At 71.3% G+C, this 40,810-nt stretch carries 48 protein-coding genes, 3 tRNA genes and 1 other RNA gene; 17 read left to right on the top strand and 35 right to left on the bottom strand.

Annotation, left to right across the window (positions count from 1 at the left end; all coding sequences use genetic code 11):
* A partial coding sequence (locus K933_RS03660) for a tripartite tricarboxylate transporter permease (protein WP_023393339.1) occupies positions 1-523 on the top strand: 523 nt, incomplete at its 5' end.
* A gap of 139 nt (positions 524-662) precedes the next feature.
* Here K933_RS03660 and K933_RS03665 read toward each other — a convergent pair.
* Positions 663-881 carry a hypothetical protein gene (locus tag K933_RS03665; protein WP_049947572.1) on the bottom strand — a complete coding sequence of 73 codons (219 nt, stop codon included), beginning with the start codon at positions 879-881 and terminating at the stop codon, positions 663-665.
* Between the two features lie 82 nt (positions 882-963).
* Between K933_RS03665 and K933_RS03670 the strand changes: the two genes are divergently transcribed.
* The 3 genes from K933_RS03670 to K933_RS03680 all read left to right on the top strand — a co-directional run bounded on the left by K933_RS03670 (position 964) and on the right by K933_RS03680 (position 1,828).
* Positions 964-1,161 (top strand): hypothetical protein, encoded by a 198-nt coding sequence (locus tag K933_RS03670; RefSeq protein ID WP_152529746.1) that lies wholly within the window; start codon positions 964-966, stop codon positions 1,159-1,161.
* 219 nt (positions 1,162-1,380) lie between these two features.
* A complete protein-coding gene (locus tag K933_RS03675) occupies positions 1,381-1,560 on the top strand; it encodes an HVO_2753 family zinc finger protein (protein WP_023393342.1) in 180 nt (59 codons plus the stop codon).
* 1 nt (position 1,561) lies between these two features.
* Positions 1,562-1,828, top strand: coding sequence for an elongation factor 1-beta (locus tag K933_RS03680; RefSeq protein ID WP_023393343.1), 267 nt, complete (start codon positions 1,562-1,564; stop codon positions 1,826-1,828).
* A gap of 63 nt (positions 1,829-1,891) precedes the next feature.
* Here the strand turns inward: K933_RS03680 and K933_RS03685 are convergent, their stop codons facing one another.
* A complete protein-coding gene (locus K933_RS03685; protein ID WP_023393344.1) occupies positions 1,892-2,392 on the bottom strand; it encodes an archease in 501 nt (166 codons plus the stop codon).
* Positions 2,393-2,554: 162 nt separating this feature from the next.
* Between K933_RS03685 and K933_RS03690 the strand changes: the two genes are divergently transcribed.
* The 3 genes from K933_RS03690 to K933_RS03700 all read left to right on the top strand — a co-directional run bounded on the left by K933_RS03690 (position 2,555) and on the right by K933_RS03700 (position 5,262).
* The gene (locus tag K933_RS03690) at positions 2,555-3,049 is read left to right on the top strand and encodes a GNAT family N-acetyltransferase (RefSeq protein WP_049947573.1); all 495 of its coding nucleotides are present in this window, start codon (positions 2,555-2,557) and stop codon (positions 3,047-3,049) included.
* A 486-nt stretch (positions 3,050-3,535) separates the two neighbouring features.
* Positions 3,536-4,420 (top strand): aldo/keto reductase, encoded by an 885-nt coding sequence (locus K933_RS03695; protein ID WP_023393346.1) that lies wholly within the window; start codon positions 3,536-3,538, stop codon positions 4,418-4,420.
* Positions 4,421-4,440: 20 nt separating this feature from the next.
* Entirely contained in the window at positions 4,441-5,262 is an 822-nt protein-coding gene (locus K933_RS03700) for a class I SAM-dependent methyltransferase (protein WP_023393347.1), read from the top strand.
* 20 nt (positions 5,263-5,282) lie between these two features.
* Here K933_RS03700 and K933_RS03705 read toward each other — a convergent pair whose 3' ends face one another.
* The 3 genes from K933_RS03705 to K933_RS03710 all read right to left on the bottom strand — a co-directional run bounded on the left by K933_RS03705 (position 5,283) and on the right by K933_RS03710 (position 6,495).
* The gene (locus K933_RS03705; protein ID WP_023393348.1) at positions 5,283-5,564 is read right to left on the bottom strand and encodes a DUF7111 family protein; all 282 of its coding nucleotides are present in this window, start codon (positions 5,562-5,564) and stop codon (positions 5,283-5,285) included.
* Positions 5,565-5,690: 126 nt separating this feature from the next.
* Positions 5,691-6,004: signal recognition particle sRNA (ffs, locus tag K933_RS17400), an RNA gene on the bottom strand.
* 80 nt (positions 6,005-6,084) lie between these two features.
* On the bottom strand, positions 6,085-6,495 hold the full coding sequence (locus K933_RS03710; protein ID WP_023393349.1) for a DUF7548 family protein: 411 nt from the start codon (positions 6,493-6,495) through the stop codon (positions 6,085-6,087).
* 130 nt (positions 6,496-6,625) lie between these two features.
* On the opposite strand from K933_RS03710, the gene K933_RS03715 reads away from it, so the two are divergent.
* Positions 6,626-7,780, top strand: a complete 1,155-nt coding sequence (locus K933_RS03715; RefSeq protein ID WP_023393350.1) for a thiolase family protein — start codon at positions 6,626-6,628, stop codon at positions 7,778-7,780.
* Positions 7,777-8,169: a hypothetical protein gene (locus tag K933_RS03720; RefSeq protein WP_023393351.1), complete on the top strand. Its 393-nt coding sequence runs from the start codon at positions 7,777-7,779 to the stop codon at positions 8,167-8,169. Before K933_RS03715 ends, K933_RS03720 begins: the two co-directional genes overlap by 4 nt.
* Positions 8,170-8,193: 24 nt before the next feature.
* On the opposite strand, the gene K933_RS03725 is transcribed toward K933_RS03720, so the two are convergent.
* Both K933_RS03725 and K933_RS03730 read right to left on the bottom strand, forming a co-directional pair.
* Positions 8,194-9,171, bottom strand: coding sequence for a DUF7547 family protein (locus K933_RS03725; protein WP_023393352.1), 978 nt, complete (start codon positions 9,169-9,171; stop codon positions 8,194-8,196).
* 55 nt (positions 9,172-9,226) lie between these two features.
* Positions 9,227-10,327, bottom strand: a complete 1,101-nt coding sequence (locus K933_RS03730) for an NADH:flavin oxidoreductase/NADH oxidase (RefSeq protein ID WP_023393353.1) — start codon at positions 10,325-10,327, stop codon at positions 9,227-9,229.
* Between the two features lie 159 nt (positions 10,328-10,486).
* On the opposite strand from K933_RS03730, the gene K933_RS18585 reads away from it, so the two are divergent.
* Positions 10,487-10,627, top strand: coding sequence for a hypothetical protein (locus tag K933_RS18585; RefSeq protein WP_023393354.1), 141 nt, complete (start codon positions 10,487-10,489; stop codon positions 10,625-10,627).
* Between the two features lie 139 nt (positions 10,628-10,766).
* Here K933_RS18585 and dpsA read toward each other — a convergent pair whose 3' ends face one another.
* On the bottom strand, positions 10,767-11,318 hold the full coding sequence (dpsA, locus tag K933_RS03735; RefSeq protein ID WP_023393355.1) for a DNA starvation/stationary phase protection protein DpsA: 552 nt from the start codon (positions 11,316-11,318) through the stop codon (positions 10,767-10,769).
* Between the two features lie 265 nt (positions 11,319-11,583).
* On the opposite strand from dpsA, the gene K933_RS03740 reads away from it, so the two are divergent.
* Positions 11,584-13,173, top strand: coding sequence for a HEAT repeat domain-containing protein (locus K933_RS03740; protein ID WP_080509184.1), 1,590 nt, complete (start codon positions 11,584-11,586; stop codon positions 13,171-13,173).
* Positions 13,174-13,227: 54 nt separating this feature from the next.
* Here the strand turns inward: K933_RS03740 and K933_RS03745 are convergent, their stop codons facing one another.
* Positions 13,228-14,490: a hypothetical protein gene (locus tag K933_RS03745; protein WP_023393357.1), complete on the bottom strand. Its 1,263-nt coding sequence runs from the start codon at positions 14,488-14,490 to the stop codon at positions 13,228-13,230.
* Between the two features lie 162 nt (positions 14,491-14,652).
* Entirely contained in the window at positions 14,653-17,553 is a 2,901-nt protein-coding gene (locus K933_RS03750; protein WP_023393358.1) for an ATP-dependent helicase, read from the bottom strand.
* A gap of 231 nt (positions 17,554-17,784) precedes the next feature.
* On the opposite strand from K933_RS03750, the gene K933_RS03755 reads away from it, so the two are divergent.
* Positions 17,785-18,567, top strand: coding sequence for an MBL fold metallo-hydrolase (locus K933_RS03755; protein WP_023393359.1), 783 nt, complete (start codon positions 17,785-17,787; stop codon positions 18,565-18,567).
* 49 nt (positions 18,568-18,616) lie between these two features.
* Here K933_RS03755 and K933_RS03760 read toward each other — a convergent pair whose 3' ends face one another.
* The 16 genes from K933_RS03760 to K933_RS03835 form a co-directional block, all read right to left on the bottom strand.
* Positions 18,617-19,348 carry an isopentenyl phosphate kinase gene (locus K933_RS03760; protein ID WP_023393360.1) on the bottom strand — a complete coding sequence of 244 codons (732 nt, stop codon included), beginning with the start codon at positions 19,346-19,348 and terminating at the stop codon, positions 18,617-18,619.
* Position 19,349: 1 nt separating this feature from the next.
* The gene (gene mvk, locus K933_RS03765; RefSeq protein ID WP_023393361.1) at positions 19,350-20,378 is read right to left on the bottom strand and encodes a mevalonate kinase; all 1,029 of its coding nucleotides are present in this window, start codon (positions 20,376-20,378) and stop codon (positions 19,350-19,352) included.
* A 508-nt stretch (positions 20,379-20,886) separates the two neighbouring features.
* Positions 20,887-21,756: a 30S ribosomal protein S2 gene (rpsB, locus tag K933_RS03770; RefSeq protein WP_023393362.1), complete on the bottom strand. Its 870-nt coding sequence runs from the start codon at positions 21,754-21,756 to the stop codon at positions 20,887-20,889.
* Positions 21,753-22,964 (bottom strand): phosphopyruvate hydratase, encoded by a 1,212-nt coding sequence (eno, locus tag K933_RS03775; protein WP_023393363.1) that lies wholly within the window; start codon positions 22,962-22,964, stop codon positions 21,753-21,755. The genes rpsB and eno overlap by 4 nt, the downstream gene beginning before the upstream one ends.
* On the bottom strand, positions 22,961-23,143 hold the full coding sequence (locus tag K933_RS03780) for a DNA-directed RNA polymerase subunit K (protein ID WP_023393364.1): 183 nt from the start codon (positions 23,141-23,143) through the stop codon (positions 22,961-22,963). The genes eno and K933_RS03780 overlap by 4 nt, the downstream gene beginning before the upstream one ends.
* Complete coding sequence (locus K933_RS03785; protein ID WP_023393365.1) at positions 23,140-23,334, bottom strand: DNA-directed RNA polymerase subunit N; 195 nt, start codon at positions 23,332-23,334, stop codon at positions 23,140-23,142. The genes K933_RS03780 and K933_RS03785 overlap by 4 nt, the downstream gene beginning before the upstream one ends.
* A 12-nt stretch (positions 23,335-23,346) precedes the next feature.
* Complete coding sequence (locus K933_RS03790; protein ID WP_023393366.1) at positions 23,347-23,745, bottom strand: 30S ribosomal protein S9; 399 nt, start codon at positions 23,743-23,745, stop codon at positions 23,347-23,349.
* Positions 23,739-24,218, bottom strand: a complete 480-nt coding sequence (locus K933_RS03795; RefSeq protein WP_023393367.1) for a 50S ribosomal protein L13 — start codon at positions 24,216-24,218, stop codon at positions 23,739-23,741. The genes K933_RS03790 and K933_RS03795 overlap by 7 nt, the downstream gene beginning before the upstream one ends.
* Positions 24,215-24,571, bottom strand: a complete 357-nt coding sequence (locus K933_RS03800; RefSeq protein ID WP_023393368.1) for a 50S ribosomal protein L18e — start codon at positions 24,569-24,571, stop codon at positions 24,215-24,217. The genes K933_RS03795 and K933_RS03800 overlap by 4 nt, the downstream gene beginning before the upstream one ends.
* A gap of 66 nt (positions 24,572-24,637) precedes the next feature.
* Positions 24,638-24,722: transfer RNA gene (locus K933_RS03805), tRNA-Leu, on the bottom strand.
* A gap of 148 nt (positions 24,723-24,870) precedes the next feature.
* Positions 24,871-25,626, bottom strand: a complete 756-nt coding sequence (locus K933_RS03810; protein ID WP_023393369.1) for a DNA-directed RNA polymerase subunit D — start codon at positions 25,624-25,626, stop codon at positions 24,871-24,873.
* A 1-nt stretch (position 25,627) separates the two neighbouring features.
* Positions 25,628-26,038 (bottom strand): 30S ribosomal protein S11, encoded by a 411-nt coding sequence (locus tag K933_RS03815; protein WP_023393370.1) that lies wholly within the window; start codon positions 26,036-26,038, stop codon positions 25,628-25,630.
* The gene (locus K933_RS03820; protein ID WP_023393371.1) at positions 26,039-26,563 is read right to left on the bottom strand and encodes a 30S ribosomal protein S4; all 525 of its coding nucleotides are present in this window, start codon (positions 26,561-26,563) and stop codon (positions 26,039-26,041) included. It abuts the gene before it with no gap.
* Positions 26,564-27,097, bottom strand: coding sequence for a 30S ribosomal protein S13 (locus tag K933_RS03825; protein ID WP_023393372.1), 534 nt, complete (start codon positions 27,095-27,097; stop codon positions 26,564-26,566).
* A 20-nt stretch (positions 27,098-27,117) separates the two neighbouring features.
* Positions 27,118-27,202 (bottom strand) — tRNA-Ser (locus K933_RS03830).
* A 178-nt stretch (positions 27,203-27,380) separates the two neighbouring features.
* The gene (locus K933_RS03835) at positions 27,381-29,597 is read right to left on the bottom strand and encodes a thioredoxin domain-containing protein (RefSeq protein ID WP_023393373.1); all 2,217 of its coding nucleotides are present in this window, start codon (positions 29,595-29,597) and stop codon (positions 27,381-27,383) included.
* Between the two features lie 110 nt (positions 29,598-29,707).
* Between K933_RS03835 and K933_RS03840 the strand changes: the two genes are divergently transcribed.
* The 4 genes from K933_RS03840 to K933_RS18950 all read left to right on the top strand — a co-directional run bounded on the left by K933_RS03840 (position 29,708) and on the right by K933_RS18950 (position 33,948).
* Entirely contained in the window at positions 29,708-31,132 is a 1,425-nt protein-coding gene (locus tag K933_RS03840) for an APC family permease (RefSeq protein ID WP_023393374.1), read from the top strand.
* On the top strand, positions 31,133-31,831 hold the full coding sequence (locus K933_RS03845; protein ID WP_023393375.1) for a universal stress protein: 699 nt from the start codon (positions 31,133-31,135) through the stop codon (positions 31,829-31,831). It begins immediately after the preceding gene.
* A 124-nt stretch (positions 31,832-31,955) separates the two neighbouring features.
* Positions 31,956-33,245, top strand: a complete 1,290-nt coding sequence (purD, locus tag K933_RS03850; RefSeq protein WP_023393376.1) for a phosphoribosylamine--glycine ligase — start codon at positions 31,956-31,958, stop codon at positions 33,243-33,245.
* A 223-nt stretch (positions 33,246-33,468) separates the two neighbouring features.
* On the top strand, positions 33,469-33,948 hold the full coding sequence (locus tag K933_RS18950; RefSeq protein WP_049947576.1) for an acyltransferase: 480 nt from the start codon (positions 33,469-33,471) through the stop codon (positions 33,946-33,948).
* Positions 33,949-33,977: 29 nt separating this feature from the next.
* On the opposite strand, the gene K933_RS03860 is transcribed toward K933_RS18950, so the two are convergent.
* From K933_RS03860 to K933_RS03870, 3 genes are all read right to left on the bottom strand, one after another.
* On the bottom strand, positions 33,978-34,826 hold the full coding sequence (locus K933_RS03860) for a mechanosensitive ion channel domain-containing protein (protein ID WP_023393378.1): 849 nt from the start codon (positions 34,824-34,826) through the stop codon (positions 33,978-33,980).
* Between the two features lie 3 nt (positions 34,827-34,829).
* Entirely contained in the window at positions 34,830-35,639 is an 810-nt protein-coding gene (gene dacZ / locus K933_RS03865; RefSeq protein ID WP_023393379.1) for a diadenylate cyclase DacZ, read from the bottom strand.
* 328 nt (positions 35,640-35,967) lie between these two features.
* A tRNA-Leu gene (locus K933_RS03870) sits at positions 35,968-36,052 on the bottom strand.
* A 93-nt stretch (positions 36,053-36,145) separates the two neighbouring features.
* On the opposite strand from K933_RS03870, the gene K933_RS03875 reads away from it, so the two are divergent.
* A complete protein-coding gene (locus K933_RS03875) occupies positions 36,146-36,454 on the top strand; it encodes a transcription initiation factor tfiiib, brf1 subunit/transcription initiation factor tfiib (RefSeq protein ID WP_023393380.1) in 309 nt (102 codons plus the stop codon).
* Positions 36,455-36,518: 64 nt separating this feature from the next.
* Here K933_RS03875 and K933_RS03880 read toward each other — a convergent pair whose 3' ends face one another.
* From K933_RS03880 to K933_RS03905, 6 genes are all read right to left on the bottom strand, one after another.
* A complete protein-coding gene (locus K933_RS03880) occupies positions 36,519-36,743 on the bottom strand; it encodes a hypothetical protein (RefSeq protein WP_023393381.1) in 225 nt (74 codons plus the stop codon).
* A gap of 4 nt (positions 36,744-36,747) precedes the next feature.
* Positions 36,748-37,260: a phosphopantetheine adenylyltransferase gene (locus K933_RS03885; RefSeq protein ID WP_023393382.1), complete on the bottom strand. Its 513-nt coding sequence runs from the start codon at positions 37,258-37,260 to the stop codon at positions 36,748-36,750.
* A 41-nt stretch (positions 37,261-37,301) separates the two neighbouring features.
* Positions 37,302-37,940 carry a helix-turn-helix domain-containing protein gene (locus tag K933_RS03890; protein WP_023393383.1) on the bottom strand — a complete coding sequence of 213 codons (639 nt, stop codon included), beginning with the start codon at positions 37,938-37,940 and terminating at the stop codon, positions 37,302-37,304.
* Positions 37,941-38,084: 144 nt separating this feature from the next.
* Complete coding sequence (locus tag K933_RS03895) at positions 38,085-39,197, bottom strand: glutamate--cysteine ligase (RefSeq protein WP_023393384.1); 1,113 nt, start codon at positions 39,195-39,197, stop codon at positions 38,085-38,087.
* A gap of 128 nt (positions 39,198-39,325) precedes the next feature.
* Complete coding sequence (locus K933_RS03900) at positions 39,326-39,976, bottom strand: fibrillarin-like rRNA/tRNA 2'-O-methyltransferase (RefSeq protein WP_023393385.1); 651 nt, start codon at positions 39,974-39,976, stop codon at positions 39,326-39,328.
* Positions 39,969-40,810, bottom strand: an 842-nt coding sequence (locus K933_RS03905; protein WP_023393386.1) for an NOP5/NOP56 family protein, incomplete at its 5' end; no start/stop codon positions are given. The genes K933_RS03905 and K933_RS03900, both read right to left, overlap by 8 nt.

Below are 40,810 nucleotides of genomic sequence, written 5' to 3' on the forward strand. Positions count from 1 at the left end.
CGCGGTCGGCACGGGCGCCGGTGCCGCCGTCGGCTACCTGCCGGGCGTCTCCGCGGGCGTCGCGTCGACGCTCGCGCTCGCGGCCACCCGCGGGACCGACCCCGACCGGGAGTACGTCGTCGCGACCAGCGGCGCGAACAGTGCGACGGCCGTCTTCGCGCTGTTCGCGTTCGTCGCCCTCGACGCGCCGCGGTCGGGCGTGCTCGTGGCGATGCGCGACGCGGGCGTGCCGGCCGCGCTCCCTCCGCTGCTGGCGACGACGGTGCTCTCCGCCGCCGTCGGCGTCGCGGCCGTCCTGACGCTCGGCGACGCCGCCCTCCGTGCGGTCGGCCGAGTCGACCACCGCCGGCTGGTGGTCGGGGTGCTCGTCGGCCTGCTCGGACTGTCGTGGGCGTTCGCCGGCGGGTTCGGCGTCGGCCTCCTCGTCGCGGCCGCGGCGGTGGGGCTGGTTCCGCCGCGGGTCGGCTGCCGACGCGTCCACCTGATGGGCGTGCTCATCGGACCGGTCGCGCTCGGACTGTGAGCCGGACCCGTCGAGTCCTCGAAGCCTGCTGTCGTGGCCGGCTGGTCCGCAGGCGGGGATACGAACTCGACGGCGCGGAACGCTCGGTCTCCGCCCCACCGTTCGATCTCTTCGCACGGGGCGGCGCCGCCGTCCGGTCTCACCCCTCTTCGGCTGGTCGATCCGGTAGGATGGCCTCTTTCGCCACGCAGTGGTATCTGAAGGACAGGACGCCCAGTACGATATAGAATCCAGTTATCGAGACGAAAGAGAGGGCCCAGTAGACCCTGGGTTGGAGGTCTATCCAGACGACCGTGGCGAAGAAACCCACGAGAAACACGACCATCATCGGCAGACCGGGGTCGAGTTCGTCTAACATGCGGGACTATTTTGATAACTGTTATATAACTATACCGGCGGTGTCCCGTAGCTATTTACCGCGAGGTATCATGTTCGTGGTCGTGTTCGAAGAGGTAAACCCCAGGCTCCCTCTGATGCTCGTCATCCTCGTCGGCCTGTTCGCCTCGATCGTGATCGGGGAACTGGGTGTCGAGAGCCTGGATATAACCAAGTGGGTCGCCGCAGGGGGGTTCCTCGTCGTTCTGGTGGTGTTGGCCCACCGATACTCCCTGCAAGCGAGAGAGGAACTGCGAAAGTAAGTCGCCGAGCGCTCCACCGACCCACTCACGCGTCGTCGACGGCTGGTCGTCGGGTCAGGGAGACACCCTCACCTCGGTAACTCGCGAGTGCTCGTTCGTTCTGTCGGGGTCTCCGCCGGGCGTCGAAGACCACGACGGCGACGTTCGTCGGTCCACAGTCGGCCGACGACCGCCACACGAAAGACAACCGTTAAAAGTCGTGCGCCGGTTCGTGTACGTATGAGCGAGGCCGAGCAGCAGTCACAACGGCGCTGCGTCTCCTGTGGCATCAACGTCGCGGGCATGAGCGCCGCGACGTTCGACTGTCCCGAGTGCGGGACGCAGATCAGCCGGTGTTCGAAGTGCCGCAAGCAGAGCAACCTCTACGAGTGTCCCGACTGCGGGTTCCGGGGGCCGTAGGATGGGGAAGGTCGCCGCCAAGATGAAGGTCATGCCGAAGGAGCCCGAGATCGACCTCGACGAACTCCAGGAGAAACTGGAGTCGTCGCTGCCCGAGGGCGCGGAGATCCGCGGCGTCGAACGCGACGACGTGGCGTTCGGGCTGGTCGCGCTCCTCCCCACCGTGGTCGTCCCCGACGACGCGGGCGGCACCGAGGCGGTCGAGGAGGCGTTCTCGGGCGTCGAGGGCGTCGAGTCCGTCACCGTCGAGAACGTCGGCCGTATCTGAGCGCGAACCGCGAACCGCGCGGCGTGCGGTCGGTTCTTCCCGTCGCTCCGCCCCCCAGCCGCGCTACACGTCGAAGACGACGTACGCCCTCCAGCCGTCGGCGGCCCGCTCGACCCGCATCTCCGAGTAGGTGACCGCCTTCACCTCGCGGGCCGTCACGGCCGCGAGCGGTACGCCGCGCGCGCTCGCGTCGACCGTCCACTCGTCGGCGTCGACCCGCCCGTCGCCGGCGTCGACCCGTCCGTCGTCCGGGTGGCTCCCGGTCGCGCCGTCCGGCGTCACCCCGTCAGCGCTGACGGTCGCCTCGTTGTCGACCGGGAGGACGCTCCTGACGTCGCGCTCGTAGATGAGCGTGTCGAGGTAGTCGAACAGCGCGGCCTCGGCGCTCTCGGCGGTGACCGTCACCGCGAACCGCTCGCCGTCCGCGGGCGCGTCGTCGCACATCGCCGCCGCGAGGCCGTCGGCGACCGCCGCGAACGTCGCCCCCAGCGTCGGAGCCGACGCCTCGACTGCGACGTCGGCGGTGTGCTCGCGGAGTCGGAAGCGCCCAGTCTGGTCGGACACGGCGCGTCCGTACGGCCCGTCGGGTCAACTACTTTCGCCTCCGCCGGCCGGCTGGTGTACACCCGGCTCGACCGCTCGACCCCGCGTTCACCCGCAGTCGAGCGGGTGCGGGCGGGTCCGCCGACGGTGGAGTTATATTCTCCTCGCTACTACCGGGCCGTAGTGAGCGTCAACATCAGAAAGCGCGTGGACGGGCCGGGTAACGCCGACCACGTGGCGGACGCTTGGGCGCTGAAAGAGCGCATCCGCGAGTCGGAGGGGGTGTTGAAACAGCGGCGCGGCTTCTTCGAGGACGCCTACCGCCGCTCGACGACCCACCTCCTGTTCGAGTCGCCGGGCGACGCCGACGAGGAGGAGCGGCTGGTGGGGTTCGCCTCCGCCCGTCGCGACGGCTACATCCTGTTTCTCGCGGTCGCACCCGAGGCGCGCGGCCGGGGGTACGGCAAGCACCTCGTCGCCGAGGTGGCCGACGACAACCGGAGCGTCACCTGCCACGCGCGCGCGAGCAACGGGGCCGCACTCGACTTCTACGACCACCTCGGGTTCGAGGTCCAGCGGCAGATATCCAACTACTACGAGGACGGCGGCGACGCCTACTACCTCAAACTCGGCGGCGCGGGCGGGCTGACCGAACGGCTCTCGGAGTTCCTGCGGTAGTCGACCCGTCGCTCGACCCGTCGCGGTCCCGGTCCGACGCGGCTCCGCGCGGCCCGACGGGACGGATGGGAACGCGGCGGTTTTTGTACCTCGACGGCGTACGGCGAGTGCGCGCACTCAGTCCCCGCCCCAGTACACCCGCTCGGGTGCGATGACGGCGCGGAGAACCCACGCGCGCGACATCCGTCGCTTCGGCGACCGGCCGCCGCGACCGTACTCGCGGCCACCTGGTGGCAGGACGCCACCCGGTTCGACGGGTCACCCCGTCGCGCCGTCCGTCCGCGCCCGACGGCGCGGACCGCCCGGCACGAGGGTTTACCGGCCGACGCGGCACGCCGCCACGGGATGACGCCGGCTCGTTAGTGTTCCGGGCGACACCTTTCGACGCTTCACCCGACAGCGACCGCGCTCGCGCCGTCCGCCTCCCGGCTCGGGGGACTCCGCCGCGGGACACACGCTTTTGGTTCGCGCCGCCGACTCCCGGGTATGGAGACGCGCCCGCTCGGCGACACCGGTCACGACAGCACCGTGATGACGTTCGGCGCCATCGCGCTCAACTGGCTCGAACAGGAGGGGGCCGACCAGATGGTCGAACTCGTCCTCGACGCCGGCGTCAACCACTTCGACGTGGCGCCGACGTACGGCGACGCGGAGTTGAAACTCGGCCCGAAGCTCCGCCAGCACCGCGAGGAGATATTCCTCGGCTGTAAGACCCAAGAGCGGACCGTCGACGCGGCGCGGGCGAAACTCGACCGGTCGCTCGACCGCCTCGGCGTCGACACGATCGACCTCTATCAGGTCCACGGGCTGGAGTACGAGGAGGAACTCGACACGATCACCGCGGAGGGCGGGGCGCTCGAGGCGTTCCGCGACGCGAAAGCGGAGGGGTTGGTCGACAACATCGGGCTGACGAGTCACGCGGACCCCGACCTGATCCTCGACGCCGTCGACCGGATCGACGACCTCGATACGCTGATGCTGCCGATGAACCCCGTCGTCGCGGGCAAGGACGGCGACGAGTACGACTACGAGGCGGTGCTCGAACGCGCCAACGAGGAGGGTATCGGCACGCTCGGCATCAAGGCGTTCGCGGGCGGGTCGTGGCCGCCGACCGACGAGTTGGCCCAGGAGGACCGCCCGTACTGCAACTGGTACCGCCCGGTCGACACGTACGAGGAGGTGCGCGAGCGGTTCGACTTCGCCGCCTCCAGCGGGCTGACCAGCGTCATCAACGCGGGCGACCCCAAGCTGGTGGCGATGATACTCGACGCCGCGCGCAACTACGAGGGGATGGACGACGCCGCCCGCCGCTCGCTCGTAGAGCGGCTCCGGCACGACGACAGCCCGGTGCCCGAACAGCTCCACCACTGAACCGGCGAGGACCGACACCGATGGACCTCGACGCGGACGCCGACGGCGACGAGGAGGGCGACGGGTCGACGACGGACGTTCCGCGGACGGTGACGGCCGCCCTCGCGGACCGCCCGGTCGAGGGGCGGGTCTGTCTCGAAGCCGGCGCGGGCATCGGCAACACCAGCGCCGGGCTGCTCGCGGCGGGCGCCGACCGGGTGTACGCGGTCACGAACGACCGCGGCCACGCCGAGACGGTCCGCGACCGGGTCGGCCCGGCCGCGGCCGGCGACGCCCGCGCGAACGCCGCCGGCGGCCGAGCGGCCGACGACCGCCTCGCCGTCGTGGAGGCCGACCTCCGGAGCGTCCCGCTCGACGCGGACGCCGTCGGCCTGGTGACGGCGCACGGCCTGTTCAACGTCGTCCCGCCCGCGTCGCTCGACCGCATCGCCGCGGAACTCACGCGGGTCGCGGCGCCGGGCGCACACCTCGTGGTCGACGACTACGACCCGCTCCCCGACGACGCCGCGGTGCGCGACCTGTTCGCCGTCGAGAACGCCGCGACGGAACTCGCGACGGGGTCGCCCGCGCTGACGTTCTACCCGGCGGCGGTGCTCGCGCGGCTGTTCGCCGGCTACGGCTGGACGGTCGACCGCGAGCGGACGCTGCTCGACCCGGTGCCGTGGACGGGGCGGCACGTCTCGGCGCACGCCGCGAAGGCGCGCGGCGCGGCGTCGTCGCTCCGGCCCGAACTCGGCGACCCGCTGGCGGCGGAGGCCGACCGCCTCGCGGCCGCCGTCGGCGAGGAGTCGGCCGGACGGATGTACAGCGTCGCGTTACGGCTCCCCGAGGAACACGGGTAGCGCGAGGGGAACGGGTCGAGCTACATCCCCATGTCCGCCGCGGCATCGGGGACGGGCAGGTCGCCGGGGGAGACGCCGAGCAGTTCCGCGGCGTGGTCGAGCGCCATGTCGAACCCGTAGTAGCGTTCGAGTTCGTCGCCGTCGGCGGTCGGGCGGACCTTCAACATCGCGTACCCCTCGCGGTTCTGCGCGACGGCGGCGGTCCGGCCGTCGCGCTCGAACGTCAACAGCCGCTCGGCGTCGGTGAGGTAGTAGCGCGCGGTGACCCCCGCGGACTCGGCTTCGGCGTCCGGGTCGTTCACGGGCCGGCTTGGGTCGGCCGGTACTCGACGGTTCCGGTCGGCGGCCGCGCGAACGGCGGGGGCGTCCGACCAGCGGGCGCGCCGGACGGACGCACTGCTCGGGGGTCGAACCGAACGGAAGTATGAGTGCGGACGGCCGGCATTGCCCGGTGGTTCCGCCGTGGGGAATCCCGGGTGCCTCCTCCGCCCCGCGACCCGACGAGCGACGGGCGTCCGACGGTGGGCTGCTCGCTTCCGCGCCTGACCCGCTGCCGCCGGCAAGCCGTGGGAACGCACCCCTGCGGGTGCGCCCCGACGGACCGCTGTCCCCGCCGGACGAGGCTTCGACGTCGGCTTCCGGGGCCCGCGACGGGCGCTCCGGACGCCACCGGCGTTCGGTCCCCGCTGAAGACTCTATGGCGGGTGACGAGCAGGGCCTAACTGCCCGACCTAGTCCACCCCGACGTAGTCCGGACCCACTTAAGGGCCTTGCGGTCCGGAGTCGCGAGTCGCCGGCGTCCCGTCGCTGGGTTTCCCCCGCTCAGAGCACGGCGCGCGCGTACGCGCCGGCGCTCGCGGGGACCGCCGCCGCGAGCGCGAGCACGACCCAGCGGTGGTGCTCCAGCCACGACGCGCTCTGGGGGAAGCTGTACACCACCTCGTCGGCCGCGAGCGCCCACGAGACCGCGACGAGCAGGAGCGCGACCCCCGCGACGACCGCGACGCCCGCGACCGTGTCGGGCGGCGAGCGGCCCTGCCTGCCCGAGAGGAAGACGACGACCAGCACCGCGGCGATGAACCCGGCGCCGGTGACCCCGACCGGGCCGCTGGCGTAGTACGCGCCGACCGGGGTCTCGGGGCCGTCGACGAGGACGAACGGCACGACCAACGCGACGAGGAGGGCGAGACAGGCGACGACCCCGGCGGTCGAGGCGGCGTCTTCGGCGTCCATGGTCGGGCGTCGGGCGGGCGACCACTAATCGGTTCCCGTTCGTCGCTGGAGGCGGGAGGTCCCACCGCGCGGCGGCGACCCGGGGGCGGAGAAGTGAACCGATTAAGTGGTCCCGGCCGAACCGGCGGGTATGGACCGAGTCGCAGTCGTCGGCGCGTCGATGACCCAGTTCGGGCAGCGCGACGCGTGGATACGCGGACTGCTCGCGGAGGCGGGGGAGGCGTGCCTCGACGACGCGGGCGTCCCGCCGGACGCCGTCGACCACCTCTACGTCTCGAACATGGCGAGCGGCGAGTTCGAGGGACAGACGGGCGTGCCCAACGCGTTGGCCCACGACCTCTCGGCGATCCCCGCCTACACCGCGCGGATCGACCAGACCTCGTCGTCCGGCGGCGCGGGGACGTACGCGGCGTGGCAGTCGGTCGCCAGCGGAGCCAGCGAGATGACGCTCCTCGTCGGCGGCGAGAAGATGACCCACCGAAGCACCGCGGAGGCGACGGACGTCATCGCGTCGCTCACCCACCCGTGTGAGTACAAACACGGCGTCACGCTCCCCTCGTTCGCGGGGCTGACGGCGCGGCTCTACCTCGACGAGTACGACGCCCCTCGCGAGAGCCTCGGGAAGGTCGCGGTGAAGAACCACCGCAACGGCGTCGACAACCCCCACGCCCAGTTCCGCAAGGAGGTGAGCTTGGAGGAGGTGCTGGAGTCGCCCGTCGTCGCGGACCCCCTGCGGCTGTACGACTTCTGCCCCATCACCGACGGGTCGGCGGCGCTGCTGTTCTGCCCGGAGTCGGTCGCCCGCGAGTGGACCGACGAGTACGCGGTGATCTCGGGTATCGGCGGCGCGACCGACACCCACGTGGTCCACGAGCGGCCCGACCCGACCACGATGCGCGGCGTCGTCGAGTCGAGCGAGCGGGCGTACGAGATGGCCGGTCTCGGACCCGAGGACGTCGACGTGGCCGAACTCCACGACATGTTCACCATCCTGGAGTTCCTCCAGTTCGAGGACCTCGGGTTCGCGGAGAAGGGCGAGGGGTGGAAGGCCGTCGAGGAGGGTCGCACCGACCGCGACGGCGAGTTACCCATCAACACCTCCGGCGGGCTGAAGTCGAAGGGCCACCCGCTGGGTGCGAGCGGCGTCGCGCAGGCGTACGAGGTGTACGAGCAGGTGACCGGCGACGCCGGCGACCGGCAGGTCGATGCGGACGTGGGGCTGGCGTGTAACGTCGGCGGGTTCGGCAACTGCGTGACCACGACCATCGTGGAGGCGGCGGAATGAGCGGCACGAACGACCGACCCGACGACCGCCCGTTCGAGGCGGCGCGCTACCCCGACGGGAGCGTCACCTACCCGCCCCACCCGGTCGGCCCGGACGGCGAGGCGCCCGTCGGCACGGTCGACCTCCGCGAGTACGATGCGGAAGTCGTGACGTGGACCACCTCGACGGCGACGCCGCCGGGCGTCCGGGAGCCCAACTCGATCGCGGTCGTCGAGTTCGACGTCGATGGACAGCCGGTGCGGGCCATCGGCCAACTCACGACCGACGAGGTGTCGATCGGCGACGCGGTCGAACCGGTGTACTGCGCGGAGTTGCGCGACCCCGACGCGGGGATCAGGGAAGCCGAGAGCCAGTCGTGGGACGGCTTCCGGTTCCGCCCCGTGGAGTAGTCCGCCCGACGCCGGGAGCGCGGCTCAGGCTCCGTCGTCTCGACGGTCGGAATCGTCGACGGCGTCGCGGCCGTCGGCGTCGTCGCCGCTCCCGGCGCTCCCGTCGGTCTCCTCGTCCTCCTCCCCGCCGAGTTCGCGCTTGATCGAGTCGAGTTCGGCGTCGACGTCGACCTCCGGCGCCTCGTCGTCCCCGTCGTCAGCGTCGTCTCCGGCCGCGTCCGACTCGTCGGCGTCGCCGTCGGTCACGTCGATGACGACCGCGCCGTCGTCCGCGTCGTCCGACCCGTCGGCGTCGCGGCGCCGGTCCCGGCCCCGTTCCCCGTCGCGCGAGCGGTTCGTGCGGCGTTCGCGGTCGCGCTCGCGGTCTGCGGTGTCGGTCGCCTCCCCGATGCGGCGGTCGAGTTCGGCGCTCAACTCGCGCACCTCGTCGACCAGGTCCCGTGACTCCCCCTCCTCGGGGAGGTCGGTCTCCGCGAGCACGCGCCGGAGCGTCGAGAGCGCGTCGGTGGCGTCCGACGTCGCGCGGGCGCCGGCGTCCGAGAGCCCGTCGGCGAGTCCGTCGGCCAGCCGCGAGCCGCCCCGGCCGCGTCGGCCGCCGCGGTCGCTCGCGCGGCCGTCGGGGTCGAGACCGCCAGCCAGTTGGAGGAAGCGCCGCAGGAGTTCGAGCGCCTCGACGGTGGCCTCCAGCGTTGCGACGACCGTCGGGATGGTGTAGTCGCTCGTAAAGCGGAGCAGGTCGCCCGGACTCGGCGGCCGGGGCGGCAGGGGGAAGCCGTACTCGTCGGGGCGGCGCGGGCCGCGCCGCGGCGCCCGGGGGAAGCGTGGCGGACGCCGGCGGCGGTCGTCCTCCCCACCGCGGATTCGGTCGCCGCGTCGTCCCGGCTCCCGGTCGCGTTCGGGTGTCCCGCGCTCGTCGCGGAGTTCGTCCCGGAGGTCACGGAGCGTCGACTCTAGCTCCGCGAGGAGGGTGTCGATGTCGTCGTCGGGGTCACGGCGGCTCATGGGTGACCGTTGTGGCCGCCGGGCGAAAAACCTACCCGCGCCCGCGGGCCGGTCGCTACCTCGGCGCGGCCCGCTGGTACTGGACGGGCCACTCGACCTCCGCGCCCAGTTCGTGGGCGGCGTGGAGCGGCCAGTACGGCGAGCGGAGGAACTCCCGCGCCATCAACACCGCGTCGGCGCGGCCGTTCGAGACGATGGCCTCCGCCTGCTGGGGTTCGGTGATGCCGCCGACGGACCCGACCAGGACGTCCGCGTCTTCCGCCTCGACGTGCTCTTTGATCGTCTCCGCGTACGGAAGCTGATAGTTCGGCCCGGCGTGTGGGAGCTGCTGGTCGGGCGAGATGCCGCCCGAACTCACGTCGACGAGGTCGGCGCCCGCCTCCGCGAGTAGGGGGGCGAGCCGCGCCGACTGGCCGACGTCCCACGACTCGCGGTCGTCGAGCCAGTCGGTCGCGGAGATGCGGACGAACACCGGCTTGTCGTCGGGCCACACCGACCGCACCGCGCCCGTCACCTCCCGGAGCAGGCGCGTGCGGTTCTCGAAGCTCCCGCCGTACTCGTCGTCGCGGTCGTTGGCGACGGGCGAGAGGAACTCGTGGAGGAGGTAGCCGTGGGCGGCGTGTACCTCGGCCACCTCGAACCCCGCGGCGAGCGCCCGCTCGGCGGCGTCCGCGAAGTCGGCGACCACGTCCTCTATCTCGCCGGTCGAGAGCGCACGCGTCGGCTGCTCGTCGCCGTCGCGCGGGTACGGCGTCCCGCTGGGTGCGACCGTCTCCCAGCCGCCCTCGTCGACCGGCACTGGGTCGCCACCGTCCCAGGGTCGTCCGGTCGACGCCTTCCGGCCGGCGTGTGCGAGTTGGATCGCCGGGACCGACCCCTGCGAGCGGACGAAGTCCGCGACCGGCGCGAGGGCGTCCGCCTGCTCGTCGTTCCAGATACCCAGGTCGTACGGCGTGATCCGCCCCTCGGGGGTGACCGCCGTCGCCTCCGCCATCACGAGTCCCGCGCCGCCGACCGCCCGCGAGCCGAGGTGGACGAGGTGCCAGTCGGTCGCCAGCCCGTCGGACGAGGAGTACTGGCACATCGGCGACACCATCACGCGGTTCGGTAGCTCCGTCCCGCGGATCGACAGCGACGAGAACAACGTATCGACCATGTGGCTCCGAGGGTCGCGGCGAGTAAATGGTCGTTGCCGGGCGACGACTTTGCCCCCTTCCGGGACGCGCCTCCGCCCCCCGCGTCGCCATAACTGTCGCCCGGGAGTCATTTAGGCAGACCAAAAGGTATAAGCGATTAGGTTGGCCTAATTCGGGTGATGGCAGCCACGCACGCCACCGACGAGGAGAGCCCGGCCGTCTCCGCCCACCGGACCTCGCCCGAGCGGACCGTGTTCACCGAGGACGGCAACGCCGACGGCTGGATCTCGACCGACCACACCGTCGTGCTCGTCGAGTAACGAGCAACGGTCGGCGTCGACCCGCGCTCCCGCCGGTCGTCGTCTACGCGACCCAGCCGCGGCTCGCGAGTCGGTCGTCGAAAGAAGTCGGATTCTCCGTCCCGTTCGTCGCGCCGAGCGCCGAGTTCGAGTGGTACGCTTACCGGTCGAGCGCGCCCTCGAAGACGAGGCTGTCGTCCTCGAGGTAGTGCTCGATGTGGTGGGCGTCCTCTTCGACGTGGACGAGGTTCTCGCGGAGGATCTCCGCCGAAGTGGGGTCGCCGAGGTTGTCGCACAACTCGACGTGCTCGCGGAGCGCCTCGATGATGTCGCCGTACATCTCGGCGTCGTGGCGGAACGAGGTGCGGATGTCGTACACGTCCTCGTCCTCGGGTTCGACGGGCGACGCCTCCTGGAGCGCGGCGGGACTGGCGTGCGGGACGCCGCCGATGGCCTGAACGCGCTCGGCGAGTTCGTCGGCGAACTCCTCGGCGTGTTCGGCCGCCTCGTCGAGGAACAGGTGAACGTCGCGGAACTCCGCGCCCTCGACGTTCCAGTGGTGCTTCCGCAGTTGGTGGTAGAGGACGTACGTCGCCGCCAGGTCGCTGTTGAGCGCGTCGACGACCTGCTCCGCGCGCTCGGCGTCGATCCGGAGCGTCTCGCTACCCGTCACTTCGCCCGCCTGTTTACGTACCTCTCGTTGGGTGCTCATCGTACTTCGTAGTTGGAGGTCTGACCACTTAAACCTACTGACTTGAAAAGTATTCTTTCGGTATCCCAAAATCACCTTCCGCTTCCGGGCGTTCCGGTTGGTCGGGGGCGGCCGTGGGTCGTCGGCGCGAGGAACGCTTCCACCCGCGAGCGCTCCCTGCCCGCACGCGGACCGGTGTGGAACACGCCGACCCGTCGCCGACCGAAGGCGGCACGGACCGTGAGAGATGGAAACGCTCTTGGAGCCGACACGCCGACTCACGGGTATGAGCGACGACGACCCCGACAACGACGGGTCCGCGGAGACGGGCGCCGACGGAGCCGAACCCGAGGGGAGCGAGGAGACCGAACGCGACGGGTCCGAGACGCCCGCCGACGAGGGGTCGGCCGACGGCGCCGACGCGGGCGAGGAGTCGTCGACCGAGACCGACGAGGTGGAGTCGGAGACCGACGAACCGATCGAGGACGCCCCGGCGGACGACGGCGAGGGGTCCTCGACCGACGGCGAGGACTCCTCGACCGACGACGACGACGAGACCACGGAGACCGACGACGCCGCGGACGAGGGCGAACCGGAGGCGGAGACGGAGGGCGACGTACCTGCCGTCTCGGCGGAGGAGTTGAACGCCCGCCTCGACGAGATCGAGACGGAGTTGGACGGGGCGGAGACGGAGGCGGACCTCGACCGCGTCGACGCGCAACTCGACGAGTTCGAGGCGGACGTCGAGGCCGCGACCCTGCCCGAACCCGAGGAGGGTGACGACGACGACGACGAGGAGGACGCGGTCGACCCGCGCGAGGAACTCGAATCGCGCATCTCCGACCTCCGCGACGAGGTGGAGGAGAAGCGCGGCCCGTACGCCGAGGAGGTCGTGACCGACGTCGAGGAGGCGCAGTCGACGCTCCGGGACACCCGGTGGACCGAACGGGGGCTGACCGAACTCGCCGCGCCGGTCGCGTCGTTCCTCGAGGACGTGAACGACGCGCTCGGGACGAACCTCCAGCAGACGGGGTCGAACCCCGAGGGGCTGGCCTCGGACCTCGACGGCGCCGTCGAGGCGGTCGAGTCGCGCGACCTCGACCCCGACGAGGACGACGAGACCATCCGAGCGCTGTTGGAGGCGACCGACGCGCTCGCGAGCGGGCTCGACGACGCCCAGGAGTGGGACGACCTCGAAACCCACGAGAAACTGGAGGCGCAGGGCTACTACGACTGTCTCGGCCACTACAAGGACTTCCCGCCCGAGTGGGCCGCGATGAAGGAGTGGGAGCAGCGCGGCAACGTGGAGATGGTGCTGCTCGCGCTGGAGTCGCTCCAGTCGGATTTCATGGAGCGGCACGCGATGGAGACGCTCGTTCGGATGAACGACCAGGCGGCGTTCGACGAGATGCACCAGCGCGCGAACAAGCGCGACAAGCCCGCAATCGAGGCGCTCGGGACGATGGCGGCCGACGACGCCGTCGAGACGCTGGTCGAGTACGTCGACGCCGACTCCGACCCCGCGCTCCAGAAGGTGACGTTCAAGGCGCTGGGTCGGATCGGCCACCCCGACGCGGTCCAGCCGCTGGCGAACAAACTCGTCATGGACGACGACAACGTCCGCCCGATCGCCGCCCGCGCGCTGGGTCTCATCGGCGACACCCGGGCGGTCGGCCCGCTGGTCGACACGCTCGAAAACGACGACAGCGACAACGTCCGCGCGGCGGCGGCGTGGGCGCTCCGCCAGATCGGCACCGAGGAGGCGCTGAAGGCGGCGGCCGCCCACGCCGACGACCGCTCGTTCATCGTCCAGTCGGAGGCCGACAAAGCGGGCGACGCGCTCGCGGACGGGGAAGCCGAGGCGACGACGGCGTAGAGAACGTAAAGAGAAGGAGTCGAACGGGTATCCCGTTCCCGTCTGTTTTCCCGTCTACTCGTCGCTCTCCGAGCCGTCCGCGTCGTCGGGCAGGCTCACCGTGATGGTGTGTTCGCCGGGACCGTACGTCTCGGTCGTCGCGTCGAGCAGTTCCTGCTGATCGACGGTGCCCATCGAGAACTCCTCGCCGGGCATCGAGTAGGTCACCAGCGAGAGCGTGACGTTCTCGCCGTCGGCGACGGTGAAGGTGACCGACGCCGTGCCGTCGTCGTGTTCGGTGATGTGGCCGTAGTCGACGGCCGACCGGATGGACTCGTTGGGCCAGGCGGTGTCCTTCTCGGTGATGCCCTCCTCGGCCGACCCGAACGCGAAGCGCATGAGACGGTCCTCCCCCGCGTACAGACGGTCGGTGCTCAGGTTCTCGATCGGGTCGCCGGCGACGAAGTCGACCTGGTAGGTGGTCGTGTCGAACACCTCACCCTCGATGGCGTTGCCGCGGAGGGTGGTGTTCGTGGTGCCGTCGAGGTAGACCGACGGGAAGGACGGCTGGTCGCTCTCTACGGTGTTGTTCGCGAACAGCGTGTCGCGCGCGTCCACTATCTCGACCACCCCGTACGACCCGCCGAAGTTGGGTGCGGTGAACGAGCCGTCGACCACACGGTTGCCGACGCCGGAGACCCGCACCGCGGGCCAGCCGTCGGAGGTGACGTTCTCGACGAGGTTGCCGTCACCGTCGACCGACAGCGCCAGATACTCCGTGCCGCCCGTCCGCGAGTCGACGACCCGGTTGTCGTCGCCGGTCACGACGAGCGTACCGATCGATGAGTTCCCGACCACGTTGTCGTCGCCGTCGACGGTGACGTACGCGGAGTTGAGACCGCCGCCGGGACCGTACGCAGTCACGTTCAGCAGGCTCCCGTCGGAGACGTCGAACGCGACGTTCGGGTCGGTGTTGTCGTACGTGACGACCGCACGGAGGTCGCGGACGGTGACGTTCGTGAGCGAGTCGGCCCCGCCCGCCACGACGGTGCTCGACCCGCTCTCGACGGTGTGACCGTTCCCGTCGAGTGTCACGTCGCTCGCGGTGATCCGGATGCAGGCGGGCGCGTCGGGGTCGGACGACGAGAGGTCGCCCGTCAGTTCGTACGCGCCTGCCGAGTCGAGGACGGTACAGCTGTTCACCTGTGTCGTCTCCGCGCTGACGGTCCCCACCGCCGCGAGGCTCGCGCCCGCGGCGACCGTCGACGCGACGAGGAGCGCCGTCACCGCGACGGCGAGGACCCCGCGTCCGTCCGTTGGATTGGTGTTGAGTGCCATCCGAGCGGCGAATCAGACGACTCGTTGATAAGATGACCGGATCGTTTTCGGGACGATATGTATCCCACTGGCGGTAGTATCGGGTTACTCTGATCCGTATTGATACTATTCGGATACCGTGCGGATACCAGATGAATACCGCCCGCCCGACGACTGGGCTGATCAGCCGCGCGACCGCTCCGCGTCGGTGAGGATCTCGCTAGCGTCGTCGTCGCCGCCGATTTCGTCGAGCACGCGGTCGTGGAAGTCGCGGAGCGCGGCCGACTCGTCCTCCGCGAGCACCACGTCGCTCGCCGCGAGCGTCGCCAGCCCGAACGCGCGCGGCGAGGGGGAGTCCACCTCCCGGTGGACGACGTCGATCTCGCCCGCCTGCACCGCTTCGAGCACCTCCCGGACGCCCGCGAGGTTGAGTTTGTCCTCGGCGATCTCGCGGTACGTCTCCTCCAACACGGCGAACGAGTCGCGCTCCTCGGCGAACGAGATGAGCATCTCGCTCGACACCTGCTGTTGGGCCGCGCTCTTCTCGTACCCCTTGTACCGCTTCAGGATCATCAGCGCCCGCGTCGCGTTGATCCGGAAGTAGCGCTTGAGCAGGTCGGTCCCGTCGAGCACCGACCGGAGGTCCGCCGCCACCTCGTCCGGTTCGATGTCGCGGAGCGCGCCCGCCACGTCGGCCTTCCGGTTGAGCGGCATCGAGACGGTGAACCCGTTGTCGGCGACCGCCACCTGGACGTTGGCGTTCGTCCGCCGGGAGCACCGCCCCGCGACCAGCCGCGAGAGCCCGTCGTTGAACCGCCGACCGTACCCCGAGTGGACGTAGTAGCGCCGGCGGTACGCCTCCCTGTCCCGTTCCTCCTCGACGACGACCCGTCCGTCGGTGGCGACCGACTCCGGGCCGGCGTACCGCACCTGCCGGTCGAACATCCGCGCGACCGCGCGGACGCTGTTTTCGTCCATCGGGAAGCCGCGGAGCCACTCGCGGGCGGCGGGCAGACCGCCGCGGTCCAGCCGGTCGACCAACTCCCCCTGGAAGGCGAGTATCTCGCGACCGAGGTCGTAGCTCAGCGGCAGGCGCTCGGAGAACCACGACGGGACCGTGGGCCGAGAGGAACTGTGGTCGACGTACACCTTCGACCCGCGGCGGTAGCGGAACTCGTAGGTGCCGCCGCCGATCTGGAACACGTCGCCCGGTTCGAGCGTGTCGAGGTACGACTCGTCGAGGTGGCCAACCCGCTCGTCACCGCCCCGAACGTGCACCTCGCAGGTGAACGAGTCGGGAATGGTGCCGATGTTCTGCATGTAGATGACGCGCGCCAGCCGCCCCCGCTTGCCGACCAGGGGTTCGCCCACGTCGAACTCGGGGTAGTGGTGTTCGCCGTCGGGCGCGTCGTTCGTGTCGCGCCACACCTTCGCGTAGACGTTCTTCTCCTCCATCCCCGCGTAGTCGGCGGTGAGATACCGCAGCAGCGACTCCCAGTCGGCGTCGCCGTAGTTGCGGTAGGGGTACGCCGACCGGAGCGTCTCCAGCACCTCCGTCTCGCGTCTCACCCCGTTTATCGCCATCCCGTACACCTGCTGGGCGGCGACGTCCTGGGCGTTCTCCGGGACGAACACCCGGTCGACGAACCCCTCTTCGGCCTTCTTCAGCATCACCGCACACTCGACGAGTTCGTCGCGGTCGAGCGCGATCACCCGTCCCTCGACCGTCTCGCCCAACCGGTGGCCCGCCCGCCCCACCCGCTGGAGCAGCGACGCGACCGACTTGGGCGAGCCGACCTGCACCACTAAGTCGAGGTGGGGCATGTCGATACCGAGTTCGAGCGACGTCGAGGAGGTGACCACGTCGACGTCGCCCGCCTTGAGCGACTCCTCGACGCCCTCGCGCGCCTCCGTCGACATCGAGCCGTGGTGACAGCCCGAGTTGTCCTCGTCGTACGCGTCGAACCGGTCGCGGAGGCTCCCGAGTACGCGTTCGGCGCCCGACCGGGTGTTGGTGAACACCAGCGTGTTCTCGTGGGAGCCGACGAGTTCGTGGAGGCGGTCGTAGAAGCGGTCGGTCACCGTCTCGCGTGGCGTCCCGATCAGGTCGTCGGTCGGACACTCCAGCCGGAGGTCGAACTCGCGGACGAACCGGGTGTCGACCAGTTCGTACTCGCGGGTGACGTACTCGTAGTCGTCCGCCGCGCCGTCGCCGTCGACTCCCGTCGCGCTCGCGTCGTCGCGGGCCTCGCTCGCGTCCGCCACCGCTGTCCCGCCCGCCTCGCTCTCCCCGTCCGCGCCGTCGACCCGCCGCCGCTCGCGGCCGACGAGGAACTCCGCCATCGTCGACAGCGGCTCGACCGTCGCCGAACAGCCGATCCGGGTGGGCGACCCCTCACAGAGGCGTTCGAGCCGTTCGAGCGAGACGGCGAGGTGGGTGCCCCGCTTGTTCTCCGCGAGGCTGTGTATCTCGTCGACGACGACGTACTCGACGCTCCGGAGCTTCTCCTTGAACTTCGGCGAGTTGAGCAGGATGGCGAGCGTCTCGGGCGTCGTGTTGAGGATGTGCGGCGTCGTCTCCAGCATCCGCCGGCGCTCGGCGTCGGCTGTGTCGCCGTGTCGGATCGCCTGCCGGAGCCCGGTGTCGTGGCCGCGTTCGGCCAGCCGCTCTTGGACGCCCGCGAGCGGGTCCGCGAGGTTGCGGTTGATGTCGTTCGCGAGCGACTTCAGTGGCGAGACGTACAGACAGTAGACGGCGTTGTCGAGCCCCGCCGCCGACTCGCGCTCCCGGCGGAACAGGTCGTTGATGATCGCGGTGAACGACGCGAGCGTCTTGCCCGACCCCGTGGGGCTACAGATCAGACAGTTCTCCCCCTCGTCGATCAGCGGGATGGCCTCCCGCTGGGGCGGCGTGAAGAACCCCCCGTTGCCGGGGACGTACGCGCCGAACCGGTCGACCCACCACTCCCGCACCGCGGGTTCCAGCCGGTCGAGGGTGTCGCCGTCGGCGATGTCGACCGTCGCGGGGTCGAACTCGTACCCGTGCTCGTCGGCGCGCGCCGCGAGCAACTCCCGGCCGCTCATTGGATGTGAGACGGCCCCGAGGGGGAAGTGGGTTGCGCCCGCGTGGTGAAAGTGAACCGCCGCCTCTCGGCGCCGAACGCGCCGGGTTCGCCGCGGCGGTCGACGGGACCGAGTCGCCGTCCCGCCGAGCCGCCCCCGCCTCACCGGGGCGTCCGCGGCCCCACCTCGTCGAACCGCCAGCCACCCCACCGAGCCGCCACGCCTATCCCCGGCGCGCGCCCGCGTTCGTCCATGCGCGTGACGTTCCTCGGCACCGGCGCGGCGATGCCGCTCCCCGACCGAGTCCAGACCGGCCTGCTCGTCGAGGCGGCCGCGGGCGACGACCGGCCGCTGCTCGTGGACTGCGGTTCGGGCGTCCTCCACCGCCTCGCGCAGACCGACCCCGGCTACGAGGCGGTGTCGTCGGTGCTGCTCACCCACCACCACCTCGACCACGTCTCGGACCTGCTCGCGCTGTTGAAGGCGCGGTGGCTCGCCGGCGAGGAGCACCTCGAAGTCGTCGGCCCGCGGGGCACCAAGGCGCTGCTCGACGGGCTACTCGACACCCACGACTACCTCGACGGTCGGGTCGACCTCAGGGTGCGGGAGGTCCACGACGGCGAGTCGTTCGAGGTGGCCGGCGTCGCCGTCGAGGCGAGCGAGACCCGCCACTCGATGGACTGTCTCGCCTACCGGTTCGCCGGCACCGACGACGCGAGCGGGACCGCCGACGGCGGCGACGGCGAGTTCGTCTTCTCGGGCGACTCGGAGGCGTTCGCCGGGCTGGCGTCGTTCGCCGACGGCGCGCGGGTGCTCGCACACGACTGCTCGTTCCCCGACGACGTCGACGTGGACAGCCACCCGACGCCGAGCCAGTTGGGCGACGCGCTCGCGGGCCGCGATATCGACCGGGTGTACCTCACCCACCTCTACCCCCACACCGAAGGCCGGCACGAGGAGATGGTCGCGAGCGTCCGCGAGCGGTTCGACGGCGACGTGCGGGTCGCGCGCGACGGTCTCCGGTTCGGCGTCTGAGTCCGGACCGAGCGTCCGCGCTATCTCGGTAGCCGCTTCGCCTCTCGCGTCACTCGACCCGGGTGCCCGCGTCCGCGCCCGCGAGAAAGGCCGCGAGCGCGTCCGGGCCGAACACGTGCGCCGGCGCGTCGAGTTCGAGCAACTGTCGCACCTTCCCCGCCATCCCGCCGGTCACGTCCGTCGCGTTCGACGCGCCGAGCGCGTCGGCCACGTCGTCGAAGTCGCGTATCTCCGGGATCACCTCGCCGTCGGCGTCGAGCACGCCCGACACCGTCGAGCAGAGTCCCACCCGGTCGGCGTCGAGTCCGCGCGCGAGGTGGACCACGAGTTCGTCACCCGACAGCACCGTCACGCCCTCGCCCGCGTGGGCGACGCCGTCGCCGTGGAGGACGGGGAGAAAGCCCTCGCCGAGCATCGTCTCGACCTGTCGGGTGGGCATCGACAGCGACCCGTCGGCGTCGCGGGCGGCCGCCGACAGCGGGTGGACCGGCAGCGCGGGCGCGCCGCGGTCGTGTAGCCGCGACACCACCAGCCCGTTGAGCGTCTTCATCGCGGTGTGGACCGCCATCACCGCCGCGGGATCGTGCGTCCCCTCGGTCGTCGTGACGCCGCGTTCGTCGGCGTGGTGGTGGCCGAACGACCCGCCGCCGTGGACCAAGACGAGACCGTCGGCGTGGTCCGCCACCGCGTCCGCCGCGGCGTCGAGCGCCCGCCCGTCGAGCGTCTCCGGGCGGTCCTTCTCGGTGACGAGCGAGCCGCCGAGTTTGAGCACCGTGGTCATCTCAGGCCGCCTCCTCCACGCGGACGCCGTCGGTCGCGAGTTCCGCCCGGAACGCGTCCTCACAGCCCGGCGTGAACGACAGCGCGGTCCGCGTCTCGGCCGTCGGGTCGAGCGCGACGATACAGCCGCCGCCGCCCGCGCCCGTCAGTTTCGCGCCGCGTGCGCCCGCGTCGCGGGCCGCCCACACCATCGCGTCGAGCGAGCGCGAGGAGACGCCCAGCGCCGACAGCAGGCCGTGGTCGAAGTCCATGAGTTCGCCCAACTCGTCGAGGAACGCCCCGTCGGCCCCGTCCGCGCCGGCGTCCGGGTCCGCTGCGGTCAGTAGCTCCGTCCCCTCGCGGACCACGTCGCCGATGGCGGTCACGGCGTCGGCGGCGAACCCGTAGCGGTCGCGCAGGTCGCGCACGCCGGAGACGAGTTCGCCCGTGTCGCCCGCGCCGCCGTCGTACCCCACCACCAGCGGGAGGTCGGGCGCGTCGAGTTCGCGGCGGTCGGTCCCCTCGACCCGGACCGCCCCGCCCACCGCCGAGGTGAACGTGTCCGCGCGCGACGCCTGCCCCTCCTGCACCTCGTGTTCCGCGCGGTAGGCGCGTTCGGCGACGTCGCGGGCGTCGAGTTCGACCCCGAGCGACCGCGTCGCGGCGTCGATGGCGGCGACGGTCACCGCCGCCGACGAGCCCAGCCCCGCCCCGACGGGTATCTCCGACTCGACGGTCACGTCGAACCCCGCGTCGGGCGCGTCGGCCGCCTCGCGGGCTTGCGACACCGCGGCGTCGATGTACCCCGTCGCCGCCTCCACGAGCGGCGTCGGCACGTCCACGTCGGGCGGCCCGCCCTCCGCGCCGTCCCAGGTGACGGTGAACCCGTCTATCGAGAGGTCGGTCGCGTCCACTCGCACGCGCCCGTCGTCGCGGGGGTCGACCGTCACCCGCGCGCGCCGGTCGACGGCGCACAGTACGGCGGGTTCGCCGTAGACGACCGCGTGCTCGCCGAGGACGTACACCTTCCCCGGCGCGCTACAACAGGTCATACCTCCTACTCCGAGCGGGGACATACAGGCGTTCCGACTCGCCCGCCGGCGGCCCCCTCGCCCGCCGAACGGTCGGCGCTCGCCGGCCCCGCGGCCGCCGGGTCGGCCCGCGACACCGGCGGTGCTTTTTTGTACGGATGGTCCTCCGACCCGACCGTGGTGCACCGCCGACCGCCTCGCGGGCGCCGGCCACGCATCACTCCCATCGCGGGCGTCCGAGCACGGGAGAGAGGCGCACGCCGTCGCGCGGCCGCTCGGAGCCCGAGAGTCGAACCGCGCCGCGCGACTCGCCGGGCCGGCGGGCCGGAACGCCACGTGACCACGGGCGTTTGCCTGGCGCCCCCTCGCATCGTGGCCCCGCCGCCCGGCGTTCCCCGACGGGAGCGCTCCCGTCGCGGGAGTTCCGACCGCCGAACCGCACTCGCGAGCGGCGCCCCCGCCGGCGGCGCCGCCGCTGGTGGGAGTGTGGTGGCCGAGTGTCGAAAGGAAACGAAACGTCGCGACCCGGTTAGAGGTCCGCCTCGAACTCGTCGAGGGCGTAGTCGGGTTCGGCGCCGCGGCGGTCGAGCGTCTCGTTGGCGAGCAGCCAGTAGACGACCGACAGCGCGCGGCGACCCTTGTTGTTCGTCGGGATGACCAGGTCGACGTTCGACAGCTGGTTGTTCGAGTCACACATCGCGATGACCGGGATGCCGACCGTGATGGCCTCCTTGACCGCCTGGGCGTCGCCGATGGGGTCGGTGACGACCACGACGTCCGGTTCGATGTAGCCCGCGTACTCGGGGTTCGTCAGCGTACCCGGGATGAACCGCCCCGTCCGGGCGCGCGCGCCGATGGCCTCCGCGAACTTCTCGGCGGGGAACCGGCCGTACTGCCGCGAGGAGGTGACGAGCACCTGCTCGGGGTCGTACCCCGACAGGAAGTTCGCCGCCGTCCGGATCCGGCCGTCCGTCTGGCTCACGTCGAGCACGTACAGGCCGTCGTCGCGGACGCGGTGGATGAACCGCTCCATGTCCTTCGTCTTCTGCTGGGTCCCGATGTGAACCCCGGCGGAGAGGTAGTCCTCGACGGGAATGAGGAGGTCGGCCTCCTCGTCGGGCATGACGTCCTCGTCGAAGCGGGGACCAGCGTCCTCCTCCTCGTCGTCCGCTTCGCCGGCGTCGACGTCGGCCGCGGGGTCGTCGTCCGCCGTGCCGGTGCCCGTCTCGGGTTCGGGGTCGGCGTCGGCCTCCTCGGCGGCGTCCGTCTCCGCCTCGGTCTCCTCGGTCTGTTCCTCCTCGTCGGTTTCGGGCGCCTCCTCGGCCGCCGCGGGGGTCTCCTCCTCGGTGACCTCCTCGTCGGCCTGCGCCTCTTCGTTGTCGTTCTCGCTTTCGCTCATACGGCTTCCTCCGCGATGCGGATGAGTTCGTTCAGCTTGGCGGTGCGCTCGCCGCCGACGGTGCCCGTCTTGATGAACGGCGCCGCGGTGGCGACGGCGAGGTGTGCGATGGTGGTGTCTTCGGTCTCGCCCGAGCGGTGGGAGACCACCGCGTCCAGCCCGTTGCGGTGGGCGAGTTCGACCGCGTCGAACGCGTCCGTCAGCGTCCCGATCTGGTTGGGCTTGATCAGGATGCTGTTGGCCGCGCCCTCCTCGATGCCGCGTTCGAGCCGCTCGACGTTGGTGACGAACAGGTCGTCGCCGCAGACGAGCGTCCGGTCGCCGACGCGGTCGGTCAACTCGGCGAACGAGTCGTACGCGTCCTCGTCGAACGGGTCCTCGACGTACGCGAGGTCGTACTCGGTCACCAGTTCCTCGACGTAGTCGACCTGCTCGTCGGGCGTCCGCTCGTCGTCGCCGTAGCGGTACACCTCGTCGTCGGCGTCCCACAGTTCGGCGGCGGCGACGTCGAGTCCGAACCGCACCTCGAACCCGAGGTCGTCCTCGACGCGGTCGGTGGCCTCCTCGACCACCTCGAACGCCTCCGCGTCGTCGATGGGGGGCGCCCACGCGCCCTCGTCGCCCTTCGCGGCCGCGACGCCGCGCTCGTCGAGCACGTCGCCGACCGCCGCGTGGACCGCGGCGTTCGCGAAGACGGCCTCCGAGACCGACGGCGCGCCGACGGGCGCGGAGAGGAACTCCTGGATGTGAGTCGCCTCCTTGGCGTGTTCGCCGCCGCCGACGACGTTGCCCAGCGGCGTCGGGAACGCGTGGGTGGCGTCGCGGAACGTGCCGCCGAGGTGCTGGAACAGCGGCACGCCCAACACGTCGGCGGCCGCCTTCGAGGCGGCCATGCTGATGGCGACCGCGCTGTTGGCGCCGACCTCAGAGAAGTCGTCCGTGCCGTCGGCGGCGCGGAGCGCGGCGTCGACGTCGCGCTGGTTGCCCGCGTACACCTCGCCGACGAGGCGGGGAACCGCGTGCTGGCGGGCGGAGGCGATCGACTCCCGCGGCGGGAGTTCGATCGCCTCGTACTCGCCGGTGCTCGCGCCCGAGGGGGCGGCCGCGCGGCCGAACCCGCCCGACTCCGTGAGCACGTCCGCTTCGACGGTCGCGTTCCCGCGCGAGTCGAGCACGCGCCGGAGCGACACCGACTCGATCAGGGTCACCGCTCCATCCCCCGGCGCACCGTGAACGGGAGCACGCCCGCGTCGTACTCCTGGGCCGCGATCAGGATCGGTTCCGACTGGTCGGTGTCGACCAGCACGGGCGCGCCGTACGCGAGTTGGAGCGCGCGCGCGCCGAGGATGCGGGCCTTCTCGTAGCGGTTGTACTGTTGACTGCTCATTGGTAGGGGGAGACCACGTCGACGAGGTCGGTGTGACTCACCATCATCCGCCGGCAGCAGTGGCGGTCGACACCCAGTTCGTCGAGCACCTTCGCGGGGTCCTCGTCGCCCTCCTTCGCGCGGGCTTTGAACTCCTCCCAGTGCTCGCCGATGACGGTGCCGCAGGTGAAACACCGGACGGGTATCATCATGCGTGGATCACCTCAGCGGTACGACTTCTGGTAGCGGGCGCGCGCGCCGGGCCCGCCCCACTTCTTGGGTTCGGACTGGCGGGAGTCGTTGACCAGCAGCGACCGGTCGAACTCCATGAACGCGTCGCGCAGTTCCGCGTCGTTGAGATGCTGGACCAGCCCGCGGGCGATGGCCGTCCGCACCGCGTCGGCCTGTCCCGAGTAGCCGCCGCCGTTGACGGTCACTTCGATGTCGACCTGCGACCGGAGGTCCTCGCCGGCGATGCGGAACGGTTCGAGCATCTTGAGGCGGGCCTGCTCCGGTTCGGCGAGTTCGACGGGCTGGGAGTCGATACGCACGCGCCCCTCGCCCTCGCGGACGGTCGCGCGGGCGACGGCGGTCTTCTTCTTTCCGGACGTGTTCGTTACCATGTGACGTTTGCCCCCAGGTCCTCGGAGATCTCGCCGAGGCTGGTGAACTTGATGTTCGACAGCCGGTCCAGCGACGTCCCTTCGAGCACCTCCGCGTCGACGGTCTCGCCGTCGCCCGGCGAGTTCGACGCGTCGGTGTCCTCGTCGAAGGGGTTGCCGACGTAGACGCGGACGTTCTCGAACGCCTCGCGCCCGCGCGGCTTCTTGTACGGTACCATCCCGCGGATCGACCGCTTGAAGATCCGGTCGGGGCGCTTGGGGTACTCCGGCCCGCGGTCGGAGCCGAGCTCCGAGCGGGTGCGGTACTTCTCCATCGTCGTCTCGGGGTTGCCCGTGATGACGGCCCGCTCGGCGTTGACGACGGCGACGCGCTCGCCGTCGAGCGCGCGCTGTGCCACCTCCGACGCCACGCGACCCATGATGCAGTCGCGCGCGTCGACGACTTGGTCGGGAGTGAACTCGGCGAGGCTCATCGGATCACCCGGACGTTCGACCCTTCGGGGTTGTTCGACAGCGCTTCTTCCAGCGTCACGGCCTCGCCCGCCTGGTCGATCTTCGTCTCGGCGGTGCCGGAGAAGTCGACGGCGGCGACCGTGACGTCCTTGCGGAGCACGCCCGAGCCGAGCACCTTGCCCGGCACGATGACGGTCTCGTCCTCGGTGGCGTATCGTTCGATCTGCCCGAGGTTGACCTCGGCGTGCGTGCGCCGCGGCTTTTCGAGTCGGTCGGCGACGTCCTGCCAGACTCCGGCATCGGACGAGCGCGCGGCCGACTTCAGTTCGGCGATGAGGTTCTGAAGTCTCGGATTGGTCTTGCTACTACTCATAGGATCCTCCTACGTGAGTGGTTGTGCGCGTGAAACCCGACCCGAGAGAAACGAAGCGGAGTGGACTGCAGGGAGCAGGATTTGAACCTGCGGACTCCTGAGAGACAGCGCCCTGAACGCTGCGCCGTTGGCCAAACTTGGCTATCCCTGCGTGCACTCCTCCGTACCGCGTCCCACCGTAAACGGCTTTCGGTCCGACGCGCGAAGCGGGCCGCCGGCCGGGCCGGCGTCGCCGCTCGCGGGCCGTCGCGTGCGCCGTGGCGGTGTGGGTCGCGGTCATGGGTTCTCTCGGAGGGGGGTTACACTGCGACTTTGGTCGCCAGTTCGTCCGCGCGGTCACGCAACGAGTCGACCGCCCGGAGCACCAGTTCGTCGACGTCCATCGAGCCGTCCGTCTCCACGTGGAAGACGAACGCGTCGGGGACGTCCGTCACCGCCAGCTCCTTGCCGGGGTAGCGGTTCGTGAGGTCCGCACCGAACTCCTCCGTGTGGACGAGTTCGCCCTCGTCGGTCTCGATGACCCCGCGGAGGATATGGGGCTCCTCCTCGTCGAACCCGTCGCGGTCGCCGAGTACCTCCACGCGCTGGAGGTGGCGGTAGCCGACGGCCACGCCGCCCTGGTGTTTGGCGTGGTCCTTCCCGGTGTCGAGCACCGCGTCGGCCTCGAATTCGAGCCGCTGGCCCTGCTTGAGTTCGATGATGGGGATGTTCTCGTCGGCCGGTCGGACCAGGCTGTCGGAGGTTTCGAGGTCCCCCGAGTACGCGGTCGCCGGCCCCTCAACGTCGAGCGCGAGGGTGACGGTGTCGCCCAGTTCGAAGTCGTCGAGCGGCGTCGTCAGCGGCACCAGACCGAGCCGGAGCGCCACCATCTCGTCGAACATCACCGACGAGTTCTCGACGAACCGCACGGTGTCGATCGAGAGGGTGGGCACGTCCGCGACGACCGCCCGACGGATACCGTTCGCCATCGCCGGGGTCAGCCCCCGGACGAGGAAGCGGGCGCTCCTGCCGTCCTCGTCCCGCGAGATCACCTCGACGTCGAAGTCGTCTGCCATGTTAGAGCCGGTTCTTCTTCGGCGCTCGGGTCCCGTCGTGGGGGATCGGCGTTACGTCCTCGATGCGACCGATCTCCAGTCCGGCCCGCGCGAGCGCCCGGATGGTCGCCTGCGCGCCCGGCCCGGGCGACTTCTGTGCGTTCCCGCCGGGGCCGCGCACGCGGACGTGGACGCCCTCGATACCCTGCGCGAGCAGGTCCTCGGCGACGCCCTCCGCCATCTGCATCGCGGCGTACGGCGACGCCTCGTCGCGGTTCTGCTTCACCACGGAGCCACCGGAGGACTTCACGAGCGTCTCCGCGCCCGTCACGTCCGTCACGGTGATCAGCGTGTTGTTGAACGATGCGAACACGTTGGCGATGGCCCACTTGCCCTCGCCTTGCGGCTGGTTGTTGGACTCTGAGTCGCTCATTTACTGACCCTCCGCGCGTTCGGGGTGGAGGTCGTCGGCGAGCGGCGACCCCTCGTCGAAGTCGACGAGGTCCGCCTCGGCGGTCTCGACGGTGTACGACGGGCGCGTCACGCGCGCGTCGCCGACGACGACGTGGCCGTGGACGATGAACTGCCGCGCCTGCTTCGGCGTGTTGCCGACGCCCTTCCGGTAGGCGACCGTCTGGAGCCGCCGTTCGAGCACGTCGGTCACGTCGAGCGACAGCACGTCGGACAGCGCGTCGTTGTCGCCGAGGATGCCGTTCTTCTGGAGGCGGGCGACGAACTCCGACCCCGCCTCGTTGGCGGCGTCGAGGTCGCCCTGCGCGTCGCCGATGAGGCTCCGCGCCTCGCGGCGGTAGTCGCGCAGTTCCGACTGCGCGCGCCACAGTTCCTCCTTGTTCGAGAGGCCGTAGCGGCCGAGCAGGTCGGACTCCTGGGCGATCCGCTCGCCCTGGTACGGGTGGTTCGGCGTCTCGTAGCGCTTGGTGGAGTTTCCGGTGGCCATCTACAGTCCCTCCTCGTCGTCGTCGTCGGCGGCCGCCTCGTCCTCCATCTCCTCGCGGATCTCCTCGACGTTGACCCCGATGGTCCCCTCGGAGCGGCCGGTGGACTTGGTCCGCTGGCCGCGCACCTTCTGGCCCCGCTGGTGGCGGATGCCCTTGTACGAGTCGATCATCTGCATGCGGTTGATATCCTGGCGGCGCGTCTCGTCGAGGTCGTTCCCGACGACGTGGGTGGTCTCGCCCGTGAAGAAGTCGTTCTGGCGGTTGACCATCCACCCGGGGACGTGTTCGTCGAAGTTCTCGACGACGTCGATGATGCGGTCGATCTCGTCGTCGTCGAGGAGGCCGATCGTGGCGGTTCGGTCCACTTCGGCCGCCTCGGTGACCAGTCGCGCCGTCCGCTGGCCGATGCCTTTCATGTCGGTGAGGCTGCGCTCGACGGACTTCGTCCCGTCAAGGTCGGTCTGACCGATCCTGACGAAGTACCGAAGGTCCTCGTCGTCGTCTTGCGCGTCCTCTGGTTCTTCTGCACTCATGTCTTTGGGGGGTTGGACAGCGTTGCGGCGGGGATTCGAACCCCGGAGGCTGTGCGCCACTGAGTTAGCAACCCAGCGCCTTGGGCCAGGCTTGGCTACCGCAACACCTGTGTGCCGGTTATCGTCGCCCGCGTGGACTCGGGGGACCGCGCCCCTACAGTATCTGCGTTCGGAGGATGTCCCGTCGCCTACTTAAGCGTCACGAAGTCGCCGGCCGAACGGGCGTGTACACGCGCCGTGACGCGCCGTCTCGCTCCTGCGACGCTCACGCCGCGATCACCGCTCAGTTCCCGGGGGTATCGTCGCCCGCCTCACCCGGCCCGTCGCCGGCGTTCCCGCCGGTCGCCCACTCCAGCGCCGCCCCCAAGTCGCGGTTCGGCGGCGAGCAGGTCCGGTCGACGCAGACGTACGCCGTCGGCTCGCCCGCGGGCGCCCCCCGGTTGGCCCAGACCGGCGGCGCCTCCGCGAGGCCGAGTCGGTCGAGCCACGCCTCCAGCCCCGACTCCGTCGCCGGCCGCGGGGCGTACACCGCGCCCGGGAGGTAGCGCCGGGCGAGCGTCTCGCGCCACTCGTCGGGCGTCTCGTCGGCGGCGAGCGTGAGTTCGAGCGGCCCGCGGGCGCGCTGGGCGGCCGCCATCGCCAGCGACACGTGTTCGAGCGGACTCGACGCCACCCGGCGGTCGTGGGTGGCGAGCACGTCCGCGGCGGCGTCGCCGAACCCCTCGTCGGGGGCGAACCCCTCCAGGTCGAGCAGCAGCCGCGTCGCCACGCCGAGACTCGACGGCGTCGACTGGTCCATCGGCTCTTGGGGCCGCGCGACCAACTCCTCGCCGTCGGCGGGCGTGGAGTAGATGGTGCCGTCGTCGGCGTCGTAGAACTCGTCGCGGATTACCCGCGCCAACTCGAGTGCGAACGCGAGGTGGTCCACCTCGCCGGTCGCGCCGTACAGGTCGAACGCGCCGCGCGCGAGGAACGCGTAGTCCTCTAGATACCCTCGCCCCTTCACGTCGCCACGCTGGGACGCCTCCGGCGTCCCGTCTGCTCCGGAGCCACGCTCCGGAGCGTCCATGAACCGCCGCGACAGCCGCTCTCGCTCGTCGTCCCAGAGGTGGTCGCGCACGAACGACAGCGCCTCCGCCCCGCGGTCGGCGACGGCCGGGTCGAGCGTCCGCGCGCCGGCGGCGTACGCCGAGACCATCAGCCCGTTCCACCCCGCGAGCACCTTCTCGTCGCGGGGCGGCCGCTCGCGTTCGCCCCGCGCGTCGAACAGCGCCAGCCGCGCCTCCATCAGCCGCTCGCGGACCGCCGTCTCGTCGAGGTCGTACTGCTCGGCGAGGTCGGGCACCGACCGCGTCACCGTCAGCACCGTCGTCCCGCCCTCGAAGTTGCCGCCCGACTCGACGCCGTAGCGCTCGCAGAACAGCTCCGCCGTCGTCTCGTCGTCCACCGCGTCCGCCACCTCCGCGGGCGTCCAGACGTAGAAACTGCCCTCTCCCTCGCCGGAGTCGGCGTCGAGCGTGGCGTAGAAGCCGCCGTCGGGGTGTGAGAGCTCCCGCTCGGCGAACGCCAGCGTCTCCGCGCCGACGAGCGCGTACCGCGACCGGCCGGTGAGCCGGTAGGCGTCGAGGAAACACCGCGCGAGTTCGGCGTTGTCGTACAGCATCTTCTCGAAGTGGGGGACGACCCACTCGCGGTCGGTGCAGTAGCGGTGGAAGCCGCCGCCCAACTGGTCGTACAGCCCGCCGTCCGCCATCGCGTCGAGCGTCTCGGTCGCCACCGCCAGCGGCTCCTCCCGGCCCGAGCGCTCGGCGGCGCGCAACAGCAGGTCGACCCGGCCGGGGTGGGGGAACTTGGGTCCCGACCGGCCGAAACCGCCGTGCTCGCGGTCGGCGCTCCGGAGCGCCGCCGTCGTCGCGTCGTCGAGCACCGTCTCGTCGGGCGCGGCGCGGTCGCCGTCCGGGGGGGCCGGCGACGCCTCCACCTCGTCGCGGACCGCGTCGGTCCACTGGTCGGCGCGCGCCTCCATGTCCGACCGCTGGTCGGGGTCGGCCCACGAGTCGGCGATGTTCCGGCAGATCTCGAGGAAGCCGGGCATCCCGTCGCGGCCGTCCCGCGGGAAGTACGTCCCGACGTAGAACGGGCGGCCGTCGGGCGTGAGCCAGACGGAGAGGGGCCAGCCGCCGCGGCCGTTGACGAGTTGACACACCGACTGGTAGACGCTGTCGAGGTCCGGCCGCTCCTCGCGGTCGACCTTGATCGGGACGAACGACTCGTTCATCACCTCGGCGACGGCGTCGTCCTCGAACGACTCCTCCTCCATCACGTGACACCAGTGACACGCCGAGTAGCCAACCGAGAGGAAGATGGGAACGTCGCGTTCGCGCGCGGCCGCGAGCGCGTCGTCGTCCCACGGCTGCCAGTCGACCGGGTTGTCCGCGTGCTGACGGAGGTACGGGCTGGCCTCCTCGTCGAGTCGGTTCCGCGCCGTCGGGTCGCTCATGTCCGGAGCCTGGGCGGCACGGGTGAAAAGGTGGGCGGCCCGCCCGCGGGGCGGAGTCGAGACGCGTCGGCGGCCCGATGAGTAAAGGGCGTCCGCCGTAGACGCGGCACATGAGCCGCGACCCCCCGCCGGCGGACGCGGGAACCAACGTCGAGGGTGACGCCCCCCAGATCGAGCCGACGGTCGAGACGGACGAGGCCACCATCACCGACGACGCCGAACTCGAACGGACGCTCGGTCTCTCGGGGGGGCTCGCCATCGGTATCGGGACGATGATCGGCGCCGGAATCTTCGTCTTCCCCGGGCTGGCGGCGGGACGCGCCGGTCCCGCCGCCGCCGTCTCGTTCACCATCGGAGCGGTGATCGCGCTCCTCGTCGCGCTGCCGGCGTCGGAACTCGCCACCGCGATGCCCAAGAGCGGCGGCGGCTACTACTTCGTCTCCCGGGGGCTGGGCACGCTCGCGGGGACCGTGATCGGGCTGTCGCTGTGGTTCGGGCTGGTGTTCGCGTCGGCGTTCTACCTCGTCGGGTTCGGCTACTACGCGGTCGACACGCTGGCGGAGGTCGGGGTCGCCGTCGGCGACGGGCTGGCCGTCCCGCTCGCGTTGGCCGTCGGGGCGGGGTTCACCCTCCTGAACGTCACGGGGACGGAGAACGCGGCCAAACTCCAGAACGGCGTCGTCGCGCTCCTGCTGTCGATCCTCGCGTTCTTCCTCGGCTACGGGACGCTCGACGCCCTCGGCGTCCTCGGCGCGCCGAGCGCGCCCGAGCAGTTCACCCCGTTCGGCGTCGCGCCGATCCTGACGACCGCGGCGCTCGTGTTCACCTCCTATCTCGGGTTCGCGCAGGTCGCCACGGTCGCCGGCGAGATGAAAGACCCCGGCCGGAACCTCCCGCTGGCGATGGTCGGGTCGGTACTGGTCGTCGGCGTGATGTACGTACTCACCATCTTCGTCGCCACCAGCGCGTTCGGTAGCGCGCGGCTGTCGACGTTCGGCGAGACCGCGATGGTGGAGGTCGGCCGGGAGCTCCTCGGTCCCGCGGGCGCGCTCGCCATCGTCTTCGGCGGGCTGCTCGCGACCATGTCGAGCGCCAACGCCTCGATCCTCGGCACCTCGCGCGCCATCTACGCCGTCTCGAAGGACGCGCTGTTGCCCCGGTGGGCGAGCCGGATCAACCTCCGGTACGGCACGCCGCACGTCGCGCTCGGGCTGGCCGGCGGGCCGACCCTGGGGCTGGTCGCGACCGGTCGGGTCGAGGTGCTCGCGGAGGTGGCGTCGTTCCTCCACCTGGTGTTGTACGGGCTGATCTGCGTGGCGCTCGTCGTCATCCGCCGGGACGAACCCGAGTGGTACGACCCCGACTTCCGCGTGCCCGGCTACCCCGTGACGCCGGTCGTCGGCGCGGTCGCCAGTTTCGCGCTGATCGGGTTCATGCAGCGGCTCTCGCAGGTGATCGGCGTCGCCATCATGGTCGCGTCCGCCGGCTGGTACCTCTATTACGCTCGGGGCGTGAAGCTGAAGGGGGTGCTCTAGATGACCCGCGTACTCGTTCCGACGGCGATCCTCGAAGGGGAGTCGGTCCCGTTCGGGCTGATGGACCTGCTCGGCACCGTGGACGTCACGGTGCTCGGCTACCACGTCGTGCCCGAGCAGACGCCGCCCGACCAAGCGCGGATGCAGTACGAGGAGCGCGCGGTGGAGGCGCTCGAAGACGTCGCCGAGGAGTTCCACGCGGCGGGCGGCGACGCCGACCACCGCCTGGTGTTCACCCCCGACCGGGCGAAGACGGTCCAACGCGTCGCCGAGGAGACCGGGGCGGACGCGTACACCATCAGGGGGACGACCGGGTCGGTCGAGCGACTGCTCGTCCCGCTGTCGGGCGACGTCGCCGTCGAACGCGTGCTCTCGTTCGTGACGGACCTGATCGGCGGCCGCGACATCGGCGTCACCCTGTTGCTCGCTACCGACGACGAGTCCGACGGCCGCGATAGACTGACGGCGGCCGCCGACCGCCTCGCCGCCCGCGGGGTCGACGTCCGCACCGAACTCGCGGTCGACGACGACCCGGTCGCGGCGCTCGTCGCGGCGGTCCCCGACCACGACGCCGTCGTCATGGGCGAGCGCGCGCCGTCGGTCCGGTCGTTCCTGTTCGGCGAGGAGGCCGAACGCGTCGCCGCGGAGACGGTCGGCCCGGTGCTCGTGGTCCGGCGGGACGAGGCGGCCGAGGAGTGAGTGCCCGGCCGGGAGGCCGACCCCGTCACGCGGAACGGACGACCCGCCCGCGGATGCACGAACGTGGTCAGATTCGGGGCGGAGAAGAACAAGCTTTACACTACCGTGCGTACCGCCTCGGGGTATGGAGACGGTGCTTCTGGTCGGCGGCGGGGGACGCGAGCACGCCATCGCCCGCGCGCTCTCGGCCGCGGACGACTGCGCGCTGTACGCCTGCGCGAGCAACCGCAACCCCGGCATCGCGGAGTCGGCCGACGGGTTCGCGTCGGTCGGCGAACGCGACGCCGACGGCGTCGTCGAGTACGCCGCGTCCGTCGACGCCGACCTCGCGGTGGTCGGCCCGGAGGCGGCGCTCGAAGCGGGCGTCGCGGACGAACTCGACGACGCGGGCGTGTACACGTTCGGTCCCCACGCCGCGGAGGCGCGCATCGAGACCGACAAGGCGTACCAGCGGGAGTTCATGGCCGACCACGACGTTCCGGGCACCCCGGAGTTCGAGACGTTCGACTCGGCGGACGCGGCCGCGGAGTACGTCGACTCCGTCGACGGCGACGTGGCGGTCAAGCCGGCGGGGCTCACGGGCGGGAAGGGCGTCCGCGTCACCGGCGACCAGGTGACCCGCGCGGAGGCCGCCGACTACGTGCGGGAGAGCGACCACGACGAGTGGGTGATAGAGGAGCGACTGGTCGGCGAGGAGTTCACCGTCCAGGCGTTCGTCGCGAACGGCGAGATGCGGACGACGCCCGCGGTCCAGGACCACAAGCGCGCCTACGAGGGCGACGAGGGACCCAACACCGGCGGGATGGGGAGCTACACGGACACCGAACTGACGCTGCCGTTCATGGACGAGGGTGACTACGACGACGCCGTGGCGGTCCTGGAAGCCGTCGTCGACGCCCTCCCCGACTACAAGGGCGTCCTCTACGGCCAGTTCATGCTGACCGCCGAGGGGCCGAAGGTGGTGGAGTTCAACGCCCGCTTCGGCGACCCCGAGGCGATGAACACCCTGCCCGTCCTGGAGACGCAGTTCCTCGACGTGTTGACCGCCGCGCGCGACGGCGACCCGCTCCCCGACCTGGCGTTCTCGGGCGAAGCGACCGTCTGTAAGTACGCCGTCCCCGCGGGCTACCCGACCGACCCGGAGGCGGGCGCGCGCATCGAGGTGGACGTCGACGGGGGCGACGGCGCGCTCCTCTTTTACGCCAGCGTCGACGAACGCGACGACGGCCTGTACACCACCACCTCGCGGTCGTTCGCGGTGGTGGGCCTGGGCGACTCCATCGCGGCCGCCGAGGAACGCGCGGAGGCGGCGCTGTCGGGCGTCGGCGATGGGTTCCGCGTCCGCCACGACATCGGGACCGAGCGACTGGTGCGGTCGCGGGTCGACCACGTGGCCGAGTTGCGCGGCGAGTAGCCCGACCGGGGAGGGCGGACACCTCGCCCGACGGCACAGCGGACACCCGTCCGACGACACAGTGGATACCCGCCCGACGGTCGACTCGACCGCTCCGCCCGAACGCACGAGATTGATAACGCCGGGCGGCTCACCTTCGAAGGTGAGTGACGACGCGAGCGCCGGCGGCGACGCGAACGGGGACGCGCCGACGACCGAGGGGGCACCGGCGCGGTACGACCGGCTGGAGCGGCACCCGACCCCGGAGGGGGGTAACTCCCTCCGCTTTTGGACCGACGCCAAGTCGCCGCTGACGGTCGCGCGCAACTACGCGGTGGTGTGGCTCTGCCGGATATCCCCCAGCCTGCGGCTGAAGAACCGGTTGTTGGAGGCGCTCGGCGTGACCGTCGGCGACGGCGTCTCGTGGGGGCTCGAGGCGACGCCGGACGTGTTCTGGCCCGAGCGGATCACCCTCGGCGAGGACGCCATCGTCGGCTACGACTCGGTGCTGCTGTGTCACGAGTTTCTCCAAGACGAGTACCGCCTCGGCGACGTGGTCGTCGGCGACCGCGCGATGCTCGGCGCGAACGTGACCGTCCTCCCGGGGGTGCACATCGGCGACGACGCGCAGGTGGCCGCCAACTCGCTCGTCGCCGACGACGTGCCCGCGGGGACCACCGTCGCGGGCGTGCCCGCCGAACCCGTCGACCGGGAGCGCGAGTAGCCGGCCCGGAGCCGCCGCGACCCCATGCGCTACTCGCGGACGCGGACGATGCCCTCGGTGAACGCGCGGCGGTTGGGGACGACGTACTCGCTGTCGTCCGTCTCGACGCGCGTGACGAACACGTCCACCTCCTGGACGATGCCCTCGGTGTCGCCGATGCGGACGCGGTCGCCGATGCCGTACGGCTGGTCGAGAAGCAGGTAGACGCCCGCCGCGCCCGACGCGAGCAAGTCCCGAAAGGCGAGCGCGGAGAACAGCACTAGCGCGAACACGTACGCCGCCAGCAGGACGACCAGCGCGTCGGTGTCGACCTCCAGTTGTCCCAGCGCGACCAGCGCGGCGATGTAGAAGACGCTCCACTTCGCGGCGAGCGGGAGGATGCTCACCTCGGGGAGTTTCACGCCGCGCAGGCGGTTGTCGACCAGCAGTTCCACCTTGTCGGCGACGACGACGCCGACGATCAGGACGAGGACGGCCGTAAAGAGTCGCGGGAGGAAGAGGACGACCCGCCGCCAGAACTGCGCGATGTACCCCACGTCCGCGACGGTGAGCGCGACCAACACCGCGAGGATGAAGATGAAGTACCCCGAGATGCGCGCGACGATGGAGACGGTGGAGGTGCCGAGTTCGCGGGCGGTGCGCTCGAAGGCGGTGCCCTCGATGGAGTCGGGGACGCCCGCGCCCTCGAGGATGCGCTGGTTGACCGCGATGACGAGGTAGCTGAGCACCCCGCCGAGGACGAGCACCGCGAGCGCGAGCCACAGGCGGCCGGGGACGGAGTCGACGAACCGCCCGGCCGCGTCGAGCGGCGACGACCCGCCGGCGGCCGCGGGAGACGTAGCTTGGGCGAACGCCGCCCCCGCGCCGAGTACACCCATCCGTCAGTACTCCTCCGGGTCGAGTTCGAGGACGAGCGACCCGCCCTTGAACGCCCGAACCAGCCCGTCCGACTCGGAGAGGACGATGGAGACGGCGTTGGTGTCGCGGGTGATCGCGCCGCCGGCCATGTGGCGCGCCCCCAACCCCTTCGGGATGTCGACGCCCTCCGCACCGGGTTCGAGGTAGCGGTACGCCGAGACGATCTTCCCCGAGTCGGAGATGACGAACGCGCCGTCCAAGCGGGAGAACTCCTTGAGCATCACGTTCACGATGGGGTCGCCGACGTGGACGTGGCTCTTCTCGAAGGGGTTGTAGCTCAGCGGGCGCGACTTGTTCATCACCTTCCCCGCGTCGCCGACGACGAACAGCGCGCCGACGGGTTTGCCCTTCTGGCCCTTCTTGCCGAGTTCGATCGCCACCTCGAACACGTCGCGGATGACGCTCGGGTCCGCCCGCGAGTTGGCGAACAGGTCGTAGATGCCCGAGTGGATCGACTCCGAGACGGTCGTCCGGACCACCGCGTCGATGCCGTCGCTGAAGACGCCCGCCGCACACGCCAGCGTGTCGCCGTCCTCGCAGAAGTTCTGGTCCATCGCCCCCTCGACGCCGAACCGGATCCGGTCTTTCACGTTGTCGAACTCGACGGGGAGTTCGACGAACCGTTCGGCACCGACGTCGTTGTCGGCGGCGACGACGACCGGCGACCGGTCGGACTCGGCGAAGTCGGTGTAGGTCGACCCCGTCGGCGAGAAGAGGAAGACGCCGTCCACGTCCGCCACCAGGCCGGAGAGGAGGTCAGCGGGAGTAGCCATTGCCCCGATATGCCCTCGGCGGCGCTAAAGGCCTTGCGTCCGCGTCTGACGCGAGGCATGCGGCGTCCCGGGTCGTCGGTCGGTCGTTTGCGTTCATCCGTTCTTCGTTCGCACGGAGTAACTTCCCGGTATATAACGGTACGTTCGTAGTTCTCGAACTGAGAGAGTCGCTCCGCTCCCCGTTCGCTTCGAGGTCTCACTCCGTTCGGCCTCGCACTGCGCGGGACCGGATTCGAACCGCGGTCGGACGTGCTCGGCTCGCTTCGCTCGCCTGTGCGCGCCCTCTCTGGTTCGAACCGACCTGCTCTTCGCTCACTTCGTTCGCTCATGCGCGGGACCGGATTCGAACCGGCGGACCCCTACGGGACAGCGTCCTAAGCGCTGCGCCGTTGGCCTGGCTTGGCTACCCGCGCCCGCCCACGTCTACTGGAAATCGCGGTAAGTAGCTGTCGAACGCGCCCGGCGGCTCCCGACCACTTATGCCCGCCGGCCTCGAAGCCGCGTCCATGTACCGGGCGAGCGACGAGGTACAGAACGAGGAGTGGCTGACCGACCTCCGCCGGGCGGCGGAGTCGCTAGAGCTGTCGGGCGAGGCGCGGTCGAACGCGACGGATCTCTTCCTCTCGCACGTCCCCGACGCCGACCGGTCGAAGCCCGCCACCGCCGCGGCGGCGCTGTACGCCGGCGCGCTCATCGCGGGCGACGAGCGCTCGCAGACCGACGTGGCCGACGCGATGGACGTGACGCGGCTGTCGGTCCAACAGCGCTGGAAGGAACTTCTCCGGGACGCCGGGTTCTCGCCGCCGACGTGGTAGGGCGGCGCTCGCGTCGAGCGTCGAACCGCGCCGAGCGTCGAATCGCGCCCGCGGCGGACGCGAACTACGCTTCGAGCACGCGCCACGCGACGACGACCAGTCCGACGACGGCGACGACCTGTCCGACGACGAGCGCGCTCGCGCCGACGTACGCCAGCACGCTGTCCGGGTCGGTCCCGCCGAGTCGGACGACCCGGTAGCCGACGAGCGCGAGCGCGCTCCCGCCGAGGAGCGCCAGCGTCGCCCGCGACCGGGCGGCGAGCCACCCGGCCACCTCGTCGGCGGCCACGGCGCTACCCGGACCCCGACCCGGACTCCGAGTCGGCGGGGTCGCGGCCCGTCCGGTCGGGCGTGAGGTTGCCGTGTTCGTCTATCTCGCCCTCGACGATCCGGGTCGAGGAGATGCGCTCGCCGTCGTCGGCGGGGACGGGCTCGACCACCTCGATCCGCAGCGGGTCGTAGCCGAGTTCGGCGCGTATCTCGTTGATCCGCTCGCCGCCCGCCCGCGTCTCGGGGGAGACGATCAGCGCGTCGTACCGCTCTTCGACGGCGATGCCGGTCGGCTCCGTGAGTTCGCGCACCTCGTACTCCCGGCCGTACTCGTCGGCGAACCGCGACAGCTCCGCCTCCAGGTCGCGCTTTCGCTCGTCGAACGGGCGGACGTAACGGTCGACGTGGCGGGTCGCCGGCGCGAGGTCGTCGGAGGTTAGCCCGACGGTCACGTCGCCGAGCTCGAACGCGCGGTCGAACAGCGCGCGGTGCCCGTCGTGGAGCGGGTCGAAGGTCCCCCCGAGCGCGACGTTCATATCCGGGCGTCGCCGCGGCGGAACATAAAAGGGACGTTACCTCACTCCGCGTCCGGCCGGCCGTCGGGGGCGGCACCCTCCGCGTCGCGCTCCCGAGGGGCGTCGCTCCCGCCGTCCGCACGCTCGCCGGCGTCGGCGGTCCCGTCGACGGTGACGGTGACGGGGTCCCGCTCGGCGCCGCCCGTCCGGCCGAGCCGTCGGTCGAGGTTGAACACGGTGTTCAACTCCGACTGGACGCGGCCGGCGACCCCCTCGACCAGGTCGGCCGGCGGGATGGCCTCGTACTCGTAGGGGTTGTTGCCCGCGCCCGACGACTCGCGTTTCGTCCGCGTCACCACGCCCTCGCCGTGGAGTTCCGCGAGCGCCTCCCGGACGGTGCTGGGGTACAGCCCCGTCCCGTCCGCTATCTCCTCGCTGGTCGACCCGGGGCGCTGGCGGAGGCGGACGAAGATGCGCGCCTTCGTCTCGGTGTCGAGGAGCCACGCGAGTAAGTCCACCAGCCGCTCGTCGAACTCCTCGACCACGTCCGCCTCCTCGGTGCGGTCCGCCGCCGCACCCGCTCGGCGTCCCTCCCCGCCGGCGCCGTCCGACTCCGCGCGCGAGCCGGTCTCCGGGATCCCGGCCGCGTCCGCGCCGCTCCCGTCCGCTCCGTCGGCGGGTCCGGTGTCGTCGGTAGCCATCTGTCCGACCGGCGGTCGGACCCTCGCGGGCAAAAACCCGTCGCCCGGACCGGTCCGGACCGGGTCGGAGTCGGCCGGGTCGACCGGGGGTTCGCGCCGGCGCCGGAGTCGGCCGGGGCGGAACGGGGGAGCCCGCCGGGCCGGTCAGAGCACGAGCGCGTCACACAGCGCGTCGAACCCCGCCGTCTCGCGAATGTGGCGCTGTCGGGTCGCGCCGGACTCGCGGTCGAGGAGGGCCGACAGCGCGTCCGTCGACAGCCGGTCGGTCTCGCGGTCGACCACCTCGGCGAGCGACACCACCGACTCGCCGTCGCGGTCGACGAACGACGCCTCCCGGCCGTGTCTGGTCGCACGCCACTTGTTCTCGTCGAGCAGTTCCCGCCGGAGTCCGGTCGCGCCGTCGGCCGCGTCGCCCGCGCCGTCGGCGCTCGGGTCGGTCTCGTCGTCGTACCGCTCCGCCAGGTCGACCACGAGCGCGTGGACGTACTCGACGAACGCGCACACCGCGTCGGGGTCCGACTGCCCGTCGGGGGTGCGAACCTCGACGGTGCCGTGGCCCGTGTGGGGCCGGACGTCGAACCAGAGTTCGCCGCGGTCCTCGATCGACCCCAACTCGACCATCCGGCGCTCGAACCGTTCGAACGACTCGTAGTCGGCGAACCGACCGGGCATCCCCGTGTTGGGGAGGTTCTCGAATATCTTCGCGCGTGCGGACGCCAGCCCGGTGTCGAACCCGTTCCAGAACGGCGAGTTGGCCGACAGCGCGAGCAACGGCGGGAGATACCACCGGAGTTCGTTGGCGACCCACACCGCCTTGTCGGCGTCGTCGACACCGACGTGGACGTGGAGCCCCGCGGTGGTGTTGCGGTGTTGGGGGTACTGGATCCGGTCCAACTGCGAGCGGTAGCGCGGCTTGGTCGCGTGGTCGAGTTCGCGCCACTTCGCCGCCGGGTGGAGTCCCGCCGCGGCGACGCGGTAGCCGTGCGACGCCGCGTGGTCGACGAGGGCGTCCCGGACCGCGGTGACGCGCTCGCGTACGTCGCTCGGTTGTTCGATCAGCGGCGTCTGCGTCTCGATGGTGAACTGGAACAGTTCGTGGTCGAGCCGACCCGCCAGCGGGTCGGGGGGGTCGTCGTCGCCGTACACCAACTCGTCGACGCCGGACGTCGGGCGGCCCTCGCCGTCGACGACGTAGAACTCCTCCTCGACGCCGAGGGTACCCATCCGCGCGAACGACTCCGGCGAGCCTCGATCCATCGCACCCGGCTTCGGCGGGGGGGCGTATAGCAGTTGGTGAACGCGGGACCCTTGACCGGTTCTCCCCCACGGCGGGCCGACGACCCGCCCGGCCCGTCGGCCCGGGTCGGCCTCACCGTCCGGCGGCGCTACTCGGTCGTCTTCGGACGGGCGACGATACCGAGGTGGTCGGCGTGGAACCGGTCGAGTCGCGCCTCGTCGAGCAGTTCGTACGTCCCGCCCAGTTCGGCGCGCACCGACTCGAACACCGCGTCGGGGTCGGCCGCCACGTCCTCCGAGCGGGCTTTCACCGCCAGCAGCAGGCGGCCGTCGGGCGCGAGAAACCGCGCGTTGTCGGCCGCGACGGCGGCCTGTCCCCGCGTCGCCACGTCTTGGACCACCACGTCGAGACCCGACTCGACGACGTGGGCGTACGTCTCCGGCCGCCGGGCGTCCTTCAGCAGGGGGAAGAGGTTCTCCCGCGGTTCGCAGGCGTCGAGCAGGTCGCGCGCCGGCCGGGGCGCGAACTCGACGGCGTACGTCGGCCCGCAGAAGTCGGCGACGTGGCTCACCGTCGTCCCGTTGGCCGCGCCGAGATACAGCACCGACTCGCCGCCCGACAGCCCGGTGTCCAGCCCGAGTTCGAGCATCGCGCCCAGTTTCGACCGGCCGGCGTCCCACGCGCGCCACCCGCCGTCGGTCGGCTCGCCGTACACCGGCTCCCCCCGGGTGGCTAGCCGGTCGCGACCGCCGATGGCCCGGCGCTCGACGCCCGCCGGCAGCGACTCGTCGTCACTCATCGTCGTCCCCCGCGGCCCCGCCGGCCGGTCCGTCCGGCCCGTCGGCGCCGGCCGCGTCGGCTCCGCCGTCGTCCGCCCGCGCTCTGATAGTCCGGATCCGCTCGTCGAGTTCGTCGCCGAGTTCGGGCCGCCGGTCGCCCGCGTAGTGGTCGACCCGCGCGGCGATGGTCAGCTTCCCCGCGAGCGCGCGCGCCGCGGACCCGCGGTCCTCGGGGCGGGTGCCGCGGACGTACTCGTGGGTGTAGATGACGCCGTGTTTCGGCGACGGCGCGTGCCCGCGGAGATGCGCGAACAGCGCGTCCTCCGCGCCGAGCACCTGGAGGGTACCCGATGGCTTGCGCGCGAGCGGTTTCAGCCCGCCCGCCAGCGATATCAGCCGCGCGGCGAGCACCGGTCCCGCCATCGCCGCCATGTTGGGCGCGGCGACCCTCGCGCGCTCGCGGACGAACGCCTCCAACTCGTCCGCCTCGTCCGCCAGGTCCGTCACTCGCTCGGCGAGCGAGACCACCCGCGCCTCGCCCGGCCCGTCGGGGTCGCGGCCCGCCACCTCGCGGGCGTACTCGACGCCGTCGCCCGACTCGTCGTAGACGCTGCCCGCCCACTCCCCGAGCCGTTCGGCGAGTTCGTTCGCGGTCCGGGTCGCGTCGTCCATCGCGCGGACGGCGTGTTTCACCTGCTGGTCGTCCGCGCGCTCGCGCTCGCGGACCGCCTCGCGGACGGCGCCGACCGTCGCCTCGCGGAGCGCGTCGTAGTAGTCCGCCTCGTCGTCGGCGAACCCGGTGTCGACGGCGCGGGCGGGCCAGTCGGCGGGGTCGTCGGCCGACCGCGCGCGAC

Origin of the sequence: Candidatus Halobonum tyrrellensis G22 (assembly GCF_000495475.1) — an archaeon.
Taxonomy (GTDB): Archaea; Halobacteriota; Halobacteria; order Halobacteriales; family Haloferacaceae; genus Halobonum; species Halobonum tyrrellense.

Excerpts from the sequence above, each read along its gene's own strand:
- purD (WP_023393376.1), top strand. The coding sequence starts at position 31,956 with ATGGAGACGGTGCTTCTGGTCGGCGGCGGGGGACGCGAGCACGCCATC.
- K933_RS18585 (WP_023393354.1), top strand. The coding sequence starts at position 10,487 with ATGGCAGCCACGCACGCCACCGACGAGGAGAGCCCGGCCGTCTCCGCC.
- K933_RS03860 (WP_023393378.1), bottom strand. The coding sequence starts at position 34,826 with ATGGGTGTACTCGGCGCGGGGGCGGCGTTCGCCCAAGCTACGTCTCCC.
- K933_RS03845 (WP_023393375.1), top strand. The coding sequence starts at position 31,133 with ATGACCCGCGTACTCGTTCCGACGGCGATCCTCGAAGGGGAGTCGGTC.
- K933_RS03885 (WP_023393382.1), bottom strand. The coding sequence starts at position 37,260 with ATGAACGTCGCGCTCGGGGGGACCTTCGACCCGCTCCACGACGGGCAC.
- K933_RS03820 (WP_023393371.1), bottom strand. The coding sequence starts at position 26,563 with ATGGCCACCGGAAACTCCACCAAGCGCTACGAGACGCCGAACCACCCG.
- K933_RS03725 (WP_023393352.1), bottom strand. The coding sequence starts at position 9,171 with ATGAGCCGCCGTGACCCCGACGACGACATCGACACCCTCCTCGCGGAG.
- K933_RS03835 (WP_023393373.1), bottom strand. The coding sequence starts at position 29,597 with ATGAGCGACCCGACGGCGCGGAACCGACTCGACGAGGAGGCCAGCCCG.
- K933_RS03825 (WP_023393372.1), bottom strand. The coding sequence starts at position 27,097 with ATGAGTGCAGAAGAACCAGAGGACGCGCAAGACGACGACGAGGACCTT.
- K933_RS03755 (WP_023393359.1), top strand. The coding sequence starts at position 17,785 with ATGCGCGTGACGTTCCTCGGCACCGGCGCGGCGATGCCGCTCCCCGAC.
- dpsA (WP_023393355.1), bottom strand. The coding sequence starts at position 11,318 with ATGAGCACCCAACGAGAGGTACGTAAACAGGCGGGCGAAGTGACGGGT.
- K933_RS03810 (WP_023393369.1), bottom strand. The coding sequence starts at position 25,626 with ATGGCAGACGACTTCGACGTCGAGGTGATCTCGCGGGACGAGGACGGC.
- mvk (WP_023393361.1), bottom strand. The coding sequence starts at position 20,378 with ATGACCTGTTGTAGCGCGCCGGGGAAGGTGTACGTCCTCGGCGAGCAC.
- K933_RS03680 (WP_023393343.1), top strand. The coding sequence starts at position 1,562 with ATGGGGAAGGTCGCCGCCAAGATGAAGGTCATGCCGAAGGAGCCCGAG.
- K933_RS03675 (WP_023393342.1), top strand. The coding sequence starts at position 1,381 with ATGAGCGAGGCCGAGCAGCAGTCACAACGGCGCTGCGTCTCCTGTGGC.
- K933_RS03890 (WP_023393383.1), bottom strand. The coding sequence starts at position 37,940 with ATGGCTACCGACGACACCGGACCCGCCGACGGAGCGGACGGGAGCGGC.
- K933_RS03895 (WP_023393384.1), bottom strand. The coding sequence starts at position 39,197 with ATGGATCGAGGCTCGCCGGAGTCGTTCGCGCGGATGGGTACCCTCGGC.
- K933_RS03900 (WP_023393385.1), bottom strand. The coding sequence starts at position 39,976 with ATGAGTGACGACGAGTCGCTGCCGGCGGGCGTCGAGCGCCGGGCCATC.
- rpsB (WP_023393362.1), bottom strand. The coding sequence starts at position 21,756 with ATGAGCGAAAGCGAGAACGACAACGAAGAGGCGCAGGCCGACGAGGAG.
- K933_RS03710 (WP_023393349.1), bottom strand. The coding sequence starts at position 6,495 with ATGGACGCCGAAGACGCCGCCTCGACCGCCGGGGTCGTCGCCTGTCTC.
- K933_RS03785 (WP_023393365.1), bottom strand. The coding sequence starts at position 23,334 with ATGATGATACCCGTCCGGTGTTTCACCTGCGGCACCGTCATCGGCGAG.
- K933_RS03715 (WP_023393350.1), top strand. The coding sequence starts at position 6,626 with ATGGACCGAGTCGCAGTCGTCGGCGCGTCGATGACCCAGTTCGGGCAG.
- K933_RS03800 (WP_023393368.1), bottom strand. The coding sequence starts at position 24,571 with ATGAGTAGTAGCAAGACCAATCCGAGACTTCAGAACCTCATCGCCGAA.
- K933_RS03780 (WP_023393364.1), bottom strand. The coding sequence starts at position 23,143 with ATGAGCAGTCAACAGTACAACCGCTACGAGAAGGCCCGCATCCTCGGC.
- K933_RS03730 (WP_023393353.1), bottom strand. The coding sequence starts at position 10,327 with ATGGTCGATACGTTGTTCTCGTCGCTGTCGATCCGCGGGACGGAGCTA.
- K933_RS03815 (WP_023393370.1), bottom strand. The coding sequence starts at position 26,038 with ATGAGCGACTCAGAGTCCAACAACCAGCCGCAAGGCGAGGGCAAGTGG.
- K933_RS03740 (WP_080509184.1), top strand. The coding sequence starts at position 11,584 with ATGAGCGACGACGACCCCGACAACGACGGGTCCGCGGAGACGGGCGCC.
- K933_RS03750 (WP_023393358.1), bottom strand. The coding sequence starts at position 17,553 with ATGAGCGGCCGGGAGTTGCTCGCGGCGCGCGCCGACGAGCACGGGTAC.
- K933_RS03745 (WP_023393357.1), bottom strand. The coding sequence starts at position 14,490 with ATGGCACTCAACACCAATCCAACGGACGGACGCGGGGTCCTCGCCGTC.
- K933_RS03695 (WP_023393346.1), top strand. The coding sequence starts at position 3,536 with ATGGAGACGCGCCCGCTCGGCGACACCGGTCACGACAGCACCGTGATG.
- K933_RS03795 (WP_023393367.1), bottom strand. The coding sequence starts at position 24,218 with ATGAGCCTCGCCGAGTTCACTCCCGACCAAGTCGTCGACGCGCGCGAC.
- K933_RS03665 (WP_049947572.1), bottom strand. The coding sequence starts at position 881 with ATGTTAGACGAACTCGACCCCGGTCTGCCGATGATGGTCGTGTTTCTC.
- K933_RS03875 (WP_023393380.1), top strand. The coding sequence starts at position 36,146 with ATGTACCGGGCGAGCGACGAGGTACAGAACGAGGAGTGGCTGACCGAC.
- dacZ (WP_023393379.1), bottom strand. The coding sequence starts at position 35,639 with ATGGCTACTCCCGCTGACCTCCTCTCCGGCCTGGTGGCGGACGTGGAC.
- K933_RS03790 (WP_023393366.1), bottom strand. The coding sequence starts at position 23,745 with ATGGTAACGAACACGTCCGGAAAGAAGAAGACCGCCGTCGCCCGCGCG.
- K933_RS03700 (WP_023393347.1), top strand. The coding sequence starts at position 4,441 with ATGGACCTCGACGCGGACGCCGACGGCGACGAGGAGGGCGACGGGTCG.
- K933_RS03840 (WP_023393374.1), top strand. The coding sequence starts at position 29,708 with ATGAGCCGCGACCCCCCGCCGGCGGACGCGGGAACCAACGTCGAGGGT.
- K933_RS03760 (WP_023393360.1), bottom strand. The coding sequence starts at position 19,348 with ATGACCACGGTGCTCAAACTCGGCGGCTCGCTCGTCACCGAGAAGGAC.
- K933_RS03720 (WP_023393351.1), top strand. The coding sequence starts at position 7,777 with ATGAGCGGCACGAACGACCGACCCGACGACCGCCCGTTCGAGGCGGCG.